The following is a 50,254-nucleotide window of genomic DNA, read 5'->3' as shown; positions in this document are numbered from 1 at the left end:
TTTACCGTGTATGGTGAACTAAAGGCACCTAATGGCCTCTCAGGACTGGCCCCTATGCTATTGGTTATCCGTTTATATATATCTACCATTTTAACATCGTTAAAAGATGTTAAGTATTTGACGTTCTTATTAATCTTGGAGACTGCTTTTTTCCTAATGGCAAAGTTTAGCTATGCAGGTTTACGTTTCCAATATTTAACGCTATTTGCGTTCTTATGTATTCTACCTAGATGTGCGGTGATGCGTTCTCCGGATAGAGCTATCTTCTTAGCGCTTATATTTACTGTTGGAATATTAGGTTTTGCTTCAAAAGCTCGCAACATAGTCGACGGAGCCAACGTCGGTGACTCGCCTTTCATCCCCTATCAACTTTTTTGGGAAAAGTAATGGACGCCTCAGTTTCCGTAATACTGCCACACTACGATGCAATCGATACAATTAAGCGTAGTATAGATTCGATAGTAAATCAGACCCTGCCAGTTGGTGAGGTAGTAATAGTTGATGATGGAAGCTCCGTTGCCGATGAGCTTAGACTTTTAATCTCCAGCTATAAAGATATCGTGCCGATAGTTTTCATAGCTGAACCGGTTAATCGCGGTGCAGCGCATGCCAGGAATATTGGGATTCAACACAGTAGGTTCAAATATTTAGCTTTTTTAGATGCTGATGATGTGTGGCATCCGGAAAAAATTAAGACGCAATATACCTTGATGGAAGAGAATGGTATTTCATTATCGGGTCACGGCTATGTTTTTAATCTTTTCAATGAAAACTTTGAGACTAGCATTTCCGATGAATTTGTAAGTCTATCTGAACAAAATTTTATTTGGGGCAATCCGTTATTTACGCCCACTGTAATGGCTCGACGTGACGGGTTCATTTTGTTCGACGATCAATTTAGAAGAATTGAGGATTACAAGTGCTGGTATGAAAACTTAGCTAACGGTAAATTTGTTCGTATGTCCGCTAATTTAGCGGGCGGATTCAAAGCGCCGATTGGCGTATCCGGATTGTCGGGCTCAATTAAATTAATGCATTTGGCCTACCTAGGTGTTTTAAGCAGTCTGTTGATTGAGAAAAAAATGAAGCTACAAAACTATATTTTGGCGGCTGTATGTGAATATATTAAATATCCTATCCGCTTAGCAGTTTTTAAGTTAAAGGTTAATAGATGAGTACGGAATTGCTTGTGCCACGTTTCGCAGTATTGCTAAGTGCCTATAATGGCATAAAGTGGTTGGAGCCTCAGGTTCGGACAATAATAGCTCAGCGTGCCGTCCGGGTTACGATCTTTGTGAGTATTGACCAATCGTCCGACGCTACTGAAGATTGGATTAAGCACAATGCATTAATAAATACAAATATAGTGGTATTGCCGGTCGGTGAAAGGTTTGGTGGAGCTGCGAAGAATTTCTTCCGGTTGATTCGGGACGTAGATTTTAAAAACTTTGATTATTTATCTTTTGCCGACCAAGACGACATTTGGTTGGAGGATAAACTTATTACAGCCCATGAAAAAATAGTCGAGTATGGTGTTTCTGGGTACTCAGGCAATGTAACCGCCTTTTGGCCGGATGGTCGAGAGTACCTTATTGATAAAGCCCAACAGCAAAAGAAGTATGATTTTTTATTTGAAGCTGCAGGGCCAGGATGCACTTATGTCTTGAAAATTGCCCAAGCCTTAAGCTTTAAAGAGTTTCTCGTCAGAAATTGGACTTTTGCTAACGGCATTTCTTTGCACGATTGGTTAATATACGCGTGGTTCCGGTCGAACGGATTGAAATGGTATATAGATCCAGTACCAAAAATGTTGTATCGGCAGCACAATAACAATCAGGTTGGGGCAAACTCGGGGATTAAGGCTCTAGTAGCGAGAGTCAATTTGTTAAGAACTGGGTGGTATCGACAGGAGATTTGGAAGATCGCTTTCTTATTAGGTGATAAAATACCTGGGTTACCAAACAGTTTGTCTGAAAACGGAAAAATCCCTAGGCGCTTTCTTTTCACCAATGCCAAACGACTTCGCCGCAGGTTCCGCGATCAAATTTTTTTGTTAGTGATTGTTGCCTTAGGAATTTACTGAGGCTAGGATTAATTTTGATGTTAAGAGTAATGTTGACTGGCGCGTCAGGCTTTGTTGGTAGTGCGTTACTTAAGAGACTAATTGCTGATGGCTACGTCTGTACGGTCGCGGCTAAGTTTGGGCGGGGAAGGTATCCGAGTGATGTAACAGTTAAAGCAATAGACTCTTTAGATCGCCAGGTTGATTGGTCAGAACTTGTCAATGGCCAGGAGACAGTGGTTCATTGTGCTGCTCGCGTGCATATAATGAATGACGCAGCTTCGGACCCTTTAGCTGAGTTCAGACGCGTTAACGTCACCGGTACTTTAAGACTGGCGGAAGAAGCAGCTCGCTACGGGGTTAAACGCTTCATTTTCATAAGCTCCATCAAGGTAAATGGTGAATCAACTCAGCCTGGCTGTTCATTCAGTGCGGATGACGTACCTGCGCCATGTGATGCCTATGGGATATCCAAAATGGAAGCCGAACAAGGTTTACGGCAATTGTCTGCAGAAACGGGTATGGCGGTTGTTATCATTCGACCGGTTCTAATTTACGGCCCCGGTGTTAAATCTAATTTTCGACGCATGATGGCTTGGCTGTATCGAGGAGTTCCATTACCGTTGGGATCTATCGATAATAGACGGAGTTTGGTAGCGCTAGATAATTTAGTTGATCTAGTATCGATTTGCATGATCCATCCTCGTGCCGCGAACCAAACGTTCTTGATTAGCGACGGCGAAGATTTATCCACGCCCGACCTTCTTATTCGTATGGGTAAGGCGCTAAATAAACCCGCGCGTTTGTTATCTGTACCGACATATGTTCTTGAGTTTCTCGCAATCTTGTTCCGACGGGCTGCGATTGCACAAAGGCTGTGCGGTTCACTTCAGGTAGATATCAGTAAAACCTGTACCTTGTTGGATTGGAAACCCCCGTGCAGCGTAGATGCCGCGCTGGCCGAGACCGCTAAAAATTTCAAAAATAATGTAGATGTTGATTAAATGTCAGACAGGACCATTGGCGGAGGTATTGTGTTGGGTCATATTTGGTTAATCCCCATCGTAGGAATCATTGCGCTTTTGCTAACATGGATATTAAGGCGTTATGCGTTACAGCGCAGCGTTTTGGATATACCCAATGCGCGGAGCTCCCACACTATTCCAACACCAAGAGGCGGCGGTGTCGCTATTGTGGTCAGCTTCCTCATCTCGCTTTTTTTATTGGCAATGGAAGGTGAGGTACCGTGGAATGTCACTTGGGCGCTAGGTGGTTCAGGCGCAGTAGTAGCGATTCTTGGTTTTCTCGATGACCATGGCCATATAGCTGCCCGCTGGCGTCTGTTAGGGCATTTTAGCGCTGCCCTTTGGGTATTACTATGGTTAGGTGGAGTCCCACCAATAAACGTGCTTGGCATTACTATTCAACTCTCTTGGGTGGGCGATACCCTCGGTGTCTTATATTTAGTCTGGTTGCTAAATTTATATAATTTTATGGATGGAATAGACGGAATCGCTAGTGTAGAAGCGGTTTGTGTATGCGCGTCGGCTTGCATTATCTATTGGCTGACGGGCCACCCTGAACTCATATTGGCTCCTCTATTATTAACCATGTCCGTTTTGGGATTTCTGTGTTGGAACTTTCCTCCAGCCAAGATTTTCATGGGCGATGCTGGCAGCGGCTTCCTTGGTATAGTCTTGGGTATACTTTCGTTACAGGCGGCGTGGGCTACTCCTGCCCTTCTTTGGGTGTGGCTAATACTGATGGGCGTGTTCATAGTGGACGCAACTTTTACGTTGACGCGTCGTTTACTACGGGGAGACAAAGTTTACGAAGCTCATCGTAGCCATGCTTATCAGTTTGCATCACGAAAGATGGGTCGACATTTACCCGTTACAATAGCGGTCGGAGTAATAAATATTTTTTGGTTATTGCCGATTGCATTGTGCGTGGTCGTTTTCAAAGTAGATGGGTTAATTGCAGCTTTATGTGCCTATGTCCCACTGACGCTTTTGGCAATTAAATATAAGGCTGGTGCACTCGAAAAAACGTAAACTGGCTTTTCCGAGCTTTATGTTTACTAAATTAATCGTAATCAATGATAGTTGTCCATTGGTATCGGTTTAACTGCAAGGAGTTTATTAGAGGTGATGGATAAATTAAGGGTGTTTTTACTGGCTTTGCCACGTCGTCGGAAAAGGTTAGTTCAGGTGGTCGCGGATGTGGTCCTAGTATGGACTGCCTTATGGTTGGCGTTTGTGGTTAGGCTTGGCGTCGATGAAATGGCTAACCCTTTTACAGCCCACTTATGGCTATTTTTAACCGCGCCTTCAGTTGCTATTCCATTATTTATTCGGTTTGGCATGTATCGCGCTGTTATGCGATATTTTGGCAATGACGCGTTAATTGCGATTATCAAAGCTGTCAGCCTTTCTTCGTTAATCCTTGGTGTCGCCGTCTATTGGTACAGCAATCATCAAACCATTGTGCCCCGCTCAATAATTTTTAATTATTGGTGGCTGAGTATGGTCATGATTGGCGGTGTGCGGTTAGCCATGCGTCAATATTTCTTGGGCGATTGGTTTTCTGCGGCCCAGCATGTACCGTTTACTAGCCGAGACGATGGACTGCCTAAGGTTGCTATCTATGGCGCTGGTGCAGCTGGCAACCAACTAGTCGCGGCATTACGTATGGGGCGGCTTATGCGTCCTGTTGCATTTATTGATGACGATGAAAGTATCTCAAACCGGGTCATCTCTGGGCTGCAAGTTTACAAACCTAGACATATTCAGAGAATGGTGGATGTCACAGGTGCGCAAGAGATCCTTTTAGCAGTACCGTCTTGTTCGCGCGGCCGTCGTAGAGAAATACTCGGATACCTAGAAGGTTTTCCTTTACATGTTAGAAGTGTGCCGGGCTTTATGGACCTAGCCAGTGGCAGGGTTAAAGTAGACGACATTCAGGAGGTGGATATTGCCGATTTATTGGGGCGCGATCCCGTGCCAGCACAAGAACTGTTGTTAGAGCGCTGCATCAGAGGGCGTGTGGTACTGGTGACCGGGGCAGGAGGATCAATAGGGTCTGAATTGTGTAGGCAGATTCTCACATTGTGCCCGGTAACCCTATTGCTTTTTGAGCATGGCGAATTTAATTTATATACTATAATGTCTGAGCTTGAACAACGTATAAGCAGAGAGTCCTTACCCGTAAAGGTGTTACCAATACTCGGTTCTGTGCGTGATCAGAGTAAGCTTGTAGATACAATGCGGATGTGGAATGTTGATACTGTGTATCATGCTGCCGCCTATAAGCATGTGCCAATGGTTGAGCACAATATAGCTGAGGGTATTCTTAACAATGTTATTGGTACCTTAAACACTGCGCAAGCGGCGTTGCAGTCTGGTGTTTCGAACTTCGTGCTTATTTCGACTGATAAAGCCGTACGTCCTACTAACGTGATGGGTAGTACCAAGCGTCTGGCAGAGCTAACATTGCAGGCGCTTAGTCGTGAAGTAGCGCCTGTCATGTTTGCTGACAAGGCGAAGGTATCAAGGGTTAACAAAACCCGCTTCACTATGGTTCGCTTTGGTAATGTCTTAGGGTCGTCCGGCTCTGTGATTCCGTTATTCCATAAACAAATTAAGTCTGGGGGGCCACTGACAGTTACGCATCCAAATATTACTCGTTATTTTATGACGATTCCGGAAGCTGCTCAGTTGGTGATCCAGGCGGGTTCGATGGGGCAAGGCGGGGACGTTTTTGTTCTAGATATGGGTGAACCCGTAAAGATAGTGGAGCTTGCCGAAAAAATGGTTCACTTGTCCGGGCTAAGTATCCGGTCGGAAAAGAATCCGCACGGAGATATCTCCATAGTGTTTACGGGGCTGCGTCCGGGTGAGAAACTGTATGAGGAACTATTAATTGGGGATAATGTGGTTGCAACCAGCCACCCCATGATAATGTGTGCAAACGAGGATTGTTTATCTTGGGATGCGCTCAAGACCAAGTTGACAGAACTTCTCGCTGCCATTGACGAAAATGACTACACTAAAGTTCGTCATGTTTTGCGAGAAACCGTAAGCGGTTATACCCCAGAGGGTGATATTGTTGATTGGATATTTCAGCAGCATCGTCTAAAAAGTTAGAAATTTGACTCAGGGTATACAATTTTAGATGAATGGTACGCGTATCATGTTTTAATTTACGTTGTGTAACCGGTACATGACTTTTAATTACACCGATGCATGTAATCTGCAGATAGATAAGTCATAGACCCTGTAACTAATTGGAGAAATTGGCATCTGTCATATCGCCGCCGCGATTTTAAAAACCGCGGATGTTCGCTAATATCCAAGAAAAATAGATCTAATGGTATATTCAAGCTGTGATGGTGACGCTGGTCTGCGGAGTGGCAGTGCAGCGTTAAGTGTACTCAGTCTTGATTTTCGGCCTCTCCCTATGGCAGTCTCGATTTAATATGAAAAAAGTACTTGCCTCATCTCTGTCCCTCTTATTGGTACTTGGCCTCATTCTATCGATTTGGGCATGTTTTGCTCCTGGCTTTATGTCTTATGACTCCATGGTTCAATATAAAAGCGCTCTCGACCAGCACTATGTTGATAGTCATCCGCCAATGATGTCGTATATATGGCATCTATGTATGTTTTTAATACCGGGTCCACAGAGTCTCCTCTATTTTCATCTAACGCTTCTAGCCCTTGGTATAACAATGTGGCAATTGAATCTCAAGAATGTTTTCTGGGGCATGTCAATACCTATATTGTTTTTTCTTCCTTGGATAGCCAATTTTTCAGGGGTTCTATGGAAGGACGTCGGAATGGCGTTTTCCTTGCTCGTTGCGACTGGATTGCTATTTAGTCGCAATAAAAAATATTGGAAGTGTTTCGCAGCAGCGTTATTTTTAATATATGCGCTTGGGGTTAGGTATAATGCGATACTTGCAGTAGTACCGGTATTATTCTTCTCGTTTAAATATTACTTCCCAAAAGCCCGTTTTTGGAATGCTACGCTGGCTACGGTATTGCTTTCAGTAGCTCTTTTGGCTGCTGTATCAGCGATAACGTACGGATTTATAAAAGCAGAACGGAAACACTTAGAAACGTTTCTAATGGGTGACGATATTGCACAAATCTCGGCTAAAACTAACCAAAATTTGCTTCCTTGGGTAAAGCATGATGATTTGCTGGTTTGCTCCGTACCACCGATCTTATATGAACGAGCAATGTGTTTTATTAGTAAGGGTTACGACCCTAGCGGGAGTTTGGTTGTAGATGTTCCATATGAGTCAACATACGCATTGTGGGAAAAGACGGTTGTTGCCCATCCGTTCGTTTACGCCTCGATTAGAATTGAAGCGTTTCTTTATTTTCTACGTCCTCCGCTGGCGCAACCCGGGTTCACTTGGTTCCTTGGTATTACGCGAAATGATTTCGGCATTCGAATGTCGCATCCTGAGGCGGCTGGGGTTCTGGAACGCTATATGGTGCTAACGAACGAAACCGTACTAAGTGAACTTTTCAAGCCTTATATCTGGTTGATGCTAGCAGTTATCACTTTTATATGGGCTAGCAGGTTATCGGCGTCTATAGAAAAAACGCATATATTGGTGTTGAATGCCTCATCGTTAGGTTGCTTTTTGAGCTTGTTAATCGCGGTGCCTTCCGTAGATTTTCGTTACGTCTATTGGTGTGTAATCGCTACCTCCCTCTCAATCATAATATTGGCATCTACTTACCAACGTTTTTCGCGTAATGGTTCGACAGCGGATGTCCTTTAACGCATATATACTAAGCTGCTGGAGGCGGTAATCTTCTATGTTGCGCTTGTAATATGGCGGCGTTGCAAACGACGCGGGAAAGAATCCTTTCGGTCCGCAAATCCGGCTGTTCAGTTCAGCGATACGCCCAGAGCAGGTTCCGCAGCAGGTTTGGACCCAAAGCGAACGCTGATCGCTCGCTCATGTCTTAGGTTGATAGCTAGATTTATGAGGTGGGGTTTACTTGATGTCTTCTAGGTTCTAACGGCAACTATAATTCCAGCTATAATTAGCGCCACACCCAGAAAATACTGAGCTTCAAATCTTTCGCCAAATATGAAGTGACTCGCTATGGGGACCAATACAAACGCTAATGCCATAAGTGGATATATTTTTCCTAATTCAGATTTTTGGAGCACGTACACCCAGAGCAGTGTAGTCAACCCGTAAAGGAGAAAAGCTAAAAGTAAAATTCCTATAAAACGAGGGTCAAGCCAGGAACCACTCTTTTGTAGAGAAGCTGCACTAAGTTTAAATAATATTTGGCCGCAAGCAATTCCGACAACGCATACAATCGCCAGTAACGGTATCATTTTCTAGTCCGTAGTTTATGAAAAGGTCGTTTTGGTACTGAAGCAATATCGTAGCCAATAGACGCCAGTAAGAATTGAACACCGAGAATTAACGGGAGCGCAGATGCCATTACCGTACCTGCACCGGTAGAGATTCCTGAGCTGATAGAGTCGATCCATTTAATTGCGCCATAAATGCAGCCCGATAACATTAAGGCTATACCTAGCGGCATTTCTACTGACGCTAGCGACATATCGCGAAGGTAGTAATTATACAGTATTCTTTTGCTGAAATTTCGGGAATGTTTGAACAGGAATTCTATAATAATTTTCGATGTCTTTAAATTGCTGACCTCGCTTCCATATTTAGCATCCATAGGAACATCGACAGCGACAGCGCGTAAAATATTAAGCCTAAATAGCATATCGGTTTCGAAAAAGTATCTATTACTGATTTTCTCGAATGGCAGATGCTTCACGACCTCCGAATGAATTGCTGTAAATCCGTTAGTTGGATCAAATAAGTTCCAATAGCCGGAGGATATTTTTGTCATAAATGAAAGTACTGCATTACCGAACAGCCGGATTTTAGGCATTGTTCTGATCTGCTCTAGGTCAAAAAAACGATTACCTTTCGTGTAGTCGGCTTCACCTAAAACTATTGGCAGTATAAAATCCGGTATGAGTGCAGGATCCATCTGCCCATCGCCATCGACCTTTACAATAATATCCATCCCTTCACTAATCGCAGCCTTGTAACCCGTCATCACTGCACCGCCGACGCCAAGGTTTACGGGGTTTTTTAATACCGTAACCCGTTCATCTATACAGTGTTTTGAAACGTATTCACCTGAACCGTCAGGGCAGTGGTCATCAACCACGTAGATTCGCTCTACCTCGGATCCTATTGCAGAAATAACGCCCAAGATATGCTCGCATACCTTGTAGGAAGGAATTACGACGGCGACTCTAAAATTGTTTTCTGTTCTAGGTATGCTCAATTGTTTCAAAATCGTTCCCTCAGATCAGCGTCACTGCCGACAATTAACTTTTAATTTTGTTAAGTTCGTGGCTACGCTTTATCGTCTAGGATATCCACGATTGTTCCTTTGCTAAATTGAAGATTCAGTGTTGACATTTTTCCTTTATTTGGTGGAGATAGTACGCGATGAAAGTATTAATGTCATGCCCAATAGTCGCTTTGATGCTTTTGACTAAACCTCTCGGTCCAGCGTCATGATTAGTCTGCATCGTTGGCAGGGGCTTGGTCGTGACAAGGCCTTGTCCAGGAAGCAGCTGAAAACGGCTGTGTTTCTATCGCGCCGTCGATTATTCAGGCTCGTCGAGGTCGCAAGTATGCTGGTGACAGAGGAAAGGCAAGGACCCCCCCTGTCTGCTCGCGCTGCTGTTGACGATAGGTTGGGTGGCTTGGTATTCGGCCGTATCGAACAAGGGTCATACCGGTCGTTATGCCCTGTACCGGGTCGATCCGTTTCTCTGGGCATATGCCATCAAGTAAGGCATATATTTGCGTCGCTGCCCGGTTCGGCTACGATCATTTCGCCACGCATTGGAAGTTATCGCACTACCTGAACTCGAAAAACTCTACGCTTATGTGATGAAATTGCCCCAGCGTTTAGAATGGCTACGCTAAGTTTTGAGCATGTAGACAAGCATTTGATACTGCGTTAGCATCGTTCAGTATCGAATAGATGTATATCAACCGAGTCTAACGAAATGCCCGCTTATCTATGTCCCGTATGTGATGCTTCTCTAGTGAATAGCTTTTATGATTGGCATATGTCCTGCACCGTTTGTGGTTACGAAAAATCTGATCTCTTGCCTACGATTAACGAGCAGTCGGCTCATGAGCATATTGATGAGAGCATGCGAGAAACAGGACTGCGTGATTTGCGGGTAAGCAATTTTCGGATCTTGTTGGATGTGATCAGAAAATTTAAGAGTGAAGGTGGCAGATTGTTGGACGTTGGCTGCGCACATGGCTGGTTTGTTGAGCAGGCCATGACCGAATTTGATGTTTTGGGCGTTGAACCCGACAGCGTCGTATTTCAATCGGCCGCCGCACGAGGATTACCAGTTCGCTTGGGGTATTTTCCGGAGGCCTTAGAGGCGTCCGAGAAATTTGATGTAATCGTATTTAATGATGTTATAGAGCATATACCTGAGATAGCGAAGGTAGTTGCTTCGTGCCGAGACAGGCTGATTGATGGTGGATATTTGGTTATTAACTTACCCAGCAGCCGTGGCTTTTTTTACAAACTTTCAAAGCTTCTTGCAAGAATTGGATACGGGGTTTTTTTCGAGCGATTATGGCAGAAGGGGCTACCGTCTCCCCACGTGCATTACTTCAATGAGGATAACCTATCAGCACTTCTTAAGCGCAATAATTTCACGACGATGCACAATGGAAGATTGGCGGTTCTAGGTCTTGCTGGCTTACATACGAGAATTTCTTATACCGGAAATATGGGGGCAGCATTGCGGCTGATTATTTACGTTCTTGTAGCCATATCGTTACCTGTGCTCCGGTTATTGCCGAGTGATATTATTTACTCTATTTCGAAGAAGTCATGAGCGATGCTGTCTTCGCCTGCTTGCAATGCGTATAGTTTGTTTAATTAACACTGGTTACCATTAAGGGCACAAACAAGATGCTGGGTAATAACCTGAATTCGAAGGCACCGCTCGCCGGTACCTGAAGTTGAGCCAGTATGAATACGCCGAAACTGGCCAGCAAAAAAATCTAGGCGAGATCTACCTAAGCTGAACAGCAAAAGGGGTTATCAGGTGGAACTTCAGTTCAGCGGCAAGCGATCATGCGGGCTGGATCAGCATGAAACCACTTAACCCGATGTACATGAGCAAGTTGAAAGGAATCATAGTAAGGTTTGCCAGCCACTCGAGTACGCCGGGGTGGCGGGTCAGCAATACGGGGCTGTGCAAACGACCAGACAGCAGCGGCCAACGCGACCCCAGCCAGATTTGCGGCGTGTTCTCATCGAACGGTCACGGGCAAACACCAGTACCGCATCGTGTTGCGCACGGATGCGCGCCCACAATCGTACAACTATTTGGCCGGCGAGAAGATAAAACAGAACTGCCCAGACCGTACGCCGTACCTAAGATTGCTGACGCCCTAATACAGGCTGTGTGACCACCATGCCTGGCCTGTGCGGCATCGATTAATTCGGGAATGGCTCGACGCGTTGCACCAGACACACCGCAGCGTTCCACTCGCGAATGGATTCGCTCCTACAGAGCCTTGCGATTAACCTGCTGCCGCCAATAATCCAGTAGACCGCGCAACGTGTCTTCCAGGGCAATAGTGGGTTGCCATCCGGTGGTGTGCTTGAGGCAGTCGCTACTGCCTACGGCCACAGGAATGTCGGAAGGGCGTAGACGCTCGGGGTCTAGCTCCACCGTGACCGGCACTGTACTTAGCGACAGCAGCAGGTCCAGTACATCGCTTATCTTCCGGGACTGGCCGGAGGCGATGTTCATGCAGCGCGGATAGTCGCTGCTGTCGGCCAATTTCAATAATTTCAGATAAGCGCCGCAAACGTCCTGCACGTCCAGGAAATCCCGGCTGGCTTGTAGGTTCCCCACTTTGAGTATCGGCGATTGCTGGCCTGACTCGATCAGCGCAATCTGCCGGGCGAAGGAGGCGGTAACGAAATCCGCCGACTGCTGGGCGCCGATGTGGTTGAAGGGGCGGGCGATGACGCCTTTCATGCCTTGGCGAAAATATTCCCGGAAGGCACTTTCAGCTGCCAGCTTGCTCGCCGCGTAAGGGTTCAGCGGCTCGCAACGAGTTTGTTCGTCCACTGCAATGCCAGCCTTGAACGCTGCGCCATAGACCTCCGAAGAGCTGGCAAACAATACAAAGGCTTTTGGCGCGTGCTGCCGAACGGCTTCAAGCAGGTTCACGCTGCCCATCACATTGGTCTGCCAGGTTCTAAGGGGGTCATTGAAACTGGTGGGCACGTGGGAAATCGCCGCCAAATGCAGGATATGGGTAGGCTGAGCTTGAGCGACGGCCTCAGCCAGCGACTGGGCGTCACGAATGTCGCACACGATCTGCTCATCTGAAACGGGGTGGTTAGCCAACAATCGACCGGTCAAGGCGATGACTTGATAACCGGCTTGTTGGGCTCGGGCAGTGAGTAGCGGGCCAACGAAACCGTTAGCGCCTGTCAGCAACAAGCGTGACATCCCTTTCCTCTCTCTCTGTGCGCCTTTAGTAAGGTTACAACGCGTCGATTTCTCGCGACTTGCTTAAGCCTGGCGCCTCTTGGAACTAGCAGTAAGGGTAGAAGATATCATGCCTTTCGCGCACGGACGTGCAGGTAAATGAAGTGGAAAAACCCTTGAAGGCTCAAGAGCGAAGGGGGGGTTGAAGACCGGTACGGCCGTTTGCCGAAATAAGGCTGATTAGCGCAACGAACCGCCCTTAAAACAATTTGACCGCTGAAGGCTGAGCCTCTTCGCTGAGGTTCTGCCGCTGATCCTCGGCTCGGCGGTTATGACGCTTACCGCTGCGTATCATGCTCAACGCGATTAACGTTCCGACGACCGAAACAAGGGCCCAGCACAGTAAAAAGGTCGCCATGGCGGCTCCAGAAATTGCAACGACTCTGACGTGTTCGCGCAGATAAAGTGTATCGCGCATGATAATTCCCGCCAATTTACCCGGAAAATCGTACAGTTCAAGGGGAAAAATCAATTTTCAGGCGTCAATAAATTTACTTCGGCGGCACATGCGATTATTTGCCGTTCTAAAATTGACGGTTACGTCTAACCCCGCTTTTTTTAACAGTAATTTCGTCAGTGATTTCAATAAGCTATCACGTGAAATAAGCGCTAGCGCCACTGCCGTTTTTCTGTCGCGGCGTTTGGCTTAAACCGTAGTCGGCAAAAATAATTTGAGTCTCCGAGAGATCCCCTGAGGATGCGCGACAGCGCGGCGTCGGAGACGTTGCGGAACCTCCCACAATAACTGCGTGTATTTCACCTTAATATCCGGTAACTCATGCCGTTTTGACGAACGGCTGCGCTCGGCTACCTTCTAAAAGCAGCTTCGGAACGCTGCGTCCCACCCAACATATGGAGCTTCACTTATGCGCAGTCCATTACTCAGGTCTTTGTTGTTTGCCGTTTTCGCTAGCGCCTCTGTTGCTGTAAATGCGGCGCCTGCCGCGCAACCCGCTCCGACATCCGCTGCCGCCATGAGCCCCCCGGCGACTCACCCTGAACCCTCTACCATGGTCAAGCCCAACACCGCTGAACCCTTTGCCAAGGTCAATCTCAACACCGCTGACGCCGATACGCTGCAGAAGGAGCTCACAGGCATCGGCCATGCAAAGGCCAATGCCATTGTTGCTTACCGCGAAGCCAATGGTGATTTCGCATCGGTAGACGAGTTGCTTGAGGTCAAGGGCATCGGCAAGGCCATTCTGGACAAGAACCGTGACAAGCTGGGTATCAACTAGCTAAAGGACGTTGCCAATTGAGGCTGATCATGGTGATCAGCCTTTTTTTCGCCTGGCTTTTTTGAATCGAGACAGGCAATTCAACTGGACGCTGGCCGTGAGGCTCAGACGGTCTATGCTTTCAGTCCGCATGTTGTACTCGGTTGGGGCTCCTTGACACTGTCCATGGCGGCCATCATATAATCCGCCAAAGATTACACTTGTAATATAAATGCCCTCATCCCAGTCCCGCAGGAGTCGTTATCCATGAGCACTTCCAATAGCACAGGCACTGCCCTTATCACTGGCGCTTCTTCCGGCATCGGCTTCACATACGCCGACCGCTTGGCTAAGCGTGGCTACGACCTGCTCCTGGTCGCTCGCGATCAAGGCCGTCTCGAGGAAATGGCAACGCGACTGCGCGAAACTGGCGTGAAGGTCGAAGTGTTGAAGGCCGACTTGATAGATAAAGACGATCTGGACACGGTTCAACAGCGTTTGCGCACTGACGCGTCGATTTCGCTCCTGGTGAATAACGCCGGGGTGGCGTCTGTCGGTACGTTGGCAGCATCTGAGCTGGGTGGGCTGGACAGGATGATTCAGCTTAACGTGGTGGCGCTCACTTATCTGGCGTCGGCCGCAGCGGATAACTTTTCCAAAGCCGGGCGCGGATCAATCATCAATATTGCCTCGGTCGTCCCGCTGTTGCCGGAGCGATTCAATGCAACCTACGCGGCGACCAAGGCTTACGTGTTAAGTCTGACGCAATCGTTGGAAGCTGAGCTCAAAGTGTCCGGTGTACGCGTTCAGGCGGTATTACCAGGCGCAACGCGTACTGAAATTTTTGATCGCAGTGGTATGGACCTGAGCAAGTTCCCTGCGGAAATGGTAATGGAAGTGGGGGAAATGGTCGACGCCGCGCTGGCCGGTTTTGATCAGGGCGAATTGGTTACGATTCCGTCGTTGGCTGACGCTGCCGATTGGGATGCATTTATCACTGCCCGCAGTGCGTTAGGACCTAATTTATCGTTAAGCAGTGCCGCTGCCCGTTATAAAAAGGCGTCGGCTGCTTGAGCTTCTTTTTAAAGTTGAGGGTTATTGCATGAGCGGACGCCGAGTCGTTGTGACAGGTATGGGCCTGGTTTCGCCGTTGGGCACTGGCGTGGAAGCCGTGTGGAAACGGTTGCTGGCGGGCCGGTCCGGTTTGGTTCGGCTGCCTGATGAAATAGTCGACGATCTACAGGGCAAGGTGGGCGGTGTTGTTCCGCTGCTGGCCGATGACGCCGAAGCGGGGTTCGACCCGGACCTGGCTGCTGCGCCTAAAGAGCAGAAGAAAATGGACCGCTTCATCGTCTACGCCCTGGTGGCGGCCAAAGAGGCTGTGGCTCAGGCCGGTTGGGTCCCGGACACTGCCGATGCCCAGGAACGTACTGCGACGATTATTGGCTCGGGTATTGGCGGTTTCGGTGCCATTGCCGATGCGGTGCGTATCACCGATAGCCGTGGGCCCCGTCGTTTGTCGCCGTTCACGATTCCATCGTTTCTGGTGAACCTGGCGGCGGGTCATGTGTCGATTCAACACGGTTTTAAAGGACCGCTCGGCGCACCCGTGACGGCCTGTGCGGCGGGTGTTCAGGCCATTGGCGATGCAGCGCGGATGATTCGCTGCGGTGAAGCGGACATCGCGATTTGTGGCGGCGCGGAAGCGGCCATCGATAAAGTCAGCCTCGGTGGTTTTGCGGCCGCCCGGGCCTTGTCCAGTGCGTTTAATGCCACGCCGGAAAAGGCGTCGCGACCCTTCGACCGTGACCGTGATGGGTTCGTCATGGGGGAGGGCGCAGGTATCCTGGTGATTGAGTCCCTCGATCACGCGCTGGCTCGTGGGGCCACACCGATTGTGGAGCTGGTCGGTTACGGCACCAGCGCCGACGCGTATCACCTCACTGCCGGGCCGGAAGACGGCAGCGGCGCACGGCGTGCGATGCAAGCGGCGATTCGTCAGGCGGGCATTCAGCCATCCGAAATTCAACACCTCAACGCCCATGCGACTTCCACTCCAGTGGGGGACAAGGGCGAGATGGCGGCGATTAAATCGTTGTTTGGTGATCAGGAGTCGATTGCGGTGACCTCCACCAAGTCAGCCACCGGGCACTTGCTCGGCGCAGCAGGCGGGATCGAAGCGATCTTCACGGTGCTTGCCATTCGCGATCAAATCGCCCCCGCAACCCTCAACTTCGAAAACCCCGACGATGCCGCCCAAGGCATCGACATCGTCCACGGTGCAGCACGACCGATGGACATTGAATATGCCCTGTCCAATGGATTTGGTTTTGGCGGGGTCAACGCTAGCGTGCTGTTTAAACGCTGGAGGGAATAACCGGGTTCAGGATCTCGGTCCTACAAACACTATTCAACGACTCTGGTCTTTCGTCTGCTGCTTCAACCATTCCCGGGTGTCGTCAAGAATCCGGTCGGACAGCGCAGGGTCGAGGGCGCTGCGTGATAAGACAATTGCGCCGACCAATGCCGACAACATCACCGTGCTTAGCTCTGAAATCTGCGCTTGGGTGTCGGGCAAGCCCTTCTCGATTGCGCGTAAACGGTTGTTGATTACTTCGTCGGTGATCGCACTGGCCTGACCGCGTTGTCCCAGCTCCGCAGACATCGTCGGCAATGGGCAGCCTTGGGCAGGTGAGGCGCGATGCGCGGCGGATAAATAGTGATCGATGAACCCTGCCAACGGTTCATCGGCTTGCCCGAACAAACCATCGCAATGAGTGGCAAGAGTATCCACCGCTTGGCGCAGAGACTTCTCCACCAAGTCGTCTTTGGACTTGAAGTGAGCATAAAAGCCGCCGTGGGTCAGCCCCAACGCTTTCATCAGCGGTTGCAAGCCAGTTGCGCCAATGCCATCGCGGCGAAAACGCGCAGAGGCCTCGTTGATGATTCGTTGGTGGGTTTGGGCTTTATGGTCTTCCGAGTAACGCATTGCCGGGGCTCCCGAGCGTGGCTCTATAAAATGCTGGGCATAATTTTGTCATGGATACACAACGTGCCGCAGCATTCATTTGAGGTTCCACGTTCCGCCGGTCAGATCGAGTGCCCAGCCAAACTCATCAATGCGGCTGGGCAGATAACCCCTTATTTCAATCCTAATATCTTCTGCAGCATCTCTGGCCGAGGGGCGCCCTGTTGCTGTTGCATGTGGCCTTGGTCGTCCAGGTAGAAAATCGAGGGCGTTGCTGATAATCCCAGGTCGGTCATCAATTGCTGGTTGTCATCCAGCTTGGTCTGTATGTCTTTTGGAATATTGGCCAGCGGTTTCAATGAGCTGCTCTTCCCGGCCTTTTCGTGGGCTTGCAACGCGTTTTCGGGGGATTTGTCAGCCAGCAGTGCGGCGGCTTTGGCCGGGCTGGTTTCGCTGATGATGCCGACCATTATGTGCCGCAGCTGCACTTTGCCGGAGTTCACCCACGGTCGCGCCTGTTCCCAAAACATGTTGCAGTACGGGCAGTTCGGATCGCTGAACAGGTACACCACGCGAGGTGCGGTTTTGCTGCCGTCAGCGATCCAGGCGCTGTTTTCCATCTTCGCCCAGACTTCCTTCGCCATCGGCGCGTAAACCAGGGTGTCCAACGGCCCTTTACTCAAATCGTTGCCTTGTTCGTCGTACAAATTACCCACCAATACATGCTTGCGGTCTGCCGTCAGGTACAGCGCAATGCCGTGGTTTTGATACTCCGCGGCATAGCCACGCAACCCATCGGGCGCATCGAAACTGCCGGCGATTTTCGCGCCTTTGCTTTCCATTGCCTTGATCGCGGACGGCAGCTCTTCGGCATGCAGCAGCGAATTTTGCAGGGCGATCAGGCCGATGGCCGCGACTAACAGGGGGCGAGAAACAGTCATGGTGTTGTCCTTGGACGTAAAGAAGAGTCGAAACTGTCGAGCAAATGGGTCAGGCTGGCGTTGGACAGTTCGCCCAGATGGCTACCGAGCAGTCGGCCGTCAGCCTTATAAAAAACCGTGGTTGGCAAGGCCATGGTGCCGACGTGTTGCGCCAGTTGGCCGCCGCCATCAAACAACACATTACGTAGATTCAGACGCTGTTGGGCGATGAAGGTGCTGACGGTCTGGGGGCTTTCGGCTTGATTCACGAACAGAAAAACCACGTCGTCGCGTTCGTTCTGCGCCTTTTCCAGCACCGGCATTTCTCGGCGGCAGGGTGGGCACCAGGTCGCCCATAAATTGATCACCAGATTTTTGCCCCGGTAATCCGACAATTGCACCGACTCACCGGCTGCGTTGCGCAAGGTCAGCGCTGGCAGCTGCGCATTGTTCTCGTAGATGCCCGCGCCCATGTTCGCCAGCAACCAGAACAACAAACCGCTGCCGATCCCAAGCCCCAAAGTCCGGCGCATTTCCGGTTGGCGCCAGGCGCGCCATACGCCACCGGCAACGACCGCCAGCACCCCCGGCCAGATCAGAAAACCACCGTCGCGGATGTCGATTATCTGCCACGGCTCGCCGCGAAACTGTGGCCAGTAACTGATCACGAAGCCAATCCGCGCCGTGAACAACCCCAGCAAGAACAGGTTGAACACTGTCGAGCCAGGGGCCGAGCCGCCGCGATTAGCCGCTAACCAGCCGACTAGTGTCGCCAACCCCAGCGCGAGGAATAACAGCAGATGATTCAAGGCCAAGGCGAAAGGGCCGATCAAAAAACTCAGCATCAGCCTCGCCCCTGGGTAGTTTTCCAATGCTGCAGAAAAGTCTCCGCATCAATTTCACCGGTAATACGCCGGTCACGCCGTTCTTCACCGTTGGGGCCAACCCAGATCAGGCTCGGCGGTCCAGGCACGTTGTAACGACTCAGCAGTTGACGGCTGGCCTCGGAGTCAGCGGTCACGTCCAGACGCAACAAGCGCACACGTTCCAACGCATATTGGACGTCGGGCTTGGCAAACACCTGTTTCTCCATGATCTTGCAGGACACACACCAGTCGGCATAGTAATCAACCAATACCCATTGTCCTTGTGCCTTGGCGGCGTCGAGCTCTTGCTGCAACACGGCGGGCTCAGTGATCGTCAGAAACGAATCGTGTCCTGGCGCTGAGCGCCCTGATGTATTCAACAGCGGCCATGCAATGAACAGCGCAGTACCGAGAAGCAGCACGCCAAACAATTTCTTTACCCGATTCATCCACGGCCCCGGCTTGGGCATGAATCGATTACCCACGGTCACCAGCAACAACAGTGGTACGCCAATGCCCAAGCCCATGGCGAACAACACCAAACCGCCAAGCAGTGCGTTGCCGCTTTGTGCAATATAGAGCAGGGCACCGGCCAGCGGCGCGGTCATGCAGGGCCCGACCATCAACCCGGATAACGCCCCCAACACACCCGCGCCGACCAAACTGCCGCCACCCTGTTGCGGTCCGGTATTTGCCAGTCGATCACGCAAAAACGCCGGCAACTGCAATTCGAACAAGCCAAACATCGGCAGCGACAGCACCACGAACAACGCGGCGAAACTGCCAAGCAGCCAGGGCTGTTGCAGAACGGCTTGCAAATTGCCGCCCAGCAACGCCGCCAGCACGCCCAGCCCGGCATAGATCGACGCCATGCTCAGCACATAGATGCCCGCCAGCAGCACGCCGCGCTTCATACTCGCACCGCTGCCCACCACGACACCGGCCAGAATCGGCAGCATAGGCAGAGAACAGGGGGTGAAGGCCAGCAGCAAACCCAGCCCGAAGAAAACCAACAGACTCCAGCCAGGCGACCGCCGTTGCAGGGAACTGGCCAACGCTTGATCCTGAGCTTGATCCACGACAGGCGTGGCGCTGCTGCCGCCCAGATTCAACATTGTGCTCTGGGGCGGGTAACAGAGTCCGGCATCGGCGCAGCCTTGCCAGCCGATCTTTACTTGCCCGTTGGCCGCAGCGGGAATCAGCAATTCCAGCGAGTGCCGATAGACCTTTTGCTCGCCGAAAAATTCGTCGGAGTGGGCCTCGCCGTCAGGCAGCTGGGGCGTGTTCTGCCCAGAGAGTCCGTCGAACTTCAATCGCTGTTGATACAGGTAATAACCGTCGCTGATCTGCCATTGCAGCCGGGTTTCGCCCGACGTCAACTTCTCGGAAGTGAAAGAGAATGCTTGCGCTACCGGCAGAAAATCAGCCTGTTTAAACGGGTCGCTGGCGGGCAAAGCCTGAGCCAGCCCGGGTACTAACAGAAAGATGAACAACCAGAAAATACGCATCGAAAGCCTTACTGTCCAAAGTCGAGGCACGCAAGAATGCAGGGTGTCGATTAACCGAGGATTAATAGGCATAGCATCAGGCCAACCCGGATTTTTAAACCGCCCGACAAGGATCCCGCGCGCCGCGCCACAGTGCGGCGTCGAAAACGGGGCATAATCCCCTCTTAATCTTCACCCGTTTCAATAGCCCATTTTCCCGAGCCGCCACCCATGCACGTATTGCTCTGCGAAGACGATGACCTGATTGCCAGCGGCATTGTCGCCGGCCTCAATGCCCAGGGCTTGACAGTGGATCATGTGGCCACAGCGGCGGCTGCGCGGGCGATGGTGCGGGTGGCGCACTTCGATGTGATGGTTCTGGACCTCGGTCTTCCCGATGAAGATGGCTTGAAGCTGCTGCGGGATTTGCGTCAGAACGGTCTGCAACTCCCGGTACTGATTCTTACCGCCCGTGACAGCGTGACCGATCGGGTTGCCGGTTTGCAGTCCGGAGCCGATGACTACCTGCTCAAACCCTTTGACCTGCGTGAACTCAGCGCGCGCTTGCACACGCTGATTCGTCGAGTGGCCGGGCGCTCGGTGAATCTCATCGTACATGGCAGCCTGAGTTATGACCCCAGCAGCCGCGAAACCCTGTTGGCCGGTCGCGTGGTGGACCTTTCGCGGCGTGAGCAATCGTTGCTGCATGCGCTGCTGCACAGTCGCGCAAGGGTGCTGTCCAGCGACCAATTGAAAGACAGCGTCTACGGTGTTGGCGATGAAGTAGAAAGTAATGCGCTCAACGTTCATATCTTCAATCTGCGCCGCAAGCTCGGCGCGACCATCGTCGAAACCGTACGCGGCGTGGGCTATCGCTTAGGCCCCGCCGACGCCGCGAACACTTCGCCCGGATCGCCGCCATGAGCTTGCGATTACGCTTGAGCCTGATTCTCGGCTCGGTGTTCGTGCTGATCTGGTCGTTGGCGGCCGCTTGGATGCTGTGTGATTTGCGTCAGCAAATGATGCAGTCGCTTGATGCGCGTCTGGGTGCGTCGGCACACATGGTGGCCGGGCTGCTGGAACAAATGCCAATGCCCAGCAAAAGCGACAGCACGCCCATGACCGCTGAACAAATGGGCATGCCCAGCGGCATGACATGTCAGGTCAGTTCGCTGCGCGGTGAAGTGCTGGTGCGCAGCCATGCCAATCCCGATCAAACCCTTGATGCCGAACAATCCGGTTTTAGTGACCAACAGATAAACGGTGACCGTTGGCGCACTTTCACCGTGACCCAGGGTGACGTGCGGATTACCACAGCCGACCGCCTGGACGAGCGCGAGGCCCTGCAATACTCGATATTGTTCGCTGCTTCCGTGCCGGTGGCCGTGGCATTGTTGGGCAGCCTCGCCTTGCTGTGGGGCGGGATAGGGCAGGGTCTGGCGCCGCTCAACCGCATGCGCGACGCCTTGCGTCGGCGCAGTGCGGATTCGTTAGATCCGCTGGACGTGTCGGGCCTGCCTCGGGAGCTATGGCCGCTGTTGGAAACCCAGAACCAACTGTTTCAGCGCATTGCCCAGGCGATGGAGCGTGAACGGCGTCTGACCGGCGACGCGGCCCACGAACTGCGCAGCCCGTTGACCGCAATCAAAACTCACTTGCAAGTGGCGCGCATGACCGAAGGCGAGGCACGGGATCGTTCGTTGGCCAATGCCGAGGAGGGCGCAGACCGCTTGCACCGCACCCTGGAGCAACTGCTATTACTGGCCAGGGTTGAAGGCAGTCTGTCGTTTGAAGATGGCGTGCAATACAGCGCCGAAGAAGTAGCCCGGTTGGCGATGCAGGATGCCGGCCCTGGCGGCACCCAGCGTATCCTATTGCAACTGGCGCCTGGACTGGCTTCGACTTGTCTGGCGATGCCTTCGGTGTTGGCCGTCGCTGGTTTGCGCAACCTGCTGGACAATGCATTGCACCACACACCGGCTGATGCCCAGGTTGAATTACAGGTTGAAACCTTGGCCGACAAAGCCTGCTTCCGCGTGCGTGATCACGGCCCAGGTATAGCCCCTGAAGACCTGAAACACCTGACCCAACGTTTTTGGCGCAACGGCAAAAGCGCCGGGTGCGGGTTGGGTCTGGCGATCGTCCAGGCCATCGTTCAACGCTGTGCGGGCTCACTTGAGTTCGACACTCAAGTCCTTGGCTTAAGCGTCGAATTGCACCTGCCGCTTCGGACTCAGGCCCTGCTGCCAGACGGCGAGAATACCGCTGGAGAGCGCAGTTCGAGCAAGTAGTAAAACGCGCCGCCGAGAATGCAGCCGGTGAACCAGGCAAAGTTGGCAATCGGTTGGAACCACGGCACGAAGCTGAAGCACAGACCAATCACCCCCGCTGCGATCAATGCATTGATGGCGGTCCAGTTAAAGCCGTTGCTGTACCAGTAGCGCCCGGACGGCGTGTCATCGAACAGCGCGTCGACATCAATCTGCTGACGTTTCACCAGGTAATAATCCACCAGCAGAATGCCGAACAGCGGGCCGATGCAGGCGGCCAGTACGTCCAGGGTGTAGTGGATAACGGCCGGGTTATTGAACAGGTTCCACGGCGTGATGAATACCGACAGCACAGCAGCAATCATGCCGCCCATGCGCCAGCTGATTTTGCTGGGGGCTACGTTGGCGAAATCGAAGGCAGGCGAAACGAAGTTGGCAACGATATTGATGCCAATGGTTGCCGTTACAAAAGCAAAGGCGCCGAGCAATACCGCCGTGGTGTTGTCGATACGTGCCACGGTGGCAATCGGATCGTGGATCATTTCGCCAAAGATAGGCAACGTACCGGACACAATCACCACCGTGACCAGCGAAAAGGCCAGGAAGTTGACCGGCAGCCCCCAGAAATTACCTCGGCGCACGTCCGCCATGCTCCGTGCATAACGGCTGAAATCGCCGAAGTTAAGTGTGGGGCCGGAGAAGTACGAGACCACCAGCGCGGTCGCCATCACGGTTTGCCCAAAAGCTTCCCAGCCGGAAAGTTTTTTCTCCGCCAGGGTGAAACTTATATTGCTCCAGCCAGCGCGCCAAACGATCCAGCCCGCCAATAAAAACATCACCGCATACACCGCCGGCCCGGCCCAATCGATGAAGCGACGGATCGAGTCCATGCCGGTCCAAAACACCACGGCTTGCAGCACCCACAAGGTCAGAAAACCGAACCAGCCGAGATAGGAAAGTCCGGCAAAGGTTATTTGCTGATAGGCAGATAACTCAGGAAAAAAGCGCAGCACCACGATGATCAACGCGCTGGACGCCAAATAGGTTTGCACGCCATACCAGGCTACGGCGATCAGGCCGCGAATCACTGCCGGTATGTTTGCGCCAAACACGCCGAACGCCAATCGACAAATCACCGGGTAGGGCACGGCGGCTTGTTGGCTGGGTTTGGCGATCAAATTGGCGATTACCTGGATGAAGCAAATGCCGACCAGCAATGCGATCAGTACTTGCCAACTGGCCAGGCCCAGGGCGAACAAGCTGGAAGCAAACACATAGCCGCCAACGCTGTGCACGTCGCTCATCCAGAAGGCAAAAATGTTGTACCAATTCCACGTTTGCGGCAGTGGGCCGAGGTCTTTGTTATAGAGGCGTGAGCTATAACCCGCCGGACGTTGCTCATTCATGACACGTTCTCCCTGTAGGGTGTGCTTGCACTGACATCGGGTACGGGACTTTGTATTGTTGTATACGATTCGATACGCACGATGTGTGCCAATGGAGCCATGGCCACAACGCAAGCACGTTCAAACCGGTGGTTTCAGGAGGTTGCAAGGCGTCGCGTCAATCCGGGGCAGAACTTGAGCGCCGCCCGAACGCCCAATGGCGGTGCACCTGCGCCTATGCGGTGCAAGCATCAGCAGCTTTATTGGAAGCATTAATCAAGGCTGGATCGGCGGTCTCGTGCTGACTTATAGTTGTATACAATTATTTGATAGTTTGCTCAGAAGCGAGGCGTGTCGATGCGTATTCAGGTGATCAACCCCAACACCAGCCAAGCCATGACCCATAAAATCGGCGTCGCTGCACAAGCCGTCGCACGGGCGGGCACCGAGATTTTCCCGTGCTGCCCGCAGGACGGTCCTGAATCCATTGAAGGGCATTTCGACGAGGCGATTGCTGCCGTTGGCCTGCTCGAAGAAATTCGAAAAGGCGTGGCCCACGGTTACGACGCCCATGTCATCGCTTGCTTTGGCGATCCAGGCTTGTTGGCTGCGCGGGAGTTGGCCATCGGGCCGGTCATTGGTATTGCCGAGGCGGCGTTTCACTTGGCCAGCCTTGTTTCTACCCGCTTTGCGGTAATCACTACCTTGGGCCGCACGCGGATCATTGCTGAGCATTTGTTGCAGCGTTATGGCATGCAGGGCCTTTGCACATCGGTCAGTTGCCTGGAAATTCCTGTGCTCGCGTTGGAAGCCTGCGACGACGCATTGATCGAGCGTATTGCTGTTGAAGGGCGCCGGTTGCGCGATGAAGAGGGCGCAGGCGCTATCGTGCTGGGGTGTGGTGGTATGGCTGACCTTCGCCAAGTGTTAAGCGAGGCCATTGGCATCCCCGTGGTGGAAGGCGTCAGCGCGGCGGTGAAACTTGCCGAGTCATTGGTGGAATTGGGTCTCGGTACGTCGAAACACGGCGATTTGGCCTTCCCGCTGGGCAAGGGTTTTACCGGCCGATACGCGCACTTGAGCCGTTAGTGACACGGAACAGCCGATTACCCAGGGGCAAGCGCCTCCTGCTTTGGTGATTATTGAGGCATGTCGAAAATCATGCAGGTGGTGGTGCCGGTGGCATACAACCGGCCATCCACGTCGTACAAACGCCCTTCAGCCAAGGCCGTGGAACGACCCAGATGAATGACTTTGCCCTCAGCCCGCACCGGACCGGTATGACTGCCCATGGCACGGACATAACTTACGCGCAGATCCAGCGTGGTGTAGGCCTGGCCTTTTTTCAGTTGGGTATGAATCGCGCACCCCATGCACGAATCCAGCAACGTCGCGGCGTACCCGCCATGCACCGTCCCCAGCGGGTTGTAATGACGCTCATCGGGGGTACCCTGAAAAACAAACCGACCGGGCGACCATTCCAACGGAATGAAATCCACTAACACGCCAATAGGCGGGCAGGGCAATTCACCGCTGCTGATGCCTTCGAAAAACTCGCTCGGCGTCATCGTGCTGACCTCTGCGAGGCTGGTGGTGCCGGGCTTGGCCAGACGACTACGCGCGGCATCTTCTTGCGCGAGCCACTGAGCGATCTTTTCTTCACGAGTCGGGATCTGCATAGCGAGAAACTCCGTGTAGCAGTCAAGGCGTCATCGGCCGGTTGGATGACGGACATAATCCCTATATTTTATTATGGTCGCAATATAAATGTGCGGACTCGAGACATTTAGAGCATCCGAAACCTTCGCGAAACAGGCAGCGCGGTGTTTCGGTTATCCCCCACTATGACTGCCCCGCAGGCTTCTTCACGAAGTGCTGGTGCATGTCCAGCGTCAGGGTTTCAATCCGTTCGGTGAGGGTTTTTGTCAGCTCAGTCAAGCGAGTGTTTTGTTGCAGCAGATCGAGCATCAGCGCCGAGTTTTGCGCCGCGTCGGCCAGTCGTTGTTCATTGGCAACTGCCAGGGCTTCACGGTGCTGTGCGTCGGCATCGGCGTTGGCCTTGTCGCGTGCGGCCTGGCGGGTTTGCGCCAGCAGTATCAACGGCGCGGCATAGGCTGATTGCAGGCTGAACGCCAGGTTGAGCAAGATGAACGGGTAGACATCGAAATGGGTCAGCCCTGCGATGTTGGCGCCCACCCACAAAATTACGATGAGGGTCTGCGCGCCGAGAAAGGTCGGCGTCCCGAAGAACCGCGCAAACGCCTCGGCCTTGAGGGCGAACGTATCGTTACCGAACGTCGTTGTCAGGTGTGAATGGGGTTTGTGAAAGCGTAAATGGTCGATCAGTGGTTTCTTCGGCGCGACAGGTTCGCTAGCAGTCTCGGGCGTGACGGAGGTCATGACAAATTCCTGATCAATTGAAATCGAGCGGGCAACTTGTCGCCCGTGCGCCACTATAAGTCACCACCCGCCGACTCGATATGTTGGCCATCCCTTGTGCCTGAATGAAGGCTGAACACTGGTCAATCTTCGGCCCTCTAACGCCACGCCATCTTTGGCAGATTAAACCGGCCCAACTCACGCTGATTCTCGGCGATCCACGTAGTCGTCGGCTGAGGGTTTATCGCAGTTGGCAACTATGGACGACGACGCGTTAGATGACGTGCAGGAGCAAGCACTCACATGGCGCAAGAGATGGGATTCGCTTTGATAATAACGGTAGGCGCCAACGCGTTTCACGGCGTATCCGCTACACCGCTTCGCCAACGAGCTGGCCCCTACAGAAGACCGTGTTTACCGAGCGACAGGCTAACGGCGAGGCAGCGGGTCAATCTGGATGCAAGGGCTTGGACGCCTGCATGATGTGCGCGTACTCATAAATATATTGCCGACCGGCATGGCTGGTCACGCGGAGCTCCTCGATCAGCAGGCGCTCTTTTTTGCTTAAATATAACAACCCAGGATGATCATTGGACTTGAGGCGATCACGTTCATGGGCGTCTGGGAAACTAACGACGTTTGACATGAAAAATCTCCTTTTAATGAGTCCATGCACCTGGAGATATCAGTTGGAGATATCCGTCCAGGACACTGATGGTGATGCTGCCGCCACCTTACCCAGAAAAAGTTAAGCTGATCAACCCTCCAAACGGATTGGTTACAACGCTTGGACGATTTCGAACGACTGCCGTATACCTTTGATTAGTATTTCAACACTGTCGTTCTGCGCCTTGCCGATCAGGCTTTTGCCCAGTGGCGCCCGTGGCGTAATGACGGTAATCAACACCTCGTCGTGCTGGATTTTCAGACCGGCGGCGTCAGGCCCGATGAACAGCTGCTGCTGGCTGCCATTGTCGGCTTCGAGGCTTATCAGGTCGCCGATCTGAACCCCCCGGGCGGCCTCGAAGGGGCGCAGGTTGAGGTTTTGAAATAACACCAGCGACTGGCGGATCTCTTCCACGCGTCGGGCTTGGCCGGTGGCCAGGTAGGATGCTTCCAGACCGAGGGTGTCGTACTTGTTCTCGGCAATATTCTCTTCGTGGGTCGCGGTCTCGTAAGCGGTTTGCGCGGCCCGCTGCAACAGGTCCAAATCAACCTTGAGCGTGGCGACGATCAGTTGCAGGACTGCGTTTTTATCCAGGGACGTTGGCATCAACCTTTAACCACAGAACTGGTTGACGTTAGCGCGGGTTTTTTCGCTAGGCGCGGTCTGGTCCTGCTGCAACCAGAACTGGCATTTAGGGCCGCTGATGCGTTTTTCCCGGGCTGCCTTGGTATCGTCTTCGTCCTGCCGTGCCTGGGTGTCTAGCAGGTTCTGTTTGTATTTCTCGAACATTGGATTGTCCGACCCTTGCTCCGACTCCTCATCTGGCCCCGATACGGCCGGAACCGACGCCGATGCCGATGGGTTCTTGTGCGGAACATGCAGCTTGATCTGGCTAACCGCCGCGCCCACGGCGCTGACCTTGCTGGCGAACAATGAGGTGTAAGCGAACATGGCAGTAGCCGCCACCGCCATACAACCGAGCCAGACCCCCAGCGCGATGCACAAAATCAGTTTTAACGGACGGGTGGGCATAGGGACTTCCTGGCGTGGGCGGTGGATGCTGGCGATTGTCGCACGACCCGCGCCCAAAGCTGGAGCTCGTAGCGGGTTTTGACGGACAATCGTTGGTCAGTCGTGGGAAAGCCCGCCGCGCTGTAACGCAGCAAACGCAACCCCTCGTACAGCGACAATTTATTTTTGATGAGAGCCGGGCATGAAAGCCACCTGGGATATTTTTTGCAGCGTTGTGGATAACTACGGCGACATCGGCGTGACGTGGCGACTCGCCCGGCAACTGGCCGCCGAGCATTCCTGTGCGGTGCGCTTGTGGGTGGATGATCTCCAGCCCTTCACGCGTCTGTGTCCCGGCGCCGATGCAACGGCTGCACAGCAATGGCACGACGGGGTAAGCGTCTGTCACTGGAGCAAAGACTGGCAGCCGACCGAAGTCGCGGACGTGGTGATCGAGGCATTTGCCTGCCGTTTGCCGCCCGCGTATTTCGATGCAATGCCCAAGCGCTCGCTGCCACCGTTGTGGCTGAACCTGGAATACCTCAGCGCCGAGCAGTGGGTGTCTGGTTGCCATGCGCTGCCGTCGCCGCAGCCCAATGGCCTACGCAAAATCTTCTTCTTCCCGGGGTTTCGTCCGGACACCGGCGGCTTGTTGCGCGAAGCGGGGCTGTTGGACAGGCGCCATGCTTTCCAGCAAGACATCGGCGCTCAGCGGGCCTTCTTGCAGGGCCTGGGTGTCGAGCCGGTTGAGAACGCGCGGCTGATTTCACTGTTCGCCTACGAGAACGCCGGGTTAGCCAACTGGCTGGAGGTCTTGGCGCAGGACCCTCGGCCAACGCACCTGCTAGTACCAGAAGGGCGGATTCTGAGCGATGTGCAGCGTTGGCTGGAGGTTGATGAGTTACGCGCCGGAGCAGTACAACGCCGTGGCGCATTGACCGTGCAGATATTACCTTTTGTCCGGCAGGACGATTACGACCGGCTGCTGTGGAGCTGCGATTTCAACGCAGTGCGGGGTGAAGACTCATTCGTTCGCGCGCAATGGGCCGGGCGTCCGCTGCTGTGGCACATCTATCAACAGGACGACGACGCGCATTGGCTCAAACTGGATGCCTTCCTTGAGATGTACCTCAAAGGCCTGTCGCCGGCCGCCAGTGAGGCCTTAAGGAACCTGTGGCGGGCCTGGAACAGTGGCAATGAAATGGGCCAACGCTGGTCGGAGCTGCAACTACACTGGCCCCAGGTCACCAAACACGCTGAGCACTGGTGTCTGGAACAGGCCTCCCAGGCCGATCTCGCCGCGGCGCTAGTACTGTTTTATCTAAATTGGCTATGATACGCGGCCTAGATTTTTGTAAATCCATCCAAATTCGGATATTCGTAATGAAAACTGGTAAAGAACTCAAACCCGGCACAGTGATTAAGCTCGAAAATGACCCTTGGTTGGTTCAGAAAGCGGAATTCACCAAGTCCGGTCGTAACAGCGCAATCATGAAGACCAAGTTGTAGAACCTGTTGACCGGTTACAAGACCGAGATCGTATACAGCGCCGACGACAAACTGGACGACGTGATTCTCGACCGTAAAGAAGCCACCCTGTCTTTCATCAGCGGTGACACTTATACGTTCATGGACACCACTGACTACACCATGTACGAGCTGAACGCTGAAGATCTGGAAGCTGTTCTGCCGTTCATCGAAGAAGGCATGACTGACGTCTGCGAAGCGATCTTCTTTGAAGAGCGTCTGGTATCGGTGGAACTGCCGACCACTATCGTTCGTGAAGTTGACTACACCGAAGGTTCCGCACGTGGCGACACGTCGGGCAAAGTGATGAAGCCAGCCAAACTGAAAAACGGTACTGAGCTGAGCGTTGCCGACTTCGTCAACATTGGCGACAAGATCGAAATCGACACCCGTGAAGGCGGTTCGTACAAAGGCCGCGCTAAATAAGCGCAGCCTTTTACGCACCCACAAAAAAACCCGACCATCGCGTCGGGTTTTTTTGTGGGTGCAACCAAAGCCAGGGGCCTTAGACCGTTACGTGCAGGCGTACGTCAACGTTGCCACGGGTGGCGTTGGAGTAAGGGCAGACGAGGTGAGCCGCATCGACCAAGGCTTGTGCAGCGGCTTGTTCCAGGCCTGGCAAGCTGATGTGTAAGTCGATGTCCAGACCAAAGCCGCCTGGGATCTGACCGATGCCGACATGGGCGGTGATCGAAGCGTCTGCGGGGACGGTGCCCTTGGTTTGGCTGGCGACGAACTTCAGTGCGCCGATGAAGCAAGCCGAGTAACCGGCAGCAAACAGCTGCTCAGGATTAGTGCCTGTACCGCCAGCACCACCGAGTGCTTTCGGGGTGGACAGTTTGACATCAAGGACGTTGTCGCTGGAAACAGCACGGCCATCACGGCCACCGGTGGCGGTTGCAACTGCAGTGTAGAGAGTGTCCATGGTGAAATCCTCATATCAATGGTTGGGTTTATTGCGCTAAATGTTTGCGCGCTAACTAAGTGCCAAGCAAATGTATCGCGCTAGTATTTAGTGCGCAAGGTAAATTTTGCAATTTGCAGCGCAAATAAAACTGTAGCAACTGTGTTCTCACGTCAGCTGCGCGACGGGCGACCTCCTACAGAGGCCTGTAAAACCCAGTCATCACAGACTCTGATGCAAATTTCCGCGCAGGGCGATGAGGTCGGTCTGCATCAGTTTCAGCTCGGCCACGGTCTTGCCGGAGGCACCGAGGATGCAGGAGGGGATGGTTTTGGCTTTTTCTCGCAGCTCGCGGCCTTGCTCGGTCAGATGCAGCAGCACCACCCGTTCATCCTCCTTGCTCCGGGTCCGACTCAGCAGCCCTTCAACCTCAAGACGTTTGAGCAGTGGCGTCAATGAACCCGGGTCAGTCAGCAGACGCGTGCTGACGTCGCCGACGGTCAAGCCGTCTTGCTCCCACAGCACCATCATCGCCAGATATTGCGGGTACGTCAGCCCCAACGCTTGCAGCATCGGCTTATACACTTTGGTCATCATCAGAGACGTCGAGTACAGGGCGAAGCACAGTTGACTGTCGAGCAGCAGATGATCGTACGTCCCCGCTTTTTTGCTGGCGTTGTGGTCAGTGCTCATAAGAAATCCTCTGTATCAGGTGTCCTTTAATTTAGTGCCGCGATGTTTAATGCGCCAGATAAATTTCGGTCATCTGATCAGCGTGTCATACGCACCGTTCATGAACCGTGAATCCCCTGTTCAGCAAATGCTAAGCAAATAGTGCCGCCCTTGCATTTCCTGCCTCGGCCGGACTGCGTAGCATGCGCGCATCAGTTGATTGGGGTGCGGTGTGATTGAAGTCGTGATGTTTGTGTTGATGGGAGCGGCCATGGGCACACTGGGTGGCCTGTTTGGCATCGGTGGCGGCCTGGTAGCGATTCCCACCCTGGGTGTGTTATTCGGTCTGGATCAGCAACTGGCTCAGGGCACCGCGTTGCTGATGGTGTTGCCCAACGTGCTGTTGGCGTTATGGCGCTACAACCAGCGTAACCGGATTTCCCCGCGCAATGCCCTGATGCTGATAATCCCGAGCTTTTGCCTGGCCTGGCTGACTTCATTGTGGGCAGTAAGGCTTGACCCTCACAGCATGCGTCTGGCATTCGTCGGTTTTTTGATCATCCTGACCGCGTTCAACCTGATTCAGATGTACTGGCGTAACGGCAACCCCGGCGCAGAGTTGCGCCACGCAAAATGGCTGTGGGTATTAGGCATCGGCTCCGGGGTCACGGGTGGTTTGTTTGGGGTCGGCGGCGGGGTCATCGCCACGCCGATTCTCACCGGGATATTCGGCGCGACACAGGTGGTCGCCCAAGGCTTGGCCTTAGCGTTGGCGACGCCCAGCACCACCATCACCCTGATTACTTACGCGGTGCATGGTCACGTCAATTGGCAGATGGGTATTCCCTTGGCCGTCGGCGGCCTGGCCAGCATCAGTTGGGGTGTGAGGCTGGCCCATTCACTGCCGGAAAAAACCCTGCGAACCTTATTCTGCGGCTTCCTTGTGATCTGCGCCGTGGTACTCGCGTTTAAAGTTTGAACCCTTCTGCAATATATTCAGCCAGGCATTCAACGATGGGCGACGGGTTATTCGGATTGCGCAGCAGCACAATGCTGGCGGAGGGCAGCAGCGGCAAACCTTCGGCTTCGCCGACAATGCGCAAGTCCGAGGTCAACAAACTTTCAAGCTGTGCGGTCACTGCCAAACCGGCGCTGACCACGGCACTGATCGCCGCCAGGCTGGCACTGGTATACGCAATCCGGTATTCGCGCTCCGCTGCGTCCAGTGCATTACAGGCCCAGGTACGGCAAAAACAATCATCGTTGAACATTGCCAGCGGAATGGGCGTTTGTTCATGTGGGCAATACCCTGCGGCTTCCATCCAGACAAAGCGCTCATGACGCAGGATCTGGCCGATTTCAGTGCCGGGCTCTCGAGTCACAATGCTCAAATCCAAGTCGTGACGTTGCAGCAATTGCCTGGACGGCTCGCAATGCACTTCAACCTGAATCAGCGGATAAGCTTGGGCGAACCGCTGTAAAACCCCAGGCAAAAAGCGCATCACGTAATCGTCTGGCGAACCGATTTTCACCACACCGACCATGTGCGGCTCGCGCAGGGTATTGAACACTTCACTGTGTAATTTGAGGATGCGCCGGGCATAGCCCAGCAGCACTTGGCCCTCTGCCGTAAGGCTGACGGTGCGCCCGTCTTTGCGAAACAGCGCGCGCTGAACCACATCGTCCTCAAGGCGTTTCATCTGCATGCTGACTGCGGACTGCGTGCGGTTGACCAATTCGCCAGCACGGGTGAAACCGCCTTCGTCGGCGATGGCGACAAAGGTTCGTAACAGCTCGCTGTCAATGCTTGGGTAGTTGGCCAACTCATCAATCTCCAAGATGTGACACATAAGAAACATTCGTTGGATTGATCATAAGCCCGGCGCGAAACTCTTGTCATCCCAAGACGGAGGTCAGGATGATGAAAGGTCAAAAAGGTTATGTGTTGGTTCAGAAGCGCTCCCGTAAAGCTCCCACAGCTGCGCGTCCCTTTATCGCGCTTAAACGTCATGTGTTGCGTTGGTTGACGTTGTACCGTCAACGCCAGGAATTGGCGCGTCTCAGTGACGACGCGCTGAAGGATATCGGTTTGAGTCGGGCAGATATTGAGCAGGAAGTCGCTCGTCCGTTCTGGTATGACCCGATGAAACACTGACAGGGCGGCTTTCGATCAGGTAGTTTTGTCGACTGATCAGGAGGCCGGAATGTCCGCAGAACTGTCACTGAAACAAGCACGTCGTCTGGCGCTGGCCGCTCAAGGATTTAACGGGCGCCAGCCGCCAGTGTCTATCAAGGCCGCGCACATCAACCAGTTGATCGAGCGGCTTGGCATTTTGCAGATCGATTCGGTTAACGCGTTGGTGCGTTCGCATTATCTGCCGTTATTTTCCCGGGTAGGCAATTATGCCCAGCCGTTGTTGGACCAGGCCGCCTGGAGCCAGGGTCGAAAGCGCACGCTGTTCGAGTATTGGGGCCATGAGGCATCGTTGTTGCCATTGAGCTTGTACCCTCTGTTGCGATGGCGCATGCGCCAGGCGTCACAAGGCGTGGGTATTTATCAGCAGATGGCGAAGTTTGGCCGCGAGCAGCAAACGACCATTGCTCGGGTGTTGCAGACAGTTCGCGAGCAGGGTGCGTTGGGTGCGGGCAGTTTGAGTACTCGCCAGGAGCGTGCCGGGCCTTGGTGGGACTGGAGCGCCGAAAAACACGCCTTGGAATGGTTGTTCGCGGCGGGGCAGGTGACTGTGTCCGGGCGCCGTGGGTTCGAGCGCTTGTACGACATACCGGAGCGGGTGCTACCGGCAGCGATTCTTGATCATCCAGAGATCAGCGAGGGTGAGGCGCAGCGTGGTTTGCTGTTACACGCGGCGGCGGCCTTGGGCGTCGGCACCGATAAAGACTTGCGCGACTATTTTCGGCTGACCCCAGCGGAGAGTCGTTCGGGCTTGGCCGAGTTGGTCGATGCGGGAGCGCTGCAAGTGGTTCAAGTGCAAGGCTGGCGCCAGTTGGCGTATTGCCTGCCGGAGGCGAAACTGCCACGCAAGGTCACGGCCAGCGCGCTGCTGTCGCCCTTCGATTCGCTGATTTGGGAACGCAGCCGTACTGAGCGGTTATTCGATTTTCGTTATCGCCTGGAAATTTATACCCCGCAGCAGAAGCGGGTGTACGGCTATTACGTGCTGCCGTTTTTGCACAACGAGCGGATCGCCGCCCGCGTCGACTTGCGCGCCGAACGCGCCCTTGGCCGGCTGGCCGTGCACGCGGTGCATGAAGAAGAGGCGCTAGGTCTGGACGAAGAGGGAATGCTGGCCTTGGCGATAAACCTGCGACAAATGGCTGATTGGCTGGGCTTGGCGCAGGTTCAGATTAACTGCCAGCGCGCCAGTGCAGCGCGCTTGCGGGTGGCGTTTTTGCGCTTGGAAACGGATTGAGGCAATCCCCAATCCCGGTGGAGCGAACGTGTTCGCGAAAGGCCTAGCGCGGTCTAACCTGCTTCAACGTCTCGGCAATCAAAAACGCCAGCTCCAGCGATTGATCAGCGTTCATCCGGGGGTCGCAGTGGGTGTGGTAGCGGTCCGACAAGCCGTCTTCAGTGATGGGCCGGGCGCCGCCGATGCACTCGGTCACATTTTGCCCCGTCATCTCGATGTGGATACCCCCGGCGTAGGTGCCCTCAGCCTGATGCACCTGAAAGAACTGTTTGACCTCATTGAGAATCTGCGCGAAGTCACGGGTCTTGTAACCGCTGCTGGCTTTGATCGTATTGCCGTGCATGGGGTCCGAACTCCATAGCACCTTGCGACCTTCGCGTTCCACCGCGCGAATCAACTGCGGCAAATGATCGCCCACCTTATTGGCGCCCATGCGTGCAATCAGATTCAGGCGTCCCGGATCGTTGCTGGGGTTCAGCGTGTCAATCAACCGAATCAGGTCTTCAGGGTCCATGCTCGGGCCGACCTTGACCCCAATCGGATTGTTCACCCCACGCAAGAACTCCACATGCGCACCGTCCAGTTGCCGGGTGCGGTCGCCAATCCACAGCATGTGTGCCGAGCAATCGTAGTAATCGTTGGTCAAGCTGTCACGGCGGACGAAGGCCTGTTCGAAGTTCAGCAGCAAGGCTTCGTGGGCGGTGAAGAAACTGGTTTCGCGCAATTGTGGCGAAGTGTCCAGGCCACACGCGCGCATGAACGCCAGGGTTTCATCAATTCGGCCAGCCAATTGACTGTACTTGTCTGCCAGCGCCGAGTTGGCGATGAAATCCAGGTTCCATTGGTGCACCTGATGCAAATCAGCAAAACCGCCTTGGGCAAACGCACGCAGCAGGTTCAGTGTCGCGGTGGACTGGTGATAGGCCTGAAGCAAACGGTCCGGGTCCGGCACCCGGCTCTTTTGATCAAAGCCGATGCCATTGACGATGTCGCCCCGGTACGCGGGGAGCGTTACACCGTCGATGGTTTCATCGTTGGCTGAACGCGGTTTGGCGAACTGACCGGCCATGCGCCCGACCTTGACCACCGGGCAGCCGGCGGCGAAAGTCATAACAATCGCCATCTGCAGCAGCACTTTGAAGGTGTCGCGAATTTTCGCCGCCGAAAACTCGACAAAGCTCTCGGCGCAATCACCGCCTTGCAGCAAAAACGCCCGACCCTGGGTGACCTCGGAAAACTGCCGACGCAATTCACGCGCTTCCCCGGCGAACACCAGCGGCGGATAACTCGCCAGTGTCTGCTCGACCTGCAACAAATGCGCGGCGTCGGGGTATTGGGGTTGTTGCTGAATAGGCAGTGCCCGCCAGCTATCGGGGCTCCAGGGTTGGCTCATGTTGAAAATCCAGGTCAATGCAGTCGGACCGCCATGTTAACAGCCCCGGTGTTAGCAGGCTTGCTTGCCAATGGCTGCACAGACGACAATCCGCGCCTGATTGGCCCCGATACCCGGTCAATGCAGGAACGCGCTTGCCCGCGATCGGCTGCGAAGCAGTCGTAAACCAGGCACTCGATCCCTCCAGTGAGATGGAGTTCTATATTCTGGGAACGCTGCGCGCTCCATCGCGGGCAAGCGCGCTCCTACACATCTAGGTTAATTTCGCATCGTTTGACAGGAGAAGTAATGACTGAGGAGCGCGTCGAGCGTTTGCTGGCTGAAGTGCACGATGCCTTTGGCATGATCCGTGTGCTGGAAGTGGACGAGTATCGATTCCTGGAATTCGGCGATGCCATCGAGCAAAGCTGCACCTTCACGGCGGACCCGAGTTGGCTGGAATATGACTACACCCGCGCAATGTTTATTGCCGCGCTGTGTCACGAAGCACCGGAAAGCGCCTTGTTTCTGGGCCTCGGTGCAGGAACACTGACCCAGGCGTGCCTCAGGTTCCTGCCATTGGAAGACGTCGAAGCCATCGAATTGCGTCCGGATGTTCCGCGCCTGGCCATGGAATTTCTTGGTCTCGAAGACGACCCTCGTTTATATATCCGCATTGGCGATGCGCTGGAATTGCTCGACAGTGCCGAGTCCGCCGATTTGATCTTCGTCGACCTGTATACCGATCACGGCCCGGGTGTCGGTCATCTCGCTTGGAAATTCCTGGAAAACTGTCAGAAACGTCTGAATTCGGGCGGCTGGCTGGTCATCAATCAATGGGCGGCCGATGACGGTAAGCCCCTGGGTGCGGCGCTGCTGCGGGGCCTTTATCATCGCCATTATTGGGAGCTGCCGGTAAAGGAAGGCAACGTTATCCTTATGGTACCGGCTGACCTTGAACAGGTGATGGACCTGCAAGCGTTAACCGAACGAGCCGAGGCGCTGGCGCCGCGTTTGGGTTACTCACTGCTGCCGCTGATCAAAGCCATTCGCCCCGCAACCTGAGGCGCACAGCCGGCTGCATACGCAGTGGGGGTGAACCGGTTTAGCAGCCCGTCTCAACGAAGGCGGACGATTGGCTATCAGGTACGGACTCGGATTTGCACAACGCCTGAGTTGCACAGAGGCCCAGTCGTGGCTGTGCAAAAATAACCCTCACTTTTTCCAGTAATTCCGGTATAGTACGCGCCGGCCTTTAACCGGGCCCTCGTTACAGGTATTGCAATTCCCCGAAGCCAGCTTCGGCTGCTTGTCCGCTCTGCGGGCTATCCTTGACGATCCATTCATTCAAACGTTTTCGCAAATCCCCGCCGACAAAGCAGCCAGGGCGACTCTAGGGTCTTACACGGCACGCGCAGCTTTGGAACATGGGTCTTTGCGGATGCACTAGAGGCAGACCCATGACCCAGGAATTCGGCGGCTTCGCCGCTTTTGAACTTCATCCAAATATCCTCGCAGCCGTTATCGCAACGGGCTACGAAGAGCCTTCGGCTATTCAGCAGCAATCGATCCCGATCATCATGGAAGGCCATGACATGATTGGCCAGGCGCAAACCGGTACGGGTAAAACCGCTGCGTTCGCACTGCCAATCCTGCATCGCATCGACCCGGCAAAACGCGAACCACAAGCGCTGATCCTCGCGCCAACTCGCGAACTGGCCCTGCAAGTAGCCACCGCTTTCGAAACCTACGCCAAGCAAATGCCGGGCGTAACGGTTGTGGCTGTCTACGGCGGTGCGCCGATGGGCCCGCAGTTGAAAGCTATCCGTAATGGCGCGCAGATCGTTGTCGCCACGCCGGGTCGTCTGTGCGATCACCTTCGCCGCGACGAAAAAGTACTGGCTACCGTGAACCACCTGGTTCTCGACGAAGCAGACGAAATGCTGAAGCTGGGCTTCATGGACGACCTGGAAGTTATCTTCAAGGCTCTGCCACCGACTCGCCAGACCGTTCTGTTCTCGGCCACCTTGCCTCAATCGATCCGTGCCATCGCTGAACGCCATCTGCGCGATCCGAAGCACGTAAAGATTCAGACCAAGACCCAAACCGTTACCGCGATCGAACAGGCTCACCTGTTGGTTCACGCTGACCAGAAGACCTCGGCTGTTCTTAGCCTGCTGGAAGTTGAAGACTTCGACGCACTGATCATGTTCGTGCGTACCAAGCAAGCGACCCTGGACCTGGCCAGCGCCCTTGAAGCCAAAGGCTACAAGGCTGCCGCGCTGAACGGCGACATCGCTCAGAACCAACGTGAACGCGTCATCGAATCGCTGAAAGATGGCCGTCTGGACATCGTTGTTGCGACCGACGTTGCTGCCCGTGGCCTCGACGTACCGCGTATCACCCACGTGTTCAACGTGGACATGCCTTACGATCCAGAGTCCTACGTTCACCGTATCGGCCGTACTGGCCGTGCCGGTCGCGAAGGTCGTGCGTTGTTGCTGGTGACGCCTCGCGAGCGCCGCATGCTGCAAGTGATCGAACGTGTGACGGGCCAGAAGGTTGCTGAAGTCCGCCTTCCGGACGCTCAGGCCGTTCTCGATGCTCGCATCAAGAAGTTGACTAACAGCCTGACTCCGCTGGTTGCCGATGCTGAATCGACCCACGGTGACCTGCTGGATCGCCTGATCGCCGATATCGGTTGCAGCCCGCGTGCCCTTGCTGCTGCTCTGTTGCGCAAAGCAACCAACGGTCAAGCGTTGACCTTGGCTGCCATCGAACGTGATCGCCCACTGGTTCCGACCAGCGCACCACGTGAGCGCAGCGATCGTTCGTCGTCGAGCGAGCGTCCTGAGCGCAGCGGTGCTGATCGCGAGCGTCGCGCTCCGGTTCCGTTGGCTGAAGGCCGTGCTCGTTGCCGTACCGCGCTGGGTGCCCGTGATGGCATCGCTGCTAAAAACCTGTTGGGTGCAATCCTCAACGAAGGCGGCCTGGCCCGCGAAGCAATCGGCCGCATCCAGGTGCGCGACAGCTTCAGCCTGGTTGAGCTCCCGGAAGATGGCCTTGAGCGTCTGCTGACCAAACTCAAGGACACCCGCGTTGCAGGCAAGCAATTGAAGCTGCGTCGCTATCGCGAAGACTGATCTGCTCTTGAGCTGATCGAGTCTGAATAAAAAATCCCCGACTGGTTCGGGGATTTTTTTGTTTCGAGGATTCTGTAGGAGGTTCCGCCATGTCTCCGACGCCGCGCTGTCGCGCAGCAAACAGAGAGTGTGCATCACCTGGATGCTGGCGCCACCAGATGCTTCTGACGGCGCTTATCAATCAACAGAACCGCAAGGCATCAATTTCAACCAAACCGATAGATATCCATCCCCAACGCACCCATGGTAAATCCCTGATGCGCGATACTGAATTCCCCTCCCGCGCCGCGTGCAAAATAAAGGGGTAGCAGGTGCTCATCACTCGGATGGTTACGCGCCGCGCTGGGCGCCTGCCGCCGATAATCGTGCAGTGCCGCCTCATCACCGCTCGCCAGCTTATCCACCATCCAGTTACGAAACGCCAGTGCCCACGGCTCAATGCTTTCTGGCCCGGCGTGCCAGTCCAATTCGCCCAGGTTGTGGGTAATGCTGCCAGAACCAATCACCAGCACGTCTTGTTCTCGCAGGCTCGCCAATGCTCGGCCGACCCGAGTCTGAAGCGCCGGACCCAGACGGCTCGGCAACGACACCTGCACCACCGGAATATCGGCCTGGGGGTACATCAATGACAAAGGCACCCACACCCCGTGGTCAAACGGGCGCCGGGAATCAATGCGCGCGAGCAGCCCATCTGCTGCTAGCAACTCAACAACTTGCGCAGTCAATTCCGGCAAACCGGGCGCGGGGTACTGCACAGCAAACAACGCCGGCGGGAAACCGCCGAAGTCATGCCAGGTTTCCGGTTGCGGATTACCGTTTACCAGCAGTTCCTGACTTTCCCAGTGCGCCGACACGATCACAATGGCCCTTGGCTTGGGCATCTCGGCCGCGAGACGCAACAGGGCCGGACCGCTTGCGCCAGGTTCCAGCGCGAGCATTGGCGAGCCATGGGAGATAAACAAGCTAGGGAACATAGTCGGAGTCCTGAGCGTTAAGATGGCGTCATATTCAGGCAAAAGATTGATCTAAATCTAATATAAGTTTTAGCCTGATTTGATCGAATTATCAGGAGTCAGCATGCAACCGGAGTTTTGGCATAAACGTTGGGCAGCCAATCAGATCGGCTTTCACCTGCCGCAAGTTAATCCTTACCTGCAACGCTTCTGGCCTGGCCTTGAACTTACGTCCGGCGTTCGGGTGCTGGTGCCGTTGTGCGGGAAAAGCCCTGATCTGGCGTGGTTGGCGGGGCAGGGGTTCAGCGTCGTGGGTGTCGAGCTTTCGGAAAAAGCCGTGGACGATTTTTTCAGCGAGCAGCAGTTGACCGCGACCATCACCCGACGCGGGCCGTTCAAGGTTTACAGCGCCGAATCCATCGAGCTATGGTGCGGCGATTTTTTTGCCTTGACCGCCGCGGATGTCGGCGGGTGCGCGGGGCTTTATGACCGTGCGGCATTGATCGCCCTGCCACCCGAGATGCGCCAGCGTTATGCCAGGCACCTGGCATCCTTGCTTCCGACAGATTGCCGAGGGCTATTGATCAGCCTGGACTACCCGCAATCAGAAATCGACGGCCCGCCGTTTTCAGTGCCCGACGCCGAAGTGCAGCAATTGCTGGGAACGGATTGGCAGATCCAAACCCTGGAAACCTGCGATGTCCTCAGTGTCAGCGGCAAATTCGTCAGTGCGGGTGCTACACGGTTGGATGAGCAGGTTTATGGTTTAAAACGCGTTTAAGGCGCGGCACTGTTTTGCAGGTGGCGAACAAACGCATCAGAGCTATCTATCGAGCGTTGCATGTCCTTGAGCAAGTCATAGACGCTGTTTTGCAGATGACCGCTTTGGTCTTTCAGCGCCCCAATCGCTTGGGCGTTGAGGTTGTGTTTGAGGAACAGTACTTGATCGTGTAACACGTTCAGAACCGGTGGAATACGGCTCTCGGTGGCTTTCATGGTTGTCAATAACGCGCGGTATTCGGTTTGGGTTCGTTCCAGTTCCCTAGCGCTCGCCGCACGCAGGTCTTGGCTGGTGTATTGATCAAGCTCGCCATTCCATTCGTCAAACAACGCATCGGCAACGTTTTCAACCGAGTCGATCCGTTGATGAATGGCGTCAGCACTTTTTACACTGGCTTGATACTGATCGTTCAACGCGTCATAGCGTTTCTCGAGATCGCCACCGTCAAAATGTACGACGCGGCGATAGCTTTCCAGCGCGTTGGATAAATGCTTGCTGGTGTCCTTCTGCGCGTCCCGTGCGTCCTCGACCCGACCAGCCAACATCTGGCGTTTCGGAATGCCAGCTTTGTCCATGGCCGCGAAATACGCGCTTTGGCAGCCACTCAGAGCGAACAGGGCGATGCAAGCAAGGGCGAATTGGCGCATGGGCCGCTCCTAAATAAAGTGTTCCTTAATATTGATAGGCACCTTATTCCTGACCAAACAAAAAGGCGACTCGCGTCGCCCTTTGGTCATCGTGCATGAAGCTTATCAGCCAAGACGGCGAAGCGCCTCGATGCGGTCTTCCAGTGCCGGGTGGCTCATGAACAAGCCAGCCAAGCCGTGTTTAAGCCCGCCATTAATACCAAAGGCAGTCAGGCTGTCCGGCATCTGCACCGGCACGCCCTGTTCCGAACGTAAACGCTGCAAGGCGCCAATCATTGCGGTGGTGCCTGCCAGTCGAGCACCGGCTTCGTCTGCGCGGTATTCGCGTTTACGCGAGAACCACATGACGATAGAGCTGGCGAGGAAGCCCAGGACCAATTCGGCAAAAATAGTCGCGATGTAATAAGCCATGCCTTGGCCTTCTTCATTTTTGAAGATCACCTTGTCGACAAAATTACCGATGATCCGTGCGAAGAACATCACAAAGGTGTTCACCACGCCCTGCACCAAGGCCAGGGTCACCATGTCGCCGTTGGAGACGTGGCCTATTTCGTGGGCCAGCACCGCCTTGACTTCATCGGGCGAAAAACGCTCGAGCAAACCCTGGCTCACCGCAACCAGGGCGTCGTTCTTGTTCCAGCCCGTGGCAAATGCGTTGGCCTCGTAGGCAGGGAAAATGCCGACTTCGGGCATTTTGATACCGGCATCGCGGGACAGTTGCTCAACCGTTTGCAGCAGCCATTGTTCGTGGCGGGTGCGGGGCTGAGTAATGATTTGCGTGCCGGTACTCATCTTCGCCATCCACTTGGAGATGAACAGCGAAAACAGCGAACCGGCGAAGCCAAACACAGCACAGAAGATCAATAGCTGATTAAGGTTCAGATCAACCTTATTGGCCGCCATTATCCCGTTAAAGCCAAAAAGGCTCAGGGTAATGCTCGCTATGAGCACGACCGCCAGGTTTGTGGCCAAAAACAGCAAGATGCGCATCATGGTTGAAACGTTCTCCTCATGAAAAATGTAACGTATGCGGGGTATATAAGGCGATGCCCACTGCTATTCAACAGACGGACTATTTCAAACTGTGTCGCCTGTTCGCTATTGGCTGCGAATCCGCGCGCCCGAACAACCCGCGAGCCAGAGCAGTGCGCGGTTGATCGGGGGCACGAGGCATGCTGTGCGGCCTGTTCAGGCCACACGAAAGGTAGGCGCGCTGATTGCTTACTGACGATACGTCTTGAGAAAATTACCAATCCTGCCGATGGCCTGATCGAGGTCGTCGACGCGCGGTAGCGTGACGACACGGAAATGATCCGGCCACGGCCAGTTGAAAGCCGTGCCTTGAACCACCAGCAGTTTCTCCGACAGAAGCAAGTCGAGGACAAACTTCTCATCGTTATGGATCGGGCAGATTTTCGGGTCGATGCGCGGGAAAGCGTACAGCGCGCCCATGGGCTTGACGCAACTGACACCGGGAATGTCGTTGAGCAATTCCCAGGTTCGGTTGCGCTGCTCCAGCAGGCGGCCAGCAGGCAACACCAAATCATTGATGCTCTGATAGCCGCCCAGTGCGGTCTGAATCGCGTGTTGGCTCGGCACGTTGGCGCACAGGCGCATGTTGGCCAGCATGTCGATGCCTTCGATGTAGCTCTGGGCGTTATGTTTGGGCCCGGAAATCGCTACCCAGCCAGAACGGAAGCCGGCGACGCGGTAGGACTTGGACAGGCCGTTGAACGTTAGGCACAGCAGGTCTGGGGCCAATGACGCGGTGGCGATATGGACAGCGTCGTCATAGAGAATCTTGTCGTAGATTTCATCGGAGAACACCACCAGGTTGTGCTGGCGGGCAATTTCAAGCATGCCCAGCAACACTTCCTTCGGGTAAACCGCGCCGGTCGGGTTGTTCGGATTGATGATGACCATGGCCTTGGTATTTGGCGTAATCTTGGCCTTCATGTCTTGCAGGTCTGGCCACCAGTACGTCTGTTCGTCGCACAGGTAATGCACCGGATTGCCGCCAGCAAGGCTCACGGCCGCGGTCCACAGCGGGTAGTCCGGGGCCGGGATCAACACTTCGTCGCCATTGTTAAGCAGCGCCTGCATCGACATCACGATCAGCTCGGAAACACCGTTGCCCAGGTAAATGTCTTCGATGCCGACGCCTTCGACCTGTTTCTGCTGGTAGTACTGCATCACTGCCTTACGTGCGCTGAACAAGCCTTTCGAGTCGCTGTAGCCCTGTGCGGTCGGCAGGTTGCGGATCACGTCCTGCAGGATTTCGTCCGGCGCTTCGAAACCAAACGGCGCCGGGTTGCCGATATTCAGCTTGAGGATGCGATGCCCTTCCTCCTCCAGACGCTTGGCATGCTTGAGCACTGGCCCGCGTATGTCATAACAGACGTTGGCGAGCTTGTTCGATTTGCTGACCTGCATGGTGATTGATCCCGAAAATGGACGGTCCAGTGTATTCACACAACCTGGCTCGCCGAGCAGAACGCCATGAAAATGGATTTGTATGCATGAAACGTGGATGACAGACTGGCGCCTAACGAGGCGCAATCATACGTGCCGCCCGATCCTTGGAAAAGATACAGATCGGGCTTTTTAAGCTTTGGAGGTGTACCCGTGGAAAAGCTGGAAAAAACCCGCGAAGAATGGCAAGCGATGCTTGATCCGGAGCAGTACAACGTCTGTCGCCTGAAGGGGACCGAACGGCCCTTTTCCGGTAAGTACAACAGCACCAAGACCGCTGGCGTCTACCACTGCGTGTGCTGTAACGAGCCGTTGTTCGACTCCGAAACGAAATTTGATTCCGGCTGCGGTTGGCCGAGTTTTTACGCGCCCCTTGAAGGCAGCGCGGTGATTGAAATCCGCGACATGACTCACGGGATGATCCGTACCGAAGTGGTGTGCGCCAAATGCGATGCGCATTTGGGCCACGTGTTTCCAGACGGTCCGCCCCCAACCGGTTTGCGCTACTGCATCAATTCGGTGTGCCTGGATCTGGTCCCGCGCGAGTAAGCGGGCGTTGGGCTAACCTGTTATGGCGTGATATCGGCGGGATGAATTAAATTGTGCGCAAGTCAATTGCGCACTATGTTTCCTGCACATTCCTCTGCTTTCGAAGGTGCTGCCATGAGCGAAAATCTGCTGACAATTCCGTGTACCACCATAAAAGGTGAGCAGAAAACCCTGGCAGACTTTGCGGGCAAGGCGGTGCTGGTGGTCAATACCGCCAGCAAGTGCGGCTTCACCCCGCAGTACAAGGGCCTTGAGCAGCTGTGGCAGACCTATAAGGATCAAGGGTTGGTGGTGCTGGGTTTCCCGTGCAACCAGTTCGGCCACCAGGAGCCGGGCAATGAAGGCGCGATATCGGAATTCTGCGAATTGAATTTCGGGGTGAGTTTCCCGCTGTTCAAGAAGATCGACGTCAATGGCAGCGACGCCCATCCGTTATTCGTCCAGCTGAAAAAGCAGGCGCCCGGCGTATTGGGCTCGGAGCGTATCAAGTGGAACTTCACCAAGTTCCTGATAGGCAAAGACGGCAAACTGGTGAAGCGCTTCGCACCGCTGACCAAACCCCAGGACCTGACCAGCGACATTGAAGCGCTGCTGAGGTAATCCCTGGTGCTGGTCGATTGCCTCGCCAACCCGTTGGCTTCCAGGTTCATTCCACGACTGCTGGCGTCAGCCACTGATCCAGCAAACTGACCAGCTCTTCCCGGCGAAAGGGCTTGGCCAGGTAGTCGCTCATGCCGGCCGCACGGCAGCGTTCGCGCTCTTCGGGCATGGCGTTGGCGGTCAGGGCAATGATGGGCAGGTTTGGCCAGCGTCCGCTCTGGCGAATTTGCCGGCTGGCTTCATAACCATCCATCACCGGCATATTGCAGTCCATCAGCACCAGATCGAAGCGCAGTAGCTCAAGCTGTTCAAGTGCCTCTGCGCCATGGCCGCTGACAATCACCTCGCACCCCAGTTTACCCAGCATGCCTTTGGCCACCAGTTGATTCACTGGGTTGTCTTCCACCAGCAGAATTCGCGCGCGGTGGGTCGCCGCCTGGTCGCGCAACCGCAGCTCTTGAGTAATGTGCTCTTCGGGTTGCAGCGTGCGGCTCAGGGTCTGATAAAGAGCGTTGCGGGCCAGGGGCCGTGCTTGTTGATGCAACGGGGCAAGGGCGCTGACCTGTTCGCTGGGCATGAAGTTGCCATAAGCGGTCACCAGCAGGATCGGCGCGGAGATGGCGGGGCGTAAGCCAAACAGGCATTCCGGACAGTCAGTAATCAGCAGGTCCGGGTCGAGGCCGAACAAGCTGTCGCCTATGCCGCTACGCTGGTAATCAATACCCCATCCCGGCAGCAGGCTCGCCAGTAGTTCAGCCAGACCGCTGTCGGCAGCGCTGACCGCGACCACCCGGCCTTTGAGTTTCCCCAACACCGGCGCAGGTGTGTGGGTGATCAACGGCAGCTCCGCGCTAAAGCGGCTGCCGAAGCCCAACTCGGACGTCACGCTCAGTCGGCCTTGCATTGCGCCACACAGGTTGTGGGTCAGCGCAAGGCCCAGGCCGGTGCCGCCGTACAGGCGTGTGATGCCTGCCGCTTGGGTAAAAGGTTGGAATATTTTCGCCTGATCAGCTGCGGCGATGCCGATGCCGGTATCAGAAACGTCGATTCGAATGCCGCCCTCCTGTGTTGTCAGGCAGACGTCTACACGGCCAAAACGCGTAAACTTCAATGCGTTGGAAAGCAGGTTGCTGACGATCTGCCGCACGCGGGTAGGATCGCCAAGGACCAGGGATGGAAACAGCGGGTCGATCAGGCAGACTAACTCGACAGCGGGCGCTGCGTTTTGCGAGAGTAGATTGGCCGTGTCTTCGATCAGCGCGCCCAGATCGAAGGGGATATGTTCCAGCTCCAATTGGCCCGCATCGAACTTTGACAGGTCAAGGATATCGTTGAGCAACTCTACTAGCACCTTGCCCGAGTCGTGGGCAATGGACAGTTGCTGACGTTGCTCCGGGTTGAGCGGGCTATCGAGGGACAGCGAAAGCATTCCCAGCAAGCCGTTGAGTGGCGTGCGTATTTCATGGCTCATGTTTGCCAGGAACGCTCCGCGCGCATGGGCCATTTCTACCGCAATACTGCGCGCGGCCTGTAACTCATCGTTGGATTGAGTGAGGCGGGTGTTACTGGCCTTGAGCTCTGTTGTGCGCGCCGAGACGATATTTTCCAGCTCATTTAAATGATCGATCACACTGTTTTCAGCAGCGCGGCGTCGGTCGAACTCGCTAGCCACCATGTCGAACTGCTGATTCGCTACGCGCACCAGTACACCAATTTCATCCAGCTCATGGCCGGGCGGGCAGGGCAAAGATGAGTGCAGCGGCCGTCGCGGATCGCTTTCAGCCAGCGCCGTAATCACCCTGACCAGCGGCTTGGTGAGGGTCATGTAGTACAGCAACATCAAAATCCCGGACAGCAGCAGGCTACGGGTAAAACCGGTAACAAGGGTAATGCCGGCGCGTTGTAGGAAATGACTGCCGAACGCGAACGTGTCCACGGTCAGGCGCAGGGTGCCCATGGCCTCGGTGGGCATGTGGTCAAGGTGCAAGGAATCCTCGAACTTACGGCTTGCACCAAACAGGGCGTCGCTGACCATGCGGTAGCGGTTTTGCGCCGGGGGACGTTCAACGCTGGCCAGGGTTATGTCATTGTTGTCGGCGATTCGAACGCCAATAACGGCGGGCGAGTGCAGCAGCCCAAGGACCAGCTCCTGTGCCAGTTCCGCATCAATGTTGTAGGCGATGCGCGAAGCCGGATTGTGACTGATTTCCAACAAAGAACGAATTTCACGATCGATCGATGCGTCTTCGCTGGCATAATCGAAAGCGATTTGACCCAGACTTAGCAGGGTCCCCAGCATGAAGCCAACCAGCACTGTCAATCGTGCTTGCTTGAATGACAGGCGATGGATGAACGATATATCCATAAGGGCAGAGCCAATTCTAGTGTTCCGTCACGAGGAGCATAGCTGATTGAGCTTTGCCTTTTATCAGTTTAATTAAGGAGACATTGTGGACTCTCGGTTAATTGCATTTCTCGAGCGTGCCGACGCAGTACTGGCGCGATTGGAGCCCTTGTTGCCGGCGCTTCGCCAGCCCGTCGACTGGTCCGGCACCCTTGCAGCACGCTGGGTAAAGGAAGGTCGTACGGGCTATCTGATGCCGCTGGAAGTCAGCCTCGACATGCGCCTTTCTGACCTGATTGGCGTTGATCGTCAGCGCGACCAGTTGTCGCGCAACACCCAACAGTTCATCGATGGCCTGCCGGCCAACCACGCTTTGCTCTGGGGCTCACGGGGCACTGGCAAGTCATCGCTGGTTCGCGCACTGCTCGCAGAAAATCATGCGGACGGCCTGCGTCTGATTGAGATTGAGCGTGACCACCTGGCGGATTTACCCCGGGTTGTAGAGCAATTACAGAAGCTGCCACAACGTTTCGTGTTGTTTTGCGATGACCTGTCGTTCGAAGCGGGCGAGAGTGATTACCGGGTGCTTAAAAGTGTGCTCGACGGTTCGCTGGAACAGGCGCCCGACAACGTGCTGCTGTATGCCACGTCCAACCGTCGCCATTTGGTGCCAGAGAAGGCCAGCGATAATGAAAACTGGAAACAGGTCGATGGCGAAATTCACCCGAGCGAAGGCGTGGAAGACAAGATCGCCTTGTCCGACCGTTTCGGCCTGTGGCTGTCGTTCTATCCGTTCACCCAAGAGCACTTCTTGAATGTGGTTGAGCACTGGATCGGTGAATTGGCCGCCAAGTCCGGGCTCAAGTGGCAGCGCGACGAAGAATTGGACATCACCGCAGTGCGCTGGGCCACCGGGCGCGGTAACCGCAATGGCCGCTGTGCGTATCAATTTGCCCGGTATTGGGTAGGGCTTCAGCTTTTGGAGCAGCAGGCATGATCGACTTAAAAAGCGCCGGCGCAGGCCTCGATGGCTACACCTTGCTGGTTGCACAGCTGGAATCATTGTTGGCGGACGAGCGTGACTTCATCGCCAATGCCGCGCAGTTTTCGGCATTCCTGTTCAGTCAGCTCGATGACCTTAACTGGGCCGGTTTTTACCTGGCCCGTGGCGATGAGCTGGTACTTGGCCCGTTCCAGGGCCAGATCGCCTGCGTGCGAATTCCATTTGGGCGTGGCGTTTGCGGCACGGCAGCGGCCACTCGCCTCACTCAGCGAGTAGAGGACGTCCATGACTTCGACGGACACATCGCCTGCGACAGCGCTTCCGCCAGCGAACTGGTAGTGCCGTTGATAAAGGACGGAGAGCTGATTGGCGTGCTGGATCTGGACAGCCCACGCGTTGGGCGTTTTTCTGAAGAGGATCGGGCGGGGGTTGAACAGTTGGTAGCGGTCTTTCTTAAGCTCACGACCTGCCAGACACTTTAGCTGTAGGCAATACGGCCAGGGCAGACAAGCGCAAGGGTTGTCTGCCCCACACCGGCATCAGTCGTAAACGGCTTTCTTTTTCCATTCGGCTTGTTCGTCGGCGACTTTCAGGCCGTCGGTCAGTTCGTTCTCTTCGCCTTCGACCAGTTCAATATTGGTCAGCACCATTGAGTTGGAGCGCGCCAGCATCTTTTGCATGTACTTGAGCTGTTCGGCATAAACCGCTGGCTCCGGCTGTTTACTCAAGTACTGCACGCCACGCTCGTATGCCAGACGTGCCTGACCAGGTTGTTCCTGGGTAAACGCCAGTTGCCCGAGGTTATTGAAGAATTCGATGTGCAGCATGACCAATATGTGGCGAATCTGCTTTACCCAATGCTTGGCTTCGGCGGTCGGCAAAAAACCATCGTGAGCGGCGCGGGTCACCTGGCCATGTAACGCTTCCAGTAAAAAGCGCACATCTTTGGCCTTGGCCTCGGTTTGAATCGGGCTCGGCGGGTTGTTGATTGGAATGTCGTTGCCTTTATCGATCAGCGCGGTCAACGCAGCGATACGCCCCTGGAGCGCGCTGTTGCCGCGATTCAGCCCGAGCATGCGTTGATTGACGTTGAGCTCCAGGCGCGTCAGCAGCAGCTTGAGGTCGGGCGTCATTAACTGACCGGGGAACGTTTCGGTGATCTCGCCGCAGCGACGCAGGCGATCATCCAGCTCGATCCTGGCACGAGCCCGTTCCAGCTTCTTGTTTTCGGCCACGTGGTTAAGGAAGCCGATGGCTATCAGAATGGCAATGCCGGCGACAATCAGTAGGGCGATTATGAGTGGTGTCACCGTTATAACCTCGTTCAGGTAATGTGCAGGCGGAGTGTAGTGGTAAAAGCTGATTGACCGATAGGTGCAACGGTCGTTCGTCAAACTAACGGCGCTGATTATCCGGCGCGCCTATAAAGGCATCAAGCGTCAATGCACAGCGAATGCATGGCGAAGTCATTGATTTAGATATATTTATAGATTGGGGTTGACGACCTGCCCCTGCATCCATAGAATGCGCGCCACTTACAGCGTAAAGCACACAGCGAAGCGCAAATAAGTAGTGAATGTTGTACGTGTGTCCCCTTCGTCTAGTGGCCTAGGACACCGCCCTTTCACGGCGGTAACAGGGGTTCGAGTCCCCTAGGGGACGCCATTAAGCGGGAATAGCTCAGTTGGTAGAGCACGACCTTGCCAAGGTCGGGGTCGCGAGTTCGAGTCTCGTTTCCCGCTCCATTTTTAAGCAGTCTTGTTTTCGGACAGGGCTGGTGAAACCAAGACAAGGTTTTCGGATCGTGTTTTGGACACTGGGACATACAGCGTATGTTCCGGGCAGCGTCCCCTTCGTCTAGTGGCCTAGGACACCGCCCTTTCACGGCGGTAACAGGGGTTCGAGTCCCCTAGGGGACGCCATTTGCGGGAATAGCTCAGTTGGTAGAGCACGACCTTGCCAAGGTCGGGGTCGCGAGTTCGAGTCTCGTTTCCCGCTCCATTT

At 54.4% G+C, this 50,254-nt stretch carries 49 protein-coding genes, 4 tRNA genes and 1 pseudogene; 30 read left to right on the top strand and 24 right to left on the bottom strand.

Annotation, left to right across the window (positions count from 1 at the left end):
* The 7 genes from JWR17_RS02000 to JWR17_RS01970 all read left to right on the top strand — a co-directional run.
* Window positions 1-387: hypothetical protein (locus JWR17_RS02000; RefSeq protein WP_299827786.1), on the top strand; the 387-nt coding region annotated here is incomplete at its 5' end.
* Complete coding sequence (locus JWR17_RS01995; protein ID WP_299827784.1) at window positions 387-1,175, top strand: glycosyltransferase family A protein; 789 nt, start codon at window positions 387-389, stop codon at window positions 1,173-1,175. The genes JWR17_RS02000 and JWR17_RS01995, both read left to right, overlap by 1 nt.
* Entirely contained in the window at window positions 1,172-2,083 is a 912-nt protein-coding gene (locus JWR17_RS01990) for a glycosyltransferase (protein WP_299827782.1), read from the top strand. The genes JWR17_RS01995 and JWR17_RS01990 overlap by 4 nt, the downstream gene beginning before the upstream one ends.
* A 14-nt stretch (window positions 2,084-2,097) precedes the next feature.
* Complete coding sequence (locus JWR17_RS01985; protein ID WP_299827780.1) at window positions 2,098-3,066, top strand: SDR family oxidoreductase; 969 nt, start codon at window positions 2,098-2,100, stop codon at window positions 3,064-3,066.
* Between the two features lie 33 nt (window positions 3,067-3,099).
* Entirely contained in the window at window positions 3,100-4,116 is a 1,017-nt protein-coding gene (locus tag JWR17_RS01980; RefSeq protein ID WP_299827794.1) for a glycosyltransferase family 4 protein, read from the top strand.
* A 96-nt stretch (window positions 4,117-4,212) separates the two neighbouring features.
* Window positions 4,213-6,207: a nucleoside-diphosphate sugar epimerase/dehydratase gene (locus JWR17_RS01975; RefSeq protein ID WP_299827792.1), complete on the top strand. Its 1,995-nt coding sequence runs from the start codon at window positions 4,213-4,215 to the stop codon at window positions 6,205-6,207.
* A 332-nt stretch (window positions 6,208-6,539) separates the two neighbouring features.
* Window positions 6,540-7,859 carry a hypothetical protein gene (locus tag JWR17_RS01970; protein WP_299827778.1) on the top strand — a complete coding sequence of 440 codons (1,320 nt, stop codon included), beginning with the start codon at window positions 6,540-6,542 and terminating at the stop codon, window positions 7,857-7,859.
* Window positions 7,860-8,092: 233 nt separating this feature from the next.
* On the opposite strand, the gene JWR17_RS01965 is transcribed toward JWR17_RS01970, so the two are convergent.
* Together JWR17_RS01965 and JWR17_RS01960 are read right to left on the bottom strand one after the other, a co-directional pair.
* Window positions 8,093-8,431: an EamA family transporter gene (locus tag JWR17_RS01965; protein ID WP_299827776.1), complete on the bottom strand. Its 339-nt coding sequence runs from the start codon at window positions 8,429-8,431 to the stop codon at window positions 8,093-8,095.
* Complete coding sequence (locus tag JWR17_RS01960; RefSeq protein WP_299827774.1) at window positions 8,428-9,420, bottom strand: glycosyltransferase family 2 protein; 993 nt, start codon at window positions 9,418-9,420, stop codon at window positions 8,428-8,430. The genes JWR17_RS01965 and JWR17_RS01960 overlap by 4 nt, the downstream gene beginning before the upstream one ends.
* Window positions 9,421-10,147: 727 nt before the next feature.
* On the opposite strand from JWR17_RS01960, the gene JWR17_RS01955 reads away from it, so the two are divergent.
* Window positions 10,148-11,005 (top strand): class I SAM-dependent methyltransferase, encoded by an 858-nt coding sequence (locus JWR17_RS01955; RefSeq protein WP_299827772.1) that lies wholly within the window; start codon window positions 10,148-10,150, stop codon window positions 11,003-11,005.
* Window positions 11,006-11,683: 678 nt separating this feature from the next.
* On the opposite strand, the gene JWR17_RS01950 is transcribed toward JWR17_RS01955, so the two are convergent.
* A complete protein-coding gene (locus tag JWR17_RS01950; protein ID WP_299827770.1) occupies window positions 11,684-12,643 on the bottom strand; it encodes a GDP-mannose 4,6-dehydratase in 960 nt (319 codons plus the stop codon).
* A gap of 238 nt (window positions 12,644-12,881) precedes the next feature.
* Window positions 12,882-13,100 carry a hypothetical protein gene (locus tag JWR17_RS01945; RefSeq protein ID WP_299827768.1) on the bottom strand — a complete coding sequence of 73 codons (219 nt, stop codon included), beginning with the start codon at window positions 13,098-13,100 and terminating at the stop codon, window positions 12,882-12,884.
* A gap of 448 nt (window positions 13,101-13,548) precedes the next feature.
* Here JWR17_RS01945 and JWR17_RS01940 point away from each other — a divergent pair, with 448 nt between their 5' ends.
* From JWR17_RS01940 to fabF, 3 genes are all read left to right on the top strand, one after another.
* Window positions 13,549-13,920: a ComEA family DNA-binding protein gene (locus tag JWR17_RS01940; RefSeq protein WP_299827766.1), complete on the top strand. Its 372-nt coding sequence runs from the start codon at window positions 13,549-13,551 to the stop codon at window positions 13,918-13,920.
* 246 nt (window positions 13,921-14,166) lie between these two features.
* Window positions 14,167-14,973 carry an SDR family oxidoreductase gene (locus tag JWR17_RS01935; RefSeq protein ID WP_299827764.1) on the top strand — a complete coding sequence of 269 codons (807 nt, stop codon included), beginning with the start codon at window positions 14,167-14,169 and terminating at the stop codon, window positions 14,971-14,973.
* 28 nt (window positions 14,974-15,001) lie between these two features.
* Entirely contained in the window at window positions 15,002-16,276 is a 1,275-nt protein-coding gene (gene fabF, locus JWR17_RS01930; RefSeq protein ID WP_299827762.1) for a beta-ketoacyl-ACP synthase II, read from the top strand.
* A gap of 33 nt (window positions 16,277-16,309) precedes the next feature.
* On the opposite strand, the gene JWR17_RS01925 is transcribed toward fabF, so the two are convergent.
* From JWR17_RS01925 to dsbD, 4 genes are all read right to left on the bottom strand, one after another.
* A complete protein-coding gene (locus tag JWR17_RS01925) occupies window positions 16,310-16,888 on the bottom strand; it encodes a TetR/AcrR family transcriptional regulator (protein ID WP_299827760.1) in 579 nt (192 codons plus the stop codon).
* A gap of 152 nt (window positions 16,889-17,040) precedes the next feature.
* A complete protein-coding gene (dsbG, locus tag JWR17_RS01920; RefSeq protein WP_299827758.1) occupies window positions 17,041-17,808 on the bottom strand; it encodes a thiol:disulfide interchange protein DsbG in 768 nt (255 codons plus the stop codon).
* Window positions 17,805-18,632 (bottom strand): TlpA family protein disulfide reductase, encoded by an 828-nt coding sequence (locus JWR17_RS01915; protein WP_299827756.1) that lies wholly within the window; start codon window positions 18,630-18,632, stop codon window positions 17,805-17,807. Before JWR17_RS01915 ends, dsbG begins: the two co-directional genes overlap by 4 nt.
* Window positions 18,632-20,161 carry a protein-disulfide reductase DsbD gene (dsbD, locus tag JWR17_RS01910; protein ID WP_299827754.1) on the bottom strand — a complete coding sequence of 510 codons (1,530 nt, stop codon included), beginning with the start codon at window positions 20,159-20,161 and terminating at the stop codon, window positions 18,632-18,634. Before dsbD ends, JWR17_RS01915 begins: the two co-directional genes overlap by 1 nt.
* Window positions 20,162-20,371: 210 nt before the next feature.
* On the opposite strand from dsbD, the gene JWR17_RS01905 reads away from it, so the two are divergent.
* Entirely contained in the window at window positions 20,372-21,064 is a 693-nt protein-coding gene (locus JWR17_RS01905; protein ID WP_299827752.1) for a response regulator transcription factor, read from the top strand.
* Window positions 21,061-22,431, top strand: a complete 1,371-nt coding sequence (locus tag JWR17_RS01900; RefSeq protein ID WP_299827751.1) for an ATP-binding protein — start codon at window positions 21,061-21,063, stop codon at window positions 22,429-22,431. The genes JWR17_RS01905 and JWR17_RS01900 overlap by 4 nt, the downstream gene beginning before the upstream one ends.
* On the opposite strand, the gene JWR17_RS01895 is transcribed toward JWR17_RS01900, so the two are convergent.
* On the bottom strand, window positions 22,374-23,816 hold the full coding sequence (locus JWR17_RS01895) for an NCS1 family nucleobase:cation symporter-1 (RefSeq protein ID WP_299827749.1): 1,443 nt from the start codon (window positions 23,814-23,816) through the stop codon (window positions 22,374-22,376). The two genes, JWR17_RS01900 and JWR17_RS01895, sit on opposite strands and share 58 nt — an antisense overlap.
* A 336-nt stretch (window positions 23,817-24,152) precedes the next feature.
* Between JWR17_RS01895 and JWR17_RS01890 the strand changes: the two genes are divergently transcribed.
* Window positions 24,153-24,884, top strand: a complete 732-nt coding sequence (locus JWR17_RS01890; RefSeq protein WP_299827747.1) for an aspartate/glutamate racemase family protein — start codon at window positions 24,153-24,155, stop codon at window positions 24,882-24,884.
* A gap of 50 nt (window positions 24,885-24,934) precedes the next feature.
* Here the strand turns inward: JWR17_RS01890 and JWR17_RS01885 are convergent, their stop codons facing one another.
* The 5 genes from JWR17_RS01885 to JWR17_RS01865 form a co-directional block, all read right to left on the bottom strand.
* Entirely contained in the window at window positions 24,935-25,474 is a 540-nt protein-coding gene (locus JWR17_RS01885) for a PaaI family thioesterase (protein ID WP_299827745.1), read from the bottom strand.
* Window positions 25,475-25,637: 163 nt separating this feature from the next.
* Entirely contained in the window at window positions 25,638-26,195 is a 558-nt protein-coding gene (locus tag JWR17_RS01880; RefSeq protein ID WP_299827743.1) for a DUF1003 domain-containing protein, read from the bottom strand.
* Between the two features lie 427 nt (window positions 26,196-26,622).
* Window positions 26,623-26,820 carry a hypothetical protein gene (locus JWR17_RS01875; RefSeq protein ID WP_299827741.1) on the bottom strand — a complete coding sequence of 66 codons (198 nt, stop codon included), beginning with the start codon at window positions 26,818-26,820 and terminating at the stop codon, window positions 26,623-26,625.
* A gap of 132 nt (window positions 26,821-26,952) precedes the next feature.
* Complete coding sequence (locus JWR17_RS01870; protein ID WP_299827790.1) at window positions 26,953-27,435, bottom strand: transcription elongation factor GreAB; 483 nt, start codon at window positions 27,433-27,435, stop codon at window positions 26,953-26,955.
* An 18-nt stretch (window positions 27,436-27,453) separates the two neighbouring features.
* A complete protein-coding gene (locus tag JWR17_RS01865) occupies window positions 27,454-27,873 on the bottom strand; it encodes a hypothetical protein (protein ID WP_299827738.1) in 420 nt (139 codons plus the stop codon).
* A 181-nt stretch (window positions 27,874-28,054) separates the two neighbouring features.
* Between JWR17_RS01865 and earP the strand changes: the two genes are divergently transcribed.
* Both earP and JWR17_RS01855 read left to right on the top strand, forming a co-directional pair.
* On the top strand, window positions 28,055-29,188 hold the full coding sequence (gene earP, locus JWR17_RS01860; protein ID WP_299827736.1) for an elongation factor P maturation arginine rhamnosyltransferase EarP: 1,134 nt from the start codon (window positions 28,055-28,057) through the stop codon (window positions 29,186-29,188).
* Between the two features lie 47 nt (window positions 29,189-29,235).
* Window positions 29,236-29,805 (top strand): annotated as a pseudogene (locus JWR17_RS01855) (elongation factor P).
* 79 nt (window positions 29,806-29,884) lie between these two features.
* Here the strand turns inward: JWR17_RS01855 and JWR17_RS01850 are convergent.
* Entirely contained in the window at window positions 29,885-30,304 is a 420-nt protein-coding gene (locus JWR17_RS01850) for an organic hydroperoxide resistance protein (RefSeq protein WP_299827734.1), read from the bottom strand.
* A gap of 201 nt (window positions 30,305-30,505) precedes the next feature.
* On the bottom strand, window positions 30,506-30,976 hold the full coding sequence (locus JWR17_RS01845; protein ID WP_299827732.1) for a MarR family transcriptional regulator: 471 nt from the start codon (window positions 30,974-30,976) through the stop codon (window positions 30,506-30,508).
* Window positions 30,977-31,187: 211 nt separating this feature from the next.
* On the opposite strand from JWR17_RS01845, the gene JWR17_RS01840 reads away from it, so the two are divergent.
* Window positions 31,188-31,934, top strand: a complete 747-nt coding sequence (locus tag JWR17_RS01840) for a sulfite exporter TauE/SafE family protein (protein ID WP_299827729.1) — start codon at window positions 31,188-31,190, stop codon at window positions 31,932-31,934.
* On the opposite strand, the gene JWR17_RS01835 is transcribed toward JWR17_RS01840, so the two are convergent.
* Window positions 31,924-32,778, bottom strand: a complete 855-nt coding sequence (locus JWR17_RS01835; RefSeq protein ID WP_299827788.1) for a LysR substrate-binding domain-containing protein — start codon at window positions 32,776-32,778, stop codon at window positions 31,924-31,926. The two genes, JWR17_RS01840 and JWR17_RS01835, sit on opposite strands and share 11 nt — an antisense overlap.
* A gap of 95 nt (window positions 32,779-32,873) precedes the next feature.
* Here JWR17_RS01835 and JWR17_RS01830 point away from each other — a divergent pair, with 95 nt between their 5' ends.
* Both JWR17_RS01830 and JWR17_RS01825 read left to right on the top strand, forming a co-directional pair.
* Window positions 32,874-33,110, top strand: a complete 237-nt coding sequence (locus JWR17_RS01830; RefSeq protein ID WP_299827727.1) for a DUF1127 domain-containing protein — start codon at window positions 32,874-32,876, stop codon at window positions 33,108-33,110.
* Window positions 33,111-33,159: 49 nt separating this feature from the next.
* Window positions 33,160-34,386, top strand: a complete 1,227-nt coding sequence (locus tag JWR17_RS01825; protein ID WP_299827725.1) for a crosslink repair DNA glycosylase YcaQ family protein — start codon at window positions 33,160-33,162, stop codon at window positions 34,384-34,386.
* 43 nt (window positions 34,387-34,429) lie between these two features.
* On the opposite strand, the gene JWR17_RS01820 is transcribed toward JWR17_RS01825, so the two are convergent.
* On the bottom strand, window positions 34,430-35,779 hold the full coding sequence (locus JWR17_RS01820) for a class II 3-deoxy-7-phosphoheptulonate synthase (protein WP_299827723.1): 1,350 nt from the start codon (window positions 35,777-35,779) through the stop codon (window positions 34,430-34,432).
* A gap of 288 nt (window positions 35,780-36,067) precedes the next feature.
* Here JWR17_RS01820 and JWR17_RS01815 point away from each other — a divergent pair, with 288 nt between their 5' ends.
* Entirely contained in the window at window positions 36,068-36,823 is a 756-nt protein-coding gene (locus JWR17_RS01815) for a spermidine synthase (protein ID WP_299827721.1), read from the top strand.
* 362 nt (window positions 36,824-37,185) lie between these two features.
* On the top strand, window positions 37,186-38,901 hold the full coding sequence (locus tag JWR17_RS01810) for a DEAD/DEAH box helicase (RefSeq protein ID WP_299827719.1): 1,716 nt from the start codon (window positions 37,186-37,188) through the stop codon (window positions 38,899-38,901).
* A gap of 206 nt (window positions 38,902-39,107) precedes the next feature.
* Here the strand turns inward: JWR17_RS01810 and JWR17_RS01805 are convergent, their stop codons facing one another.
* Window positions 39,108-39,875: a class III extradiol ring-cleavage dioxygenase gene (locus tag JWR17_RS01805; protein ID WP_299827718.1), complete on the bottom strand. Its 768-nt coding sequence runs from the start codon at window positions 39,873-39,875 to the stop codon at window positions 39,108-39,110.
* A gap of 103 nt (window positions 39,876-39,978) precedes the next feature.
* Here JWR17_RS01805 and JWR17_RS01800 point away from each other — a divergent pair, with 103 nt between their 5' ends.
* On the top strand, window positions 39,979-40,635 hold the full coding sequence (locus tag JWR17_RS01800; RefSeq protein WP_299827716.1) for a thiopurine S-methyltransferase: 657 nt from the start codon (window positions 39,979-39,981) through the stop codon (window positions 40,633-40,635).
* Here the strand turns inward: JWR17_RS01800 and JWR17_RS01795 are convergent.
* The 3 genes from JWR17_RS01795 to JWR17_RS01785 form a co-directional block, all read right to left on the bottom strand.
* Window positions 40,632-41,282 (bottom strand): DUF2959 domain-containing protein, encoded by a 651-nt coding sequence (locus JWR17_RS01795; RefSeq protein ID WP_299827714.1) that lies wholly within the window; start codon window positions 41,280-41,282, stop codon window positions 40,632-40,634. The two genes, JWR17_RS01800 and JWR17_RS01795, sit on opposite strands and share 4 nt — an antisense overlap.
* Window positions 41,283-41,387: 105 nt before the next feature.
* A complete protein-coding gene (gene htpX / locus JWR17_RS01790; RefSeq protein ID WP_299827712.1) occupies window positions 41,388-42,275 on the bottom strand; it encodes a protease HtpX in 888 nt (295 codons plus the stop codon).
* A gap of 228 nt (window positions 42,276-42,503) precedes the next feature.
* Window positions 42,504-43,715 (bottom strand): pyridoxal phosphate-dependent aminotransferase, encoded by a 1,212-nt coding sequence (locus tag JWR17_RS01785; protein ID WP_299827710.1) that lies wholly within the window; start codon window positions 43,713-43,715, stop codon window positions 42,504-42,506.
* Between the two features lie 192 nt (window positions 43,716-43,907).
* Between JWR17_RS01785 and msrB the strand changes: the two genes are divergently transcribed.
* Both msrB and JWR17_RS01775 read left to right on the top strand, forming a co-directional pair.
* Window positions 43,908-44,303, top strand: coding sequence for a peptide-methionine (R)-S-oxide reductase MsrB (msrB, locus tag JWR17_RS01780; protein ID WP_299827708.1), 396 nt, complete (start codon window positions 43,908-43,910; stop codon window positions 44,301-44,303).
* Window positions 44,304-44,417: 114 nt separating this feature from the next.
* Window positions 44,418-44,903: a glutathione peroxidase gene (locus JWR17_RS01775; RefSeq protein ID WP_299827707.1), complete on the top strand. Its 486-nt coding sequence runs from the start codon at window positions 44,418-44,420 to the stop codon at window positions 44,901-44,903.
* 46 nt (window positions 44,904-44,949) lie between these two features.
* Here JWR17_RS01775 and JWR17_RS01770 read toward each other — a convergent pair whose 3' ends face one another.
* Window positions 44,950-47,268 (bottom strand): response regulator, encoded by a 2,319-nt coding sequence (locus JWR17_RS01770; protein ID WP_299827705.1) that lies wholly within the window; start codon window positions 47,266-47,268, stop codon window positions 44,950-44,952.
* A gap of 85 nt (window positions 47,269-47,353) precedes the next feature.
* Here JWR17_RS01770 and JWR17_RS01765 point away from each other — a divergent pair, with 85 nt between their 5' ends.
* Entirely contained in the window at window positions 47,354-48,244 is an 891-nt protein-coding gene (locus JWR17_RS01765; RefSeq protein WP_299827703.1) for an ATP-binding protein, read from the top strand.
* Window positions 48,241-48,732, top strand: coding sequence for a GAF domain-containing protein (locus tag JWR17_RS01760; RefSeq protein WP_299827701.1), 492 nt, complete (start codon window positions 48,241-48,243; stop codon window positions 48,730-48,732). Before JWR17_RS01765 ends, JWR17_RS01760 begins: the two co-directional genes overlap by 4 nt.
* Before the next feature lie 57 nt (window positions 48,733-48,789).
* Here JWR17_RS01760 and JWR17_RS01755 read toward each other — a convergent pair whose 3' ends face one another.
* Complete coding sequence (locus JWR17_RS01755; protein WP_299827699.1) at window positions 48,790-49,560, bottom strand: hypothetical protein; 771 nt, start codon at window positions 49,558-49,560, stop codon at window positions 48,790-48,792.
* A gap of 279 nt (window positions 49,561-49,839) precedes the next feature.
* On the opposite strand from JWR17_RS01755, the gene JWR17_RS01750 reads away from it, so the two are divergent.
* The 4 genes from JWR17_RS01750 to JWR17_RS01735 all read left to right on the top strand — a co-directional run bounded on the left by JWR17_RS01750 (window position 49,840) and on the right by JWR17_RS01735 (window position 50,251).
* Window positions 49,840-49,915: transfer RNA gene (locus JWR17_RS01750), tRNA-Glu, on the top strand.
* A gap of 4 nt (window positions 49,916-49,919) precedes the next feature.
* Window positions 49,920-49,995: transfer RNA gene (locus JWR17_RS01745), tRNA-Gly, on the top strand.
* A 101-nt stretch (window positions 49,996-50,096) separates the two neighbouring features.
* Window positions 50,097-50,172 (top strand) — tRNA-Glu (locus JWR17_RS01740).
* A 3-nt stretch (window positions 50,173-50,175) separates the two neighbouring features.
* Window positions 50,176-50,251, top strand: a tRNA-Gly gene (locus tag JWR17_RS01735).
* The last annotated feature ends 3 nt before the right edge of the window (window positions 50,252-50,254 follow it).

The organism is Pseudomonas sp. (genome assembly GCF_028293835.1).
Lineage (GTDB): Bacteria > Pseudomonadota > Gammaproteobacteria > Pseudomonadales > Pseudomonadaceae > Aquipseudomonas.
The sequence above is the reverse complement of the archived record's forward strand: the minus strand, read 5'-3'. Positions and strand labels throughout refer to the sequence as shown.

Coding starts and splice junctions, on each gene's coding strand:
- JWR17_RS01885 (WP_299827745.1), bottom strand. CDS start 25,474: ATGCAGATCCCGACTCGTGAAGAAAAGATCGCTCAGTGGCTCGCGCAA.
- JWR17_RS01830 (WP_299827727.1), top strand. CDS start 32,874: ATGATGAAAGGTCAAAAAGGTTATGTGTTGGTTCAGAAGCGCTCCCGT.
- JWR17_RS01810 (WP_299827719.1), top strand. CDS start 37,186: ATGGGTCTTTGCGGATGCACTAGAGGCAGACCCATGACCCAGGAATTC.
- JWR17_RS01975 (WP_299827792.1), top strand. CDS start 4,213: ATGGATAAATTAAGGGTGTTTTTACTGGCTTTGCCACGTCGTCGGAAA.
- earP (WP_299827736.1), top strand. CDS start 28,055: ATGAAAGCCACCTGGGATATTTTTTGCAGCGTTGTGGATAACTACGGC.
- dsbG (WP_299827758.1), bottom strand. CDS start 17,808: ATGACTGTTTCTCGCCCCCTGTTAGTCGCGGCCATCGGCCTGATCGCC.
- JWR17_RS01990 (WP_299827782.1), top strand. CDS start 1,172: ATGAGTACGGAATTGCTTGTGCCACGTTTCGCAGTATTGCTAAGTGCC.
- htpX (WP_299827712.1), bottom strand. CDS start 42,275: ATGATGCGCATCTTGCTGTTTTTGGCCACAAACCTGGCGGTCGTGCTC.
- JWR17_RS01820 (WP_299827723.1), bottom strand. CDS start 35,779: ATGAGCCAACCCTGGAGCCCCGATAGCTGGCGGGCACTGCCTATTCAG.
- JWR17_RS01925 (WP_299827760.1), bottom strand. CDS start 16,888: ATGCGTTACTCGGAAGACCATAAAGCCCAAACCCACCAACGAATCATC.
- JWR17_RS01775 (WP_299827707.1), top strand. CDS start 44,418: ATGAGCGAAAATCTGCTGACAATTCCGTGTACCACCATAAAAGGTGAG.
- JWR17_RS01970 (WP_299827778.1), top strand. CDS start 6,540: ATGAAAAAAGTACTTGCCTCATCTCTGTCCCTCTTATTGGTACTTGGC.
- JWR17_RS01965 (WP_299827776.1), bottom strand. CDS start 8,431: ATGATACCGTTACTGGCGATTGTATGCGTTGTCGGAATTGCTTGCGGC.
- JWR17_RS01845 (WP_299827732.1), bottom strand. CDS start 30,976: ATGAGCACTGACCACAACGCCAGCAAAAAAGCGGGGACGTACGATCAT.
- JWR17_RS01935 (WP_299827764.1), top strand. CDS start 14,167: ATGAGCACTTCCAATAGCACAGGCACTGCCCTTATCACTGGCGCTTCT.
- JWR17_RS01805 (WP_299827718.1), bottom strand. CDS start 39,875: ATGTTCCCTAGCTTGTTTATCTCCCATGGCTCGCCAATGCTCGCGCTG.
- JWR17_RS01945 (WP_299827768.1), bottom strand. CDS start 13,100: ATGCGCGATACACTTTATCTGCGCGAACACGTCAGAGTCGTTGCAATT.
- JWR17_RS01905 (WP_299827752.1), top strand. CDS start 20,372: ATGCACGTATTGCTCTGCGAAGACGATGACCTGATTGCCAGCGGCATT.
- JWR17_RS01825 (WP_299827725.1), top strand. CDS start 33,160: ATGTCCGCAGAACTGTCACTGAAACAAGCACGTCGTCTGGCGCTGGCC.
- JWR17_RS01770 (WP_299827705.1), bottom strand. CDS start 47,268: ATGGATATATCGTTCATCCATCGCCTGTCATTCAAGCAAGCACGATTG.
- JWR17_RS01950 (WP_299827770.1), bottom strand. CDS start 12,643: ATGTCACGCTTGTTGCTGACAGGCGCTAACGGTTTCGTTGGCCCGCTA.
- JWR17_RS01795 (WP_299827714.1), bottom strand. CDS start 41,282: ATGCGCCAATTCGCCCTTGCTTGCATCGCCCTGTTCGCTCTGAGTGGC.
- JWR17_RS01900 (WP_299827751.1), top strand. CDS start 21,061: ATGAGCTTGCGATTACGCTTGAGCCTGATTCTCGGCTCGGTGTTCGTG.
- JWR17_RS01890 (WP_299827747.1), top strand. CDS start 24,153: ATGCGTATTCAGGTGATCAACCCCAACACCAGCCAAGCCATGACCCAT.
- JWR17_RS01760 (WP_299827701.1), top strand. CDS start 48,241: ATGATCGACTTAAAAAGCGCCGGCGCAGGCCTCGATGGCTACACCTTG.
- JWR17_RS01850 (WP_299827734.1), bottom strand. CDS start 30,304: ATGGACACTCTCTACACTGCAGTTGCAACCGCCACCGGTGGCCGTGAT.
- JWR17_RS01995 (WP_299827784.1), top strand. CDS start 387: ATGGACGCCTCAGTTTCCGTAATACTGCCACACTACGATGCAATCGAT.
- JWR17_RS01880 (WP_299827743.1), bottom strand. CDS start 26,195: ATGACCTCCGTCACGCCCGAGACTGCTAGCGAACCTGTCGCGCCGAAG.
- JWR17_RS01865 (WP_299827738.1), bottom strand. CDS start 27,873: ATGCCCACCCGTCCGTTAAAACTGATTTTGTGCATCGCGCTGGGGGTC.
- JWR17_RS01800 (WP_299827716.1), top strand. CDS start 39,979: ATGCAACCGGAGTTTTGGCATAAACGTTGGGCAGCCAATCAGATCGGC.
- dsbD (WP_299827754.1), bottom strand. CDS start 20,161: ATGCGTATTTTCTGGTTGTTCATCTTTCTGTTAGTACCCGGGCTGGCT.
- JWR17_RS01815 (WP_299827721.1), top strand. CDS start 36,068: ATGACTGAGGAGCGCGTCGAGCGTTTGCTGGCTGAAGTGCACGATGCC.
- JWR17_RS01955 (WP_299827772.1), top strand. CDS start 10,148: ATGCCCGCTTATCTATGTCCCGTATGTGATGCTTCTCTAGTGAATAGC.
- JWR17_RS01785 (WP_299827710.1), bottom strand. CDS start 43,715: ATGCAGGTCAGCAAATCGAACAAGCTCGCCAACGTCTGTTATGACATA.
- JWR17_RS01940 (WP_299827766.1), top strand. CDS start 13,549: ATGCGCAGTCCATTACTCAGGTCTTTGTTGTTTGCCGTTTTCGCTAGC.
- JWR17_RS01915 (WP_299827756.1), bottom strand. CDS start 18,632: ATGCTGAGTTTTTTGATCGGCCCTTTCGCCTTGGCCTTGAATCATCTG.
- JWR17_RS01895 (WP_299827749.1), bottom strand. CDS start 23,816: ATGAATGAGCAACGTCCGGCGGGTTATAGCTCACGCCTCTATAACAAA.
- fabF (WP_299827762.1), top strand. CDS start 15,002: ATGAGCGGACGCCGAGTCGTTGTGACAGGTATGGGCCTGGTTTCGCCG.
- JWR17_RS01875 (WP_299827741.1), bottom strand. CDS start 26,820: ATGTCAAACGTCGTTAGTTTCCCAGACGCCCATGAACGTGATCGCCTC.